This is a genomic window from Parvibaculum sp. (assembly GCF_030651915.1).
Taxonomy (GTDB): Bacteria; Pseudomonadota; Alphaproteobacteria; order Parvibaculales; family Parvibaculaceae; genus Parvibaculum.
Genome location: NZ_JAUSBV010000004.1, coordinates 1 through 56,086, shown reverse-complemented (window position 1 = coordinate 56,086; position 56,086 = coordinate 1). Strand labels below are relative to the sequence as shown.

The following is a 56,086-nucleotide window of genomic DNA, read 5'->3' as shown; positions in this document are numbered from 1 at the left end:
TTCAATGGGTGCGAGGCGAGGCCGGCATCGCCGATTACTGGCAGGAAAAGAACCGCGTCAGCATCGACGGGTTGCCGACGGGGGTGGAGTAGGGACCAGCGGGCGCATTTCCGAAGATAGTCCCTATATGGGGATCGAGCGCCGCGCTGACAATTGGGGATATCTTTTCGGACGCATTCCGCGGCTTTCCACCCACCCCCTGTGGGAGGGTCAAACCGCTGCAAGCGGTTTGGGGAGGGATTGCGGCCGAACAGCCATGTACATCCGATGGCGTGTTCGTTGCGTCGGAGGGGTCCGTCCCTCCCCGAAACCTGCGCTGCACATGTGCCGCAGATTTCGGCCCTTCCACAGGGGGAAGATTTCCTGCGTCGTCGTTGCTAGCCCACCACTTCCATCGCCGCCCGCATTTCGGCCATTTCCTCGGCGCCCGGCATCTCTTCCAGCGCGAGGTTCGAAATGAACTGACGCGCGCAGGCATCCCAGGAGAAGTTCATCGCATAGGCGCGCGCATCGTCGCGGTTGAGGCGCAGCGCCTTGATGCAGGCGGTTTTCAGGTCCTCGCCCAGCGCGCCGGCTTTCGCGCCGTCGGGCGTGAAAGCCAGTACATCGGCCGGGCCCTGCACCGGGTAGCCGGCAACCGGCGTTCCCGCCGCCATCGCCTCGATCAGCACCAGGCCGAATGTGTCGGTCTTGCTCGGAAAGACGAACACATCGGCCGCCGCATAGGCCGCCGCCAGTTCTTCGCCAAACAGCGGCCCGGTGAAATGCGCCTCCGGATAGCGCTTCTTCAGATGTTCGAGGCGCGGGCCTTCGCCGACGATCATTTTTGTGCCCGGCAGGTCGAGATCGAGAAAGGCCTCGATGTTTTTCTCGACCGCGATGCGGCCGACATTAAGCCAGACCGGCCGTGCAAGGCCCAGTGGATGCGCATCGCGCAGATTTGCCTGCGGTTTGTAGCGTTCGACATCGACGCCGCGCGACCAGATCACCGGTTCGCCGAAGCCGCGTTCTTTCAGTTCTGCCTGCAAGGACGGCGTCGCCACCATCAGGCTTGCCGATTTCGCGTGGAAGCGGCGCAGGAAGGCATAGCCCCAGGAGAGCGGAATGCCGGTGCGGGCGTTCAGATATTCGGCGAAGCGCGTATGGAACGAAGTCGAGAAGGGAATGTTCTTGCGCAGGCAGAAACGCCGCGCCGCAAGCCCGAGGGGCCCTTCCGTGGCGATATGGACGGCGTTGGGATTGGCATCGCGGATCAGGCGCGCGATCTTGCGCGTCGGGAAAAGCGCCAGCCGGATTTCCTTGTAGGTCGGCAGTGGAACCGTGCGGAAGAGATCGGGCGTGATGAAGGTCACTTCATGCCCCATGCCTTCGAGATGCTGCGTCAGCTGCTGCAGCGTGCGCACGACGCCGTTGACCTGCGGCGGTGCGGCGTCCGAGACGATGACGATGCGCAAGGGTTCCGAAAAGCGGCCGACATCGGTCGGCAGCGGTTTGCCGCGCAGCCGGCTCAAAAGCCTTGCGACGCGCCGCTTCTTTCTCGGCGCGAGCGGAGCGAGGGGCGCGAGCACTGTCCTGCGGGGCATCAGGCGGCGTTCAATGCCGGCATGGCGTCTTCGTCATGCGGTTCAGTTTCGAGATGGCCCAGACCGTTCTCCCAGGAAAATTTCTGCCAGGCGATCAACGACAGGGTGCCCGTCTCGTCTTCCGACAGTGCGGTGCAGCTTTCGACCCAGTCGCCGTCATTGCAGTAGAGCACGCCGTCCATGTCGCGCATTTCGGCATGGTGGATATGGCCGCAGACCACGCCGTCGACGCCACGTTCGCGCGCCTCGCGGGCGACGGCCTGTTCGTAGCTCGAGATATACTCGACCGCGTTCTTGACGCGGTTCTTCAGATAGGAGGAGAGCGACCAGTAGGGGAGGCCGAAGAAGCGGCGCACTTCGTGCAGCCAGTTGTTGAGTACCAGCGCCAGGCCATAGGCGCGGTCGCCGAGATGGGCGAGCCATTTGGCATATTTCACCACGCTGTCGAACTGGTCTCCATGCAGCACCAGCAGGCGCCTTCCGTCGGCCGTTTCGTGGATCGCTTCGCCGATCACGTCGATCCCGCCGAAATTGAGACCGGTATAGTCGCGCAGCGCCTCGTCGTGATTGCCGGGCACATAGATGATCGTCGCGCCCTTGCGCGCCTTGCGCAGGAATTCCTGTACCACCGCGTTATGCGCGGCGTTCCAGTACCAGGAGCGCTTGATGCGCCAGCCGTCGACGATGTCACCGACCAGGTAGTAGGTCTCGGCGTCGTTGTGGCGCAGAAAGTCGAGCAACAGTTCGGCCTTGCAGCCGGGTGTGCCCAGATGAATGTCGGAAAGAAAAAGCGTGCGGTGCTGTTTGCAGTGTTTGGGGCGGGGCCCAAGCAATCTCTCGTCGAGCCCGCCGCGTCGCGCCTTGGCGCGGGCCGCGTCCTTGCGGGATTTTTTTGCCGATTTCGGCGGCGGCGCGGTCGCCGCATCTTGAAGTCGTCTCGGCAGGCCCGTCTCGATCACTGTCATATTTGTGTCGATCGCCTTGTTGCACTCATCTTGCGTCGGTCGCTTCATCCTTCGACGGAGGGTTGGAACACCGATTCGTCCCGCTCCGATGCCGGGAATATGAGGGCTGCCCAACAAGGTTTTGTGACAGATTGATGACGTTTATGTGACAGTCTGCCGCCCCCGGCGCCCCGGGTCCGGCATGCTAGAGTGTTGCTGTTTGGCGCATTTCCGGGATTTTCATGCGGCTTCTCGTCATCGAGGACAATCGCCGTCTGGCGGCGCATATCGCCAAGGGCTGCCATAAGGCGGGCTTTGCCGTCGATGCCTGCCACGACCTCGAAAGCGCGCGGGCTGCCGTCGAAGCGGTCAATTATGACGCCGTCATTCTCGATCTGGCGCTGCCGGATGGCGACGGCCTCGATTTTCTGACGCATCTGCGCCGGTCGGGCAGCGATCTGCCTGTCCTCGTTCTGACCGCCCGCGACCGCATCGAGGACCGCGTGGCGGGCCTCGACAGGGGGGCGGATGATTACCTCCTCAAGCCTTTCGCGATGGAAGAACTGGTCGCGCGTCTCAGGGCGCTGATGCGCCGTCCGGGGCAGGCGCTGGGTCTGCGGCTGGCCGCCGGTAACATCGAATTCGACACCGTGGCGCGCGAGGTTTCGATCGCCGGCGCGCCGGTTGCCTTCACCCGGCGCGAAACCGACCTGCTCGAAATCCTGCTCCGCCGGCAGGGACGGGTCGTGCCGAAGGAATCGATCGAAGAAAAGCTCTACGCTTTCGGTGAGGAGGTTGCGTCCAATTCCGTCGAGGTCGCGGTGCATCGCCTGCGCAAACACCTTCTGGAAACAGGGGCTACCGTCGAGGTTCACACCTTGCGCGGGATCGGCTATCTGCTGAGCGAGACATGAGCATGTTCTCCAATTCTCTCGCCGCCCGCCTCATTCGCCGCATGCTGGCGATCGTCGCGCTGGGCTTCGTGCTGCTGCTGGTCATTCTCAGCGTTCAATATGCGATGGAGCGGGATTCGCTGCGTGACCGGACGCTCCTTGCACAGGCAGGCGATATCGCGGCGCATATTTCATTTGGAGAGGGCGGCATGCCCGTGTTGTCGCTGCCGAAGTCGCTTGAGGAGGCCTATGGCCGTCCCGACCGGCAATACATGTTCGCGCTGCTCGACGGCAGGGGACGGGTTCTCGATGCTTCGCACGGACTTGCATCGCCGCTTGCGCCGTTGCCGGGACCCGGTGACGACGCCTACTTCGCCTTTGCCGATCTGTCCGGCCGCGGCGACTATTACGGCGTCACCATGCAGGTGCCGAACACATCGCCGCCGCTCTATCTCCAGGTCGCCCAGGGCTCCGTCCATCCCGATGTTCTGGCGGATTCGCTGGTCTCGGAGTTTCTCGAACAGTCCTGGGTTTTTCTGCTGGTTCTTGCCGCGCTCATCGTCGCCGTCACCGTCTGGACCGTGCGTCAATCGCTGGCGCCGCTGACGCGGCTTTCGGCGCTTGCGCGCGGCATCGGCCCGGGTTCGCTCGACCGCCGGCTGCCCGAGAATGGATTGCCCGAGGAAGTGCGGCCGCTTGTCGGTGCGTTCAATGCGGCGCTCGACCGGATCGAGCGGGGATATGCGCGCGAACGCGAATTCACGGCCAATGCCGCGCATGAACTCCGGACACCGCTTGCCGTGCTCAAGGCGCATATCGAAACGCTTTCGGCGCTTGACGAGGTGCCGCAACTTGTCGAGGAACTGGACGGCATCGAGCGTCTCGTCGCGCAGCTTCTCTGGCTCGCCCAGGCCGATGCCCTCGAGTTGCGGCCGGACGAGTGGGCCGGTCTGCAGGATGTGGCGCTTGACGTTACGCGGCTGCTGGCCCCGGTGGCGGTCCGTGCGGGCAAGTCGCTTGAGCTCACCGGCGCCGATGACGGGCCTGTCCGCGTGCGCGGCAATGCCGGCTTTCTGGCTCTCGCGCTGCGCAATCTTGTCGAGAATGCTCTTGCCCACAGTCCGCCCGGCGGCACCGTCGAGGTGCGGCTCCGGCGTGCCGGTCGTATCGACGTCATCGACGAGGGCCCCGGTGTGGCACCCGGCGACGAGGCCCGCATCTTCGAACGTTTCGTCCGGCTGCAGCCGCATGCCTATGGCGGCGCCGGTCTCGGCCTTTCGATTGCCCGCCGCATCGCCGAGGTTCATGGCGGTCGCATCGAGGTTACGCGTGAACCCGGCCGGGGTGCGGCATTTTCACTGGTCCTGCCGTCCGGTTCCGGTTGAGGCCGCGCCGTAAGGCGCTTGTAAGCAAACTCGGATGAATTTCCTGAAACCGTGCTCGAAAAGCCACACCGGCCTGTGCCGGACGCGGTTGCACGCCGTCGGGGCTTCCGAATCAGATGGATTTATATCGTTCGTTTCGGCGTGTTGTTGCCGATGTTCCTCGCCTGCCGGCAATTCACCCGGTCTGGCTGGCGCTGCTGGTCTCGGCGGCTCTGGTCCTTTTCTATAACGGGCAGCTCTGGTCGATGGTTCTGGCTGTCTGGCCGGGCCGGTCGTTTCACGACATCGCCTTTATTGTCTCCATCGCCGTCCTGTTGACCGTCGCCTTCAATCTTGTCCTGCAGCCGGTGGCGATGCCGCGTGTACTGAAGCCGGTGCTTGCTCTTCTTCTCGTGACGGCGGCGGCGATCTCGTATTTCGCGTCGAGCTACGGCGCGATGGTCGACAAGACCATGATCGCCAATGTGATCGAGACCGACGCGCGCGAAGTCGGCGATCTGCTGTCCTTGCGTCTGGTCGCGCAGCTCGTTTTGTTCGGCATCGTTCCGGCGCTGCTGTTGTGGTTCGTGCCGCTCGCCCTTCGCCCCTGGCGGCAGGAGGTCCTGATCCGCGGCGGCGTCATTCTTGGCAGTTTTGTACTTGTTGCTCTCATCGCCGCGATGTTCTTTCAGGATTATGCGTCGTTTCTCCGCAACAATCGCGAAGTGCGCTTCATGATCAACCCGTCGGCGGCAATTTATGCCACGGTCCGTTACGCCACCGCGGTGCCATCGGCGATGGCTGCGACCTATACGCCGATCGCCGAGAGCGTCGCGCGGGGCCGCGCGCTGGATGCGCCGCACAGCAAGAAAACACTGGTCGTTTTCGTCGTCGGCGAGACCGCGCGGGCCGATCATTTCGCGCTTAACGGCTATGAACGGCAGACCAATCCCGAATTGTCGAAACTCGATATCGTCAATTTCGGCGAGGTGAGATCCTGCGGTACTTCGACTGCCGAGTCGGTTCCTTGCATGTTTTCCGATCTCGTCCGTGCCGACTATTCCGCGGCGAAGGCGCTGATGCGCGAAAATGTGCTCGATATTCTCGTCCGCGCCGACGTCGACGTGCTCTGGCTCGAAAACAATTCAAGCTGCAAGGGTGTTTGCGCGCGCGTGCCGAGCGAGACGACGTGGAGTCTCGGCGATACCGAGTTTTGCGAAGGTGGCGACTGCCGCGACGATCTTCTGGTCCGGCAGCTCAGTTCGGCTCTTGCTGCGGCCGACAATGACATGATTGTGGTGATGCACCAGATCGGCAGTCACGGGCCGTCCTACTTCAAGCGCTTCACCGAGGCCTTCCGCGTGTTCACGCCGACTTGCGATACCAACCAGCTTCAGTCTTGCAGTCAGGAAGAGATCGTCAACAGTTACGACAACGGCATTCTCTATACCGACAACATACTCGCCGAGACCATCGGTTTGCTTGAGGATGTGTCCGACCGCTTCGACACCGCGATGATCTATGTCTCCGACCATGGCGAGTCGCTCGGCGAGAACGGTATCTATCTTCATGGCATGCCCTACATGTTTGCGCCTGACGTGCAGAAGCATGTGCCGATGGTGGTTTGGGCGTCGGCGGGATACCGAAAGAAGATGGCGCTGGACATGGCCTGTCTGGCAGCGGAGAGCGGCGCGGCGTTCAGCCACGACAATCTCTTCCATTCGGTGCTTGGCATGTTCGGCGTGCGCAGCGATGTCTACTTGAAGGATCTCGATATTTTTGCGCCCTGTCGCCGGCCGGCGTCCGTGGCTCAACAGTCTGCGGGCAATACTGGTTTCGCGCTTCCATGAGTTACTTCACAGGGATCGCCGGCCGTCCGGCGCGGCCGCGCTTCGGCGTGGAAATCGGCATCGGCCTTGGCGCCATCGCGTTGCTGACGGTGTGGCCGTCGGTCCATGCAGTCGACATTGCGGTCCAGGCGCATTTTTTCGACACCGGCGCGGCGCATTGGCTGATCCCGCCGGATGATCGCGGATGGCAATTCCGGATTTTCTACAAGGGCCTGAAAATCGCCGTCGGCCTGGTGGGGGGTGGAGCGGTTCTCTGGCTGATTGCCCGGGCGACGATGCGGCGCTGGACCGCCTTCGATACGTGCCTTGTCGGCGCGCTATGCGTGCTCGGTCTGACGCCGCTGATCGTCGGTCTGCTGAAGAAGGTAACCGGCGTCTCCTGTCCGGCGCAGGAATTGTTCTTCGGCGGTCCTTATGCGCATGTCGCGATATGGGATCGTCTGCTCTCGCTCGTGCCCTACAATACGCATTTGCGATGCTGGCCGGCCGGCCATGCCTCGGCCGGATTCGGTCTGATGGGGGTGCGCGTGCTGGCGCCGCTGGGGGAGCGTCTGTTGCTGCGCTACTGGGCGCCAGGCCTTGTCGCCGGTTGGGGGCTGGGCCTTTATCAAATGGCGCGCGGTCAACACTACCTGTCCCACACCGTCGTCACCATGGCATTGGCGATCGTGCTGTCGAGTCTCGTCCTGATGATTCTCGATCGGGCGATGATGCAAGTTGACCGGGGATAAGTTTCTTCGGCTAATTCGCTCGTGCAAAAATTCGAGCCGTGCCTGTTCGCGGGGCGAGCCGACTTTGGGCTTTGTGACAGTTTCGTGACAGTTTTGTGACAGAGGGGGGGTAAGGGCCTGTTTTGCTGCTGCGCCGTTTGATCCACATCATCGTCAATCCGACGGCCGGGAACCGTAACAGGGCCTTGCTCGATCGCGTTGTCGCGCGGCTGCGCAGCGGTGGCGCCGAGGTGACAATCGAGGAAACGCGCGCTGCCGGACATGCGACCGAGCTTGCGCGCGCGGCCGCGCGACGCGGCGAGGCCGATGTGATCGTTGCGGCCGGCGGCGACGGCACCATCAACGAAGTGGCGCGCGGCCTTGTCGGTCAGGGTGTGCCGCTCGGTATTCTGCCGCTCGGCACGGCAAATGTGCTGGCCATCGAGATCGGTCTTCGTCCGCAGCCGGAGGAAATTGCATCGATGTTGCTGGGCGGTCCAGCGGAGTTGATCGGAACCGGGCTGATCGATGGCGAGATTTTCCTGCTGATGGTCGGTATCGGTTTCGACGGCATCGTGGTTCACGGCATCGACCCGCGCCTGAAACGCCTGTGGGGAAAGGGTGCGTTCGTCTGGTCGGGGCTGAAGGAATGGGCGCGCGGCCCGGGTCGCGACATCCGCCTTGTCGTTGATGGCCGGGAGAAGCGCGCCGCCTGGGCCATCGTCACCAATGCGCGCAACTATGCGGGTCCCTTCGTTCTCGCGCCGCAGTCCGACATCACATCACCCGGCCTGACACTGTTTCTTCTGCATGACGGAAGCCGCTTCGGCTTTGTCCGGTTTCTTGTCGCGCTGGCGCTTGGCTGCGCCGCGAAGTTGCGCAGCGTCGAGGCGCTGCCGGCGCGGCACATCGACGTGACGGGCCCAGCCGGTCTTGCCGTCGAAGTCGATGGCGATGCGCGCGGCCACCTGCCGCAAACGATCGAACAGGGCACGCAGTTTTTGCGGCTGGTGATTCCGGGTTAAGCGGCGTCGGCACCGAAGCGCGGGCGGCTGATGCCATTGCGCGAGGGGAGCGCGGCGGCGTCGGCCCAACGGCCATAATAGTCGGCCAGCGACACCGACACACCGTCCGGCCCCATGATGCGCGCATGCTCGCGATTCAGGCGGCGCGGTTCGGTAACACCGCAGGAATGGGCGATGACGCAAACTTCCTGCGTCACGCGCTCGGCATAGCGGCGCACGCGTTCGCCCTTGTCGGTCACATCGAGGCCGCGCTGCAGGCGCTTGTTGTGTGTGGTGATGCCGGTCGGGCAGGTGTTCTTGTTGCACTGAAGCGCCTGGATGCATCCAAGCGAAAACATGAAGCCGCGCGCCGAGCAGACGAAATCGGCGCCGACGCAGAGCGCCCAGGCGACTTCGGCGGGCGTGATTAGTTTACCGCTCGCCGTCACGCGGATGCGCGACTTGAGCTTGTGGCGTTCCAGTGTGTCGCAGAGCACGGGCAGGCTTTCCCAGATCGGCAGGCCGACATAGTCGATCAGCGGCATTGGTGCTGCACCCGTGCCGCCATCGGCACTGTCGAGCGAAATGAAGTCGGGCGCGTTCTGGATTCCGCGGCGGTTGATTTCGGCGCAAAGCTCGTCGAGCCAGTCATAGGCGCCGAGCACCAGCTTGAAGCCCGTCGGCTTGCCGGTGATCTCGCGCACATGGCTGACGAAGTCCAGCAACTCGCCGATGCTGTCGACTTCCGGGTGGCGGTTCGGACTGATCGAGTCGTGGCCGGCGGGAATGCCGCGAATGGCCGCGATTTCCGGCGTCACCTTCGAGCCCGGCAGAATGCCGCCCTTGCCAGGCTTGGCGCCCTGGCTCAGCTTGATCTCGAACATGCGGATTTGTTCGTGCGCGGCGAGCGCCGCGAGTTTTTCATCCGACAATGCGCCGTCTGCGTCGCGGCAGCCGTATTTTGCGGTACCGATCTGGAAGACGATGTCGGCGCCGCCTTCGAGATGGTATGGCGACAATCCACCTTCGCCGGTGTTGAGCCAGATGCCGGCCATGCGCGCGCCTTTTGAAAGCGCCAGCACGGCCGGTTTCGAGATCGCGCCATAGCTCATGCCGGAGATATTGTAGATCGATGCCGTGCGAAAGGGCTTGCGCGCATAGGGCCCGATTTCGATCAACGCCGTCTCTGCGGCGTTCCGGTCGAGTGTCGGAAAGGGGCAGTTGGCAAAAGTGACGGTACCGGCGGGGCGGAGGTCGCGTGTCGAACCGAAGGCCACTGTCGTGTCGACGCCTTTCGCCGCGCGGTAGACCCAGGCGCGCTGGGCGCGGTTGAAGGGCAGTTCTTCGCGGTCCATTGCAAAGAAGTACTGGCGGAAATACTCGCCGAGCGCTTCGAAGATGTAGCGGAAGCGACCGATGACGGGATAGTTGCGTCGTACCGCGTGTTTCGTCTGTGTGCTGTCGATAATGAAGAGCACAGCAATCGCAAGAACGCCGCAGCCGATGCCGACGATAAAGAGCGCCGACATGATGTCGACGATCTGCCAGATGACGGAATCGTTCAGTACGTCCGCCAGATTCTTCATCGCCCCACCAAACGTGCCCACGCCGTATTCCCCCGAATGTATGGTTTTCCGCGCCGGATCTAGATGCCGGGTATGTCCGCTTCGGCAATGCGTGTCGGCTGCGCCGGGTCAAGGACGCGCGGCGGCTGCTGAACGACCGTGTCGCCGGCGGCTCCGAAGTCGCCATCGGCGATCGACAGGCGCAAGCCGACGGTCGCGATCGCCGTTTCGCGGACCTTCTGGTCCGGCATCCGATCGAGCACCTTCGGCGCCGGGCGCACGATGCTCGCGGTCACGATTTCGCTACCTGAATGTTTCCCCGCAAGCCGCTCCGAAGCAGGCCCGATAGCTGGCTTCAGCTCGCCCGAAATGTCGATCCGCGGTTCACGATACGGCGCCGGAGCGACATAGGAAGCGTTGGCGATACGGGTGCGTTCGTTTTCCCAGATACGGATGACGCGGGCAAAATAAGGGCCGCCACGCGCGGTGGTCTGCGAATGATAGTGCGCGACTGCCTTCGGCCAGCTTCCCGTCTGCGCGCGAAGGCGCTTCAGAAAATCGGCGCTGTAGGCGACATTGATCATTGGATCGAAGCCGTCTTCGAGGCTTGCGAAGGCGTCGGGGTGATAGCGGAGATTGATCTGCATACAGCCGATGTCGATCGAACGCATGCCGCTGTCGAGCAGGCGCTGCGTTGCGCGCACGGCTTCTTCCTTGGTCTTGAAATAGTAGCCGCGGCCTTCGGCATTGATGGTCCATGGCCAGGCGCGCGACTGGCGGGTCCGGGCATCGAAGCGACCGGATTCTGCTAGCGAAACCGCGGTCAGCAGCGCACGGGGAAAGGCGCTTGCTGTTTCGTGGTGACGCGTGGCGCTCTCACAGAGCGAGGCCGGGTCGTGTGCGGCCTCGCCGTTGCTGGCCTGAACGATACCTGCCAACAGAAATGAAACCGCCAGCACCGTCGCCGTAGCGACACCGCGTGTCCCGAATTTGATAAGACGCGCCTTGGCGACCATCCGTCCCAGCCCTTTGCCTTGAGGTCACAAGGCCCGCAGGCATTGCGACAGTTCAGGCGGTCATCATGGGACATGGGCGTTAAGGAACGTTTGCAATGCAGCCCGCTGCGGGCCAAGGAGCGTTTGACGGCCCTTGGGCCGATATGTGGTGCACTGCACATGTGACATTGAGGGTCGAAAAAAGAGGCTTCTTGCCACAAAAAATGGCAGATTTGGGCGACTTATCCAGAAAATATTTTTCTCTTTGGTTCTTGATTTTTGTGCAGTGCAATGTCACCTTGTGCATTGCGGCATCGGTTGAGGTTTCTCCCGTTGCCGTAGCCCTTCCTGGGCGTTTCCTCCCTAAACTTGGGCCCTGGTTCGCCAGGGCCCCTTTTTTTGTCGAAATGACCGGCTATGGCGGGTGTCTGGCGGCGCGCTCAGAACGCCGCGCCGCGCGCGCCAAGTGCGAGGGCCGACCAATCCCAAGCTGACAGCTCATCGATGAAGGCGGTCATGTCCTTCCGCACCTCGACAAAGCCCGGCATCGGCTCGAGCCGCGCCTCATCCATGTAAAGGGCGCGGTTGATCTCGATCTGCAGGGCGTGAAGGCCGCTTCGCGGGCGGCCGTAATGTTCGGTGTTGAAGCCGCCGGCATAGGGATTGTTGCGGGCGACACTGTAGCCTTGGCGCCGCAGGATGCGCTCCGCCTCGGCCGTTATGGCGCCGGCGCAGGAGGTGCCATAGCGGTCGCCCAGCACAATGTCCGGACGGTCGGCGCCGCTGTCGTCGTCGGTCGGGCCGCCGACTGACGGCATTGAGTGGCAATCGATCAGAATGGCGCAGCCGAAGCTCTTCAGCGTGTCCTCCAACAGGTGTTTCAGCGTGTCATGAAAGGGCATGTAGAGGCGCCGGATACGTTCCTCGGCGACCGCATAGGACAAGGGCTCGCGATAGATTTCGGTCGTGTCCGAGACGACGCGCGCGATGGTGCCGAGGCCGCCGGCAACGCGGAGCGAACGCGTGTTGACATGTGGCGGCAGGGGCTCTGCGAACATCGAGGGGTCGAGCTCGTAGGGCTCGCGATTCGCATCGAGATAGGCGCGGGGAAAGCGGGCATGAAGCAGCGGTGCCCCAAGTTCGACCGCGCCGGCAAAGAGTTCGTCGACAAAGCTGTCTTCGCTCCGGCGCAGCGTCAGGGCGTCGAGGTTGGAGGCGTCGACAAACGATGCGGGGTAGCACCGTCCGCTATGGGGCGAAGTGAAAACAAAGGGAATCCGCTGACTGGCAGGTCTTTCGACAATGATCGGGCGCTCAAACAGCCCGGCTTCGGTCGCGTCCCGGCCTTCGGTGCCCGACGTTGCGCTTATTGTTTCTGGAGACAGGTCCATCTGGAGACGTACCGAAATGCCTGTTTTGCCGTTGCGGGTCGCGGGCACCCGAGCACCCGCAGCTAAGCGTAGCACGACTGTCTTGCCGAGCGCGAACCGCCGGACCAGGTACCGAAAATGGCGGACGAAAACGGATATGGCGTGCCCGGCTTCATATCCTGTTTACTATTGGAATCCTAAACTGGGCCTCATATGGGAAGAGGGGCCGGCCGTCAGGTTGCACACCCGCTTCCGCAATGGGGCATCAACGTACGGATCGGGCTGGACCTATGGCACGCATTCTGCTCGCGGAGGACGACGAATCCATGCGCCGCTTTCTGGCCAAGGCGCTGGAAAATGCCGGCCATGAAGTCGTTTCCTATGGCCAGGGCGACGAGGCCCATCGGCGCCTCAAGAACGATGTTTTCGATATTCTGCTGACCGACATCGTGATGCCGGAGATGGATGGCATCGAGCTGGCCCGGCTTGCCGCGGAACTCGATCCGACGCTCAAGATCATGTTTATCACCGGCTTTGCCGCCGTCGCGCTCAATCCCGAGGTGGCGACACCCAAGGATGCCAAGGTACTTTCCAAGCCCTTCCACCTGCGCGACCTCGTGGCCGAAGTCGAACGGCTGATGGTCGCCGCCTGAGCGACCCGGCGCCGGCCTCCGCGCTCGCGTTTCCGGCTTGTCTTTAAAGGGTATCCTCGTTATAGGAACGGCCTTCGGGGCTGGATCAGGCCCCCGCCGGCGCCCGCCGCCGGCGCTCGGGAATGGCAATGGGCGTGTAGCTCAGCGGGAGAGCACTTCGTTGACATCGAAGGGGTCACAGGTTCAATCCCTGTCACGCCCACCATTGCCCCCCGCAGACCGTTCATGGCGCCCGCATTGTGGGCAATGCTGGCAAATTGCCATTTTCCTGCCCGTGTAAATGACCTATTCCAGAATGCCCAAGCCGGCTCGCTGGGCGCGCCGACCGATTACTTTCATCTGTCGACATGGCTCGTTCCAATTCGAGGGGCGGCCCAACAAGCGATAATTCATGCCACCTCTGAAGCAGCTTTCCCTGAAACAGCTTTCGCCCCGCACGATCATCGTCGGGATTTTGGCTGTGCTTGCGGCCTTGCTCGTCATCCTCTTCCTCTACCGCCTCTATGACCGTTTTGCGGGACAGCAATGGGGCGGTTTTCCGCCACCGGTCGTCGAGGTCGTCGAAGCGCGCCTTGCGCCGATCGAGGTTCGCGTTTCCGCTCTTGGTACGCTGCAGGCCGATCAATCGATCGTGCTGACACCGGAAATCCAGGGCGTCGTTACCAGCATCGATTTTACCGACGGGCAGCGAATCGAAGCCGGCGAGGTCGTGCTCCGGCTCAATGATGACGACCTCAAGGCGCGGCTGGCGCAGGCCGAGGCGCGGTTGACGCTGACGCGCGCCAACTATCAGCGCGCGGAGCAACTTGTCCGGCAGGGTTCGGGAACGGCGCGGGCACGCGACGAAGCGCTCAATGACTTCAAGTCGGCGGAAGCCGAGCTTGCAACCGCGCAGACGGCGCTCGACAAGGCGACCATCAAGGCGCCTTTTTCAGGCATCGCCGGGCTGAGGCAGGTAAGCCTCGGGCAGTATCTCACCGCCGGAGAGCCCATCGCGACGCTTGCCGATATCGACAATCTGCGCATCGATTTTCGCGTGTCCGAAGTTTTCCTGACGCGGATTCGCAAGGGTCAGAAGGTCGGGATCATCTTCGATGCGCTTCCGGGCACAGCCTATGAAGGCGTGGTCAGCGCCGTCGATCCCGTCGTCAGCATCGACGGGCGCGCGGTCAGCGTTCGCGCCTTGCTTGCGAATGAAGGCGGCGAGTTGCGGCCCGGCCTTTTCGGACGCGTCGACATCGTCACCGAGACGCGGGAGTCGATCATGGTACCTGAATCCGCGATCGTGACCGACCAGACCGGCCGCAGGGCCGTTTTCGTCGTGGTTGACGGGCGTGCCAGTCTGCGTCCGGTTGAGACGGGCGAGCGGCGGCCGGGGCAGGTCGAGATCGCATCGGGGGTTGAGCCGGGCGAGACGGTGATTGTCGCCGGTCAACTCAAGGTGCAGGACGGCGAGCCGGTCGAACCGATCTCCGCGACCGATGAGCAACCTCGCCCCGACCCGGCCGGTTAGCGGGGACCCGGGGCATGCATATTTCCGAACTGTTCATTCGCCGCCCGGTTTTCGCCACTGTCGTCAGCCTCATCCTGATGTTGATCGGGGTCGTGTCCTATGACCGGCTGTCGGTGCGTGAATATCCCGAAATCGACGAGCCGGTGGTGACGGTGACGACCGTCTATCGCGGTGCCAGCGCCTCGGTCGTCGAGCGCGAGGTGACGCAGCCGCTCGAGGATTCGATGGCGGGTATCGAAGGTATCGAAGTGCTGTCGTCGGCCAGTCGGCCCGAGGAAAGCCAGGTCACCGCGCGCTTCACGCTGGCGACCGATCCGGATGTCGCAGCCAGCGATGTGCGCGATCGCGTCGGACGCGCGCGCGGGCTTCTCCCGACCGACGTCGACGAGCCGATTATCGCCAAGGTCGAGGCCGACGCACAGCCGATCATGTATATCGCCTTCAAAAGCGATCGCATGACGTCGCTGGAAATCACCGACTATCTGGACCGCATCGTTCGCGATCGACTGCAAAATCAGCCGGGCGTCGCGCAGGTCAGCATTTTCGGCGGTCGCGAATATTCGATGCGCATCTGGGTCGATCGTGCGCGTCTCGCAGCCTACAGCCTTACCGTACAGGATGTTGAAAACGCCATCCGGGCTCAGAACACGGAGATTCCATCCGGCCGCATTGAAAGCCTCGATCGGGAATTTACGGTGCTTGCCAAGACGGCACTGCAAACACCCGAAGAGTTCGAGAACATCGTCGTCAAGGAGAGCGACGGATTTCAGGTCCGGCTTTCGCAGGTGGCGCGGGTCGAGGTTGCGGCGGCGAATGTCCGGCGCTCCGCGACGTATAACGGGGAAACCTCGATCTCGCTCGGTGTGGTCAAACAGGCGACAGCCAATCCACTCGAGGTTGCTGCGGGCGTGCGCAGGACGCTGGACGATCTGGCACCGTCGCTGCCGGAGGGCATGGCGTCGTTCGTGGGCTACGATACGTCCGTGTTCATCGCCGAATCCATCCGTTCGGTTTACGAGACCATCATCGAGGCCATCGTTCTGGTCGTTCTGGTGATCTTTGTCTTCTTGCGGACGGTGCGGGCTTCCTTCATTCCGGTCGTTACCATTCCGATCGCGTTGATCACCAGTTTCGCGATCATGTTGATGTTCGGGTTCAGCATCAACACGCTGACGCTGCTTGCGATGGTTCTCGCAATCGGCCTCGTCGTCGACGATGCCATCGTCATGCTTGAAAATATCTACCGGCATATCGAAATGGGGAAGACGCCGTTCCAGGCCGCCATCGACGGTTCGCGCGAGATTACATTTGCCGTCATTGCGATGACGCTGACACTCGTCGCCGTTTATGCGCCGGTCAGCTTTGCCGAAGGGCGCACGGGCAAGCTCTTTCTCGAATTCGCGTTGACGCTGGCGGGTGCGGTGGTTGTGTCGGGATTTGTGGCGCTCACCCTCACGCCGATGCTCTGTTCGAAGCTGTTGCGTCATGAAGTGAGTCCGGGCCGTATCCAGCGCTGGCTCGGCGACAAGCTCGATGAACTCGATACGGGTTACAAGAAGCTCTTGCACCGCGCGCTCGAAAAGCAGCGTGTGGTGGTGGCCGTCGCGGTTATCGTCGGCGTCTCCTGTGCCGGCTTGATGATGTTGTTGCAGCGTGAACTGGCGCCGCTGGAGGACCGCGGTACATTGCTCGTCGTCGGGCAGGCGCCGCAAGGTGCAACGCTTGAATTTTCAGCCCGCTATGCGCGGCAGATCGAGCAGATATATACCGATATTCCCGAAGTTGCCGGCTATCTGGTCGTCTCCGGATTTCCGCAGATCACCGATCTCGTGTCCTTTTCGCGCCTCATTCACTGGAGCGAGCGCAGCCGCACGCAGCAGGAGATCGTCAATGAAATTCAGCCAAAGCTGGGCCGCATCCCCGGTATCCGCGCCTTTGCGATCAACCCGCCATCGCTGGGACAAAGCGGACGTTCGTTGCCGGTCGAATATGTGATCCAGGCATCCGGCACCTATGAGGAGCTGGACCAGTACGCGAACCTGATCATGCAGGAGGTCCGCCTCAATCCGGGCTTCGTCAATCCGGATACGAATCTCAAATTGCAGAAGCCGCAACTCGACATTGCGGTCAATCGCGACAAGGTCGTGGACGCGGGGATCGATGTGGCGACCGTCGGCCGGACGCTTGAAACCCTGCTCGGCGGACGCCGCGTGACGCGCTATGAGCAGGGCGGCAAGCAATATGATGTGATCGTGCAGGTTGCCGATGAGGAGCGCCAGACGCCGAACGACATCAGCAATATCTATGTCCGTGGCGGCGCCGGCGAAATGGTGCAGCTCTCCAATCTCATATCGGTGACGGAGACCGTCGCGCCCAACGCGCTCAACCGCTTCAATCAACTTCGTGCCGCAACGATTTCCGCCAATCTTGCGCCCGGCTATTCGATGGGCGAGGCGCAGGCATTTCTCGACGAGGCAGCACGAAGATTGTTGCCGGCGACCGCACAGACGGATGTCGACGGCCAGCTTCGCGAGTTCGTCAAATCGTCCAACACCATCGCCGTTACGTTCGTTCTGGCGCTGCTATTTATCTACCTGGTTCTTTCGGCGCAGTTCGAAAGTTTTCTCGATCCGCTGATCATTCTGGTCAGCGTGCCGTTGTCGATTGCGGGCGCGCTGCTGCTTCTGTTTCTGACGGGCACGACGCTCAACATCTACAGCCAGGTCGGATTGATTACGCTTGTCGGCCTGATCAGCAAGCACGGGATTCTGATTGTCGAATTCTCCAATCAGTTGCGCGAACGCGGCCATCCGGTTTACGAGGCGGTGGTGGAAGCGGCGGGCCTCAGACTGCGGCCGATCCTGATGACGACGGGTGCGATGGTGCTCGGTGCGATGCCGCTGGCGCTTGCCGGCGGCGCCGGCGCGGAAAGCCGGCGCTCCATCGGTCTCGTCATTGTGGGCGGGATCAGTTTCGGTACCGTGTTGACGCTGTTCGTCGTGCCGACGGTCTATCTGATCCTGGCCGGCTGGCGGGAGCGGCGGGTCGCGGCGAAGGCGGGACGCGAGGTCCACGCGCCGGCCGAATAGGCGGAAATATTTGCTCCGTGTACGGATTCGGACAGCAAAAAGGGGCTGAAACACCCCCCTCTGTCACAAAACTGTCATAAAACTGTCACAAAAGACTTTCGGGCCGACTTATCCCGCATCCGGCAGCGAATTTCGTGCTTTTTTTGGTGCTCTCCAAAGCACGCTCAAAGGGGCTCTGGATGGTGCACCGGCCTCTCCTTCGCAGATGCATGAGGGGATATATTGCGGCGCCGAGGCGAAAAAACTTATCCCCGCCCGCCGGCGGTGGCCGCAACGCTTTTCGAAGCGCTCAACCGTTGCGTGCGCAGACCGCGAATGAGCGGACCGAGTTTTTCTTCGTGGAAGCGGTCGCAGCCGATGCAGAGATTGGCGTAAGGGGCGCCTTGCGGCGTCGTCGTGTGCGAGGCCTCGACAAAATCATCGGCGCTCCATCCGAGGCTCTCGCCCATGTGCAGCGGATCGCCGGCGTTCAGGGCCTCGAAGACCGGATGGCCTTTCAGGCTGTCGAGAATGTCGACGAGGCGTTCCTCGGTCAGATTGCCGATCGGCAGTTTCGTTTTCAGGCAGCAGGGGAAGACGTCGCCATTGGGTTCGATGGCGACTTCCGATCCCGCCCAGCCGTGATTGAGAAAATTCTTCGCGCCTGACCAGCGGGCGCAGAAATTGGTTTCCATGGTTGCCTTCGACAGGCCGTTCTCCCAGGCGCGTCCGCGCGGCCAGAGCTCGGCGATCCACTGGCCGGGCTGCGCGCCGAAGAAAACATAAAAGGGACCGTCCTCAAGGAGATGGTCGCGGGTGCTTGCCGCGTCGGGCACGGGATTGAAGCCCGCGGCCTCGAACATCGATTTCAGCTTTTCCATGAAGGGCAGGCGCTTCTCGCCTTCCATGCCGACGTGATAGTCGTCCATGCTGGCAACCGCGATCATCCAGACGCCGCGGGCGCGCAATTCGTCGAGCATTTTCGGGGTCACGATGTCGCCGGTCGTCTGCATGCTGACGCGGGCGCCGCGGGCCCCATATTTCTCGCGGACGGCGTCGAGCGCCGGATAGAGCAGGGCTTCGCGTACCGGGTCGATCAGCAATTCGCCGCCGGCCATGATGATGCGGCCGATGCGCTCCGATGGCGTTCCATCGGCACCGGGCTTTCCGGGGTCGCGATAGACCATGCTGTCGGGCAGGTTGGCGATGATGCGGCGATAATTGTCGACGCCTTCGCCGACGACCGCCTTCAAGCCGTCGCGGACATAGGGGCGGAAGCGCGTGTCGTAACAATGACGGCACTTGCGGTGACAGGCATAGGTGAGGACGTAATAGACCGATTCCATGACGGGTTCGCGCGGCTCCTGTTCGACGCGGCCGAGCATAGCCCGGCCGGCCGATGACGGCGCATCACAAGCGCGCGAGGCCTGGAAAGGCTCTAGACCGGGCGGTCGCCGTCCACCGTCACGCGTTCCATGTGGCGGCGATAGCCGTGATAATCGTTGAGCGCGAAATGCTGGGCGGCGCGGTTGTCCCAGAAGGCGATGGCGTTTTTCGTCCAGCGGAAGCGGCAGGTGAAAGGCTCCTGCGTGCAATGCTCGAAGAGAAAGTTCAGCAAGGGCCGGCTTTCGCGGCGGGTCATGCCGACGAATTTTTCGGTGAAGGCCGGATTGACATAGAGCGCCTTGCGGCCGGTTTCGGGATGGGTGCGCACCACCGGATGCTCGTAGAAGGGCGTGTCGTCGCCGGCGGTGGCGACTTCCATGCCCTTGCGTTTCTGCGCCGAGTGGCCGCGCTCGCTGTATTCGCCTTTCGCCGTGTGGACGGCCTTCAGGCCTTCGAGCATTTTCTTCATGCCGTCCGACAGCGTTTCGTAAGCGAGATACTGGTTGGCCCAGAGCGTGTCGCCGCCATAAGGCGGGACTTCGCGCGCATAGAGGATCGAGCCCAGGGCCGGCTCTTCCAGAAACGACATGTCGGAATGCCAGCCACCGCCGAAATTGATGCGGTCTTCGGGTTCCTTGACGATCTGCATGATCTCGGGATGGCCGTCCATGCCCTTCACGTAAGGATGGATGTTCAGTGTGCCGAAGCGGCGGCCGAAGGCCTTGTGCTGGTCATGGCTGATGTGCTGGTCGCGGAAGAAGATCACTACATGATCGAGAAAGGCCTGGTGGATGGCGTCGAAGGTCTCGTTGGAGAGATCCTTCGACAGGTCCACGCCCTCGATCTCGGCGCCGAGGGCGCCGGAGATCGGTTTGACGTCGATAGCTTTGCTTGGCATCGCTTCTTCTCCCCGCGTTCAGGCGGTTGCTTTCTGGAAGCCCGGCCGCGACGACAGCCGCGCGAAATAGGCGACGGCATTCGGGTAATCGTCGGTCAGCAGGCCGAAGAGTTTGCACAGGTGCAGGCTGTAACCCATCATCGTGTCGGCGGCGGTGAAATCCTTGCCGCAGATAAAGTCCTTGCCGGCCAGTTCGCGGTCGACGATCGAGAGCATCTTCTTCGCCGCGACCTGGCTTTCGGCCGCCACCTGCGGAATGCGATCGGCTTCCGGACGGAGAAACGCATGCTGGGCAATATTGCCGAGCGGCACCATGAAGGTCGCTTCGGCGAAGTGCAGCCAGTGCAGGAAGTGCCCGTGCTCCGGCGTGCCCGGCTTCGGCTCAAGGCGGCCGCGCCCGTGTTTGGCGAGCAGATATTGCGTGATGGCGCCCGACTCGTTGAGGATCAGTCCGTCGTCGTCGACCGACGGCACCTTGCCGAGCGGATGCACCGCCAGATAGGCCTCGGACTGAAGGTCCGCCGGCGCAAAATTGAGCGTCTTCAGCTCATAGGGAATGCCCAGTTCCTCGCAGAGCCAGACGATACGAACCGAACGCGTGTTTTTGGCGTGGTAGATTTTCAGCATGACGTCTCCTGATGGGCGCCTTTTGCCGGCGCCGCTCGTTTTCCATTGGCCACAGTCTAGCGAAACGGGCGGCGGGCGCAAAATGCCCCTCTTCCCACCCTCCCCCTGTGGGAGGGTCAAACGGGCGCAGCCCGTTTGGGGAGGGGTGCTCCGTTTTCGGTATGCGCAGGCATTTCGATTATGCGCGGAGGTTCCTCGCTTACGTTCGGGGTTCAAAAAGGTCCACTGGACCTTTTTGTTCGCTTCGCGAAACGCCCCTCACCCCCAAAATTCGCGTTGCGAATTTTGACCCTCCCACAGGGGGAGGGTGGGAAGAGGGGCGAGTCCCGCAACGCCTCAGCGCGGGCGGCGGGCGCGGGGGAAGAGGCGTTCCAGCGTTGCGGCGAAGGCGGGGAGGAAGACGATGGCGGCGATCATGTTGGCGAGGAACATGAAAGACAAGAGGATGCCCATATCGGCCTGCAGCTTGAGACCCGAGAAACCCCAAGTGGAGACGCCGACCGAAAGCGTCAGGCCGGTGAAGATGACGGCAACGCCGATCTGTTTCAGCGCCAGCGGATAGGCCTCGCCGATCGGCATGCCCTCGTCGAGAAAGACCTGCAGGCGGCTGTAAATGTAGAAGGCATAGTCGACGCCAATGCCGGTCGCCAGCACCAGCACCGGCAGCGTCGAGACCTTCAGGCCGATGCCGAGCGCCGTCATCAGCCAGTAGCCGAGGAAGGTCGCCATCAAGAGCGGCATGCAGCAGCAGATGATGGCGCGCCAGTCGCGATAGGCGAAATAGACCAGCGCCACGATGACCGCATAGACCCAGGCCAGCATCGGCATTTCGTTGGCCTCGATCACATCATTGGTCGCGGCCATCACGCCGACCCCGCCCATGCCGAGGCGGAAATTGACGTCGGGCCGTGCCAGCGCGCCGGGATCGGTGGTGCGGAAATTTATCACCGCGGCGATCACGTCTTCGATGGTGGCGGCCTTGTGGTCGTCGAGATAGACGATCACCGGCAGGATGGTGCAGGCCTCGTTCAGAAGCCCGCTCGAGGGTTCGTAAAGCGATGTGGTGCGGATCAGGTCGGTTTCGGTGCGCGGCAGGGCGATCCATTTGAGATTGCCCTCGCGCCAGATCGCCGCCGTGTCGCGGGCCGAAAACGCCAGCGACTGCACCGAATTGACGCCCGGTACATTGCGCATCCGCCACGAGAAACGGTCGATCAACTGCATGGTCGGGTAGTGGATGCAAGCGTCGGGCGGCGTCTCGACGACGATGATCAGCGCGTCGGCGGAAATCGAGAAACGGTCGACGATTTCGGCAATGTCGCGATTGTAGCGCGATGACGGCCAGAGCTCGGAGAAGCCTTCGGTCAGATCGCCGATATGGCGGTGGCGGGTTTCGGTGACGGCGGCGGCAAGCAGCACGGCGAAGACGACCAGGGCAACGGCCGCCGGGCCCGGCCGGGCGATGCCGCCGATGATGCCCATCAGGCGCTCGCGCGAGCGGCGCAGGCGCGCATAGGTTTCGGCATAGCCGGGGCGCGCCGGCAGGTAGGAGGCCAGCAGCGGCAGCATGATCAGGTTGGTGACGATTTTCAGCGCCACGCCGAGCGCGGCCATCACGGCCAGATCCTGAATGACCTCGATCGGGATCAGATAGAGGGTGCCGAAACCGACGAGATCGGTGACCAGCGCCAGCGAGCCCGGCACCAGCAGACGGCGGAAGGTCGTGCGCGCCGCTTCGTCGGCCGTCCGGCCCTCGCTGAGTTCGGAGGCGATCAGATTGATCTGCTGGACGCCATGGCTGACGCCGATGGCGTAGACCAGGAACGGCACCAGCACGGCCAGCGGGTCGAGGCTTCGATCCATCATGTGCAGCAGGCCGAACTGCCAGACGACCGAGACCAGCGAACAGAAGACCGCGAGGAACGTCAGTTGCACCGAACGCGCATAGACAAAGACGGCGAGCGTGGTCAGCACGAAGGCCAGCGCGAAGAAGATGATGACGTCGCTGGCGCCATCGGCGATGTCGCCGACGAATTTGGCGAAGCCGACGATCTGTATTTCGACATCGGCATCTTCGTAGCGGGCGCGGACCTGCGTTTCGAGACGCTCGGCGAGATCGAGATAGTCGAGCTTTTCGCGCGTCAGCGGGTCGATTTCCTGCAACTCGGCGATGACCAGCGCGGCGCGGTGATCGTTCGAAATCAGGAAGCCCTTGTGCTTGCCGTTGAGGGCGCGGTCGCGGATCGTGTCGACATCGGCGTCTGAAATGTTGCCGGCGGTGACGCCGCCGGGGATCACCGGATAGGCATTGATGCCTTCCTCGGTGTTTTCGGTCACCCGCGTCGTTGTCGACCAGAGCGAGCGCACGGTGGAGCGGCGCACGCCGGGCAGGAAGGTCACTTCCTCGGCGACCTCGTGGAGCCGCTTCAGGAAGTCGGCATTCCAGATGGTGCCCTCGCGCGCCTTGACGGCGACCAGCACCAGATTGGCGCCGGGGACCTCGTTTTCATATTCGAGGAAGGTCTGGACGTATTCGTGCTCGGTCGGCACCTGTTTCAGGAAGCCGGCCTCCATGCGCAGCTGGACGGCATAAAAGCCGGTCAGCAGGGTAAATGCCGCCAGCAAGACAAGGATGACGGCCCTCGACTTGAAAACAATGAACTCAACAAATTTCACGCCAACTCCCCCCGAACCGCCTCCCCCAGAAAGACGCGGCTGTCTTCTTCCGTGAATTCTTGCCGGCGATCCTTTGCGATTCCGACCCAAAAAGGTGGCCATGACCGCTCAATTGGGCCAAGGTTAGTAAAATGACGTTATCAATGGGGAGGGTTTTCGATGCGTTTGTCAAAGTCTATCTGGGCAGCGGCCACGGCGTGCTTCGTGTTGGCCAGCCCGGCGGGTGCCGGCGTGCCGGGGGAACAGGCGGCGCGGCTCGCGCGCGACCTGACGCCGCTCGGTTCGGAAAGGGCCGGCAATGCCGATGGCTCGATCCCGGCCTGGGATGGCGGCCTGGCAATGGTGCCGGCCAATGTCTCCCATCAGGGCGGCCATTATGCCGACCCCTTTGCCGACGATCCCGTGTTGCTGACGATCGACAAGAGCAATCTGGGCGCGCATCAAGATGCCCTGACGGCCGGCCAGCGGGCGATGATCGAGACCTATCCCGGCTACAAGCTCAATATCTATCCATCGCGGCGGAGCTGCGCGCTGCCGGAAAGCATTTACGAGGCGACGCGGCAGAACGCCGTGTCGGGTGCGCTGGGCGGCGACGGCGACACGCTTTCGGATGTGCTGAAAGGCATTCCGTTTCCGATCCCTTCCAATGCCTATGAGATCGTCTGGAACCACAATCTGCGCTATCGCGGCTACAAGGTGCGCCGCACCTTCGTGTCGGCGGCGCCGACGCGCGAGGGGAGTTTCACGCCGGTCAAGGTGCGCGACGAGCTGATGTTCGACTATTCCTCGCCGCGTGTTTCGTCGTTCGCGCAGCTCAACAATACCTCGTTCCGCTATTTGCAGGAAACGCTGGCGCCGGCGCGGCGCGCCGGCCAGTTGCTGCTGGTGCATGAGGTTGTCGATCCGGCCAAGGGCGATCGCCGTTCCTGGCAATATACGGTCGGCCACAGCAATTCGACGCCGCGCGTGCAGCGCACCAGCGCCATTGCCTATGACACGCCGCAAATCTATTCCGACGCGATGTCGACGGCCGACAGTTTCGACGTCTTCAGCGGGCCGCTCGACCGCTTCAACTGGACGGTGCGCGGGCGGGAAGAGCGCTATATCGCCTATAATTCCTACAAGTTGAGTTCGCCGACGCTTCGATATGCCGAGATCATCGAGCCCGGCCATATCAATCAGGATCTCGTGCGCTATGAAAAGCACCGGGTCTGGGCCGTCGAGGCGGTGCTGAAGCCCAATCAGCGGCATATCTATCAGCGCCGGACCGCCTATTTCGACGAGGACGGCTACAACATGGTGGCGGGCGAACTGCATGATGCGCGTGGCGGCTTGTGGCGGGTGCAGGAAGCGCATCTGATGCAGTATTACGACGCGCCGACCTGCTTCAATGCGTCGGACGTCGTCTACGATCTGGTCGAAGGGCGCTATGTGATCCAGAACCTCAAGAACGAGGAAGACGGGATCGACTTCAACGCCAGTGACATCAACGACAATACGTTCCTGCCGGAAGAAATGCGCCGGCGCATCGTGCGGCGGTAAAGGCGGTAGCGGGAGTACATGGACCGCTGCGGTCAATGGTGAGGTGAAGAAGGGTTCACGCGGAGACGCGGAGCCGCGGAGAAGAGAAGGAAGATAAGGACTCACGCAGAGACGCAGAGAAGGGGTGGTGGCGCTTCGCGCCGGAAAACTTTTCAAAACCCAAAGCGTCGTCATTGCGAGCGAAGCGAAGCAATCCAGAAGCCGCGCGCTGAGTTTTCCGCGTCTGGATTGCTCGTGTAATGGGCTTGCCCTTCGCTTCGCTCCGGGCGTTCTGGGTTCGAAAAGGTCCACCGGACCTTTTCGCTCGCGTTCCGCAAACCGCCTCTCACCCCCCAAGGGGAGGGTGGGAAGATAGGAGCAGACCGCTCGCGAGGTCTGTGAATGCCGCAATCAGTCGAGCGCGCCGGTCAGAGAGGCGCGCACCTTTGAAATTATTCCAGCGCGCCGACAAGTGAGGCGCGCTGGGACATCTCGATCCAGTTGCCGTCGGGATCGCGCAGAAAGGAAATGCGCGCGACCTTGCCGAGCGTTTGCGGGGCGCGGCCTTCGGCGCCGCCGCGGGCGAGGATGGCGGCATGCTCGGCGTCGACATTGCGGATCTGGATGGTGATGTAGCGGAAGCCCTTGCCTTCGAGCGTGGTGCTTTCCGGCGTGCCGGGCGTTTCGTCGAAAAGGATCACGCTGTCGCCGCAGAGAAAGCTCAAGCCGCCGCGTTCGGGCACATCGGGCAGGCCGAGCGCCACCGCATAGAAGCGGCGATGGGCAGCGGCGTCGCGGACGGCGAGGCGGATGCCGATGCGCTCGATGCCGTCGCTGCCCGGCGGCACCAAAGTGACGCGGTTGCCGTCGGGATCGGTCAGACGCTTCGGCCCGAGAAGTCCCTCGCGGGCGATCAGGAGTTCGCGGTAGCCGGCGGGCGGCGAGGCCGGCAGCGGGTTTTTCGCGTGATTGATCTTCAGCACCGAGCCCAGAAGCTCGTGGCGGTGCTGCTGCAGGCCGCCGCCCAGCGGCAGGACGTGATCGAGCGCGAGCCCAATCTCGTTCTGCCAGAAATCGAGCATCGGTTCGAGATTGTCGGTGAAGAGGCCGATATCGATGCGCGGTTTCGCGAGTTCCATCTTCGTCTCCGTTGTCGCCACATTGCCGTCATTGCGAGGAGCGTCAGCGACGAAGCAATACAGAAGCGGCAGACTCGGTGCGCGTGGCTTCTGGATTGCTTCGCGTTCGGGGTTCGAAAAGGTCCACCGGACCTTTTCGTTTGCGTGCGCAAAACACCCCTCACCTCGCAATGACGAGATTGTCTTATGGCGCTTCGTTCGAAAAGACGATGGTGCCGGAGGCGGCGAACATGCCGCCGACGCCATGGGCGATCGAGATTTTTGCGTTCGGTACCTGGGCCGGCGCGATGCCCCGCATCTGGCGGATGCTTTCCTGCAGCGCATACATGCCGTACATGCCCGAATGCATGTAGGAGAGACCGCCGCCATTGGTGTTGAGCGGTAGCTTGCCGCCGGGCCGTGTGTTGCCTTCGCGGATGAAGGCGGCGCCTTCGCCCTTGTCGCAGAAGCCGAGATCTTCGAGGCCGTAGACCGGCAGATGGGCGAAGGCGTCGTAGATCATCAGATGGTCGACATCGCCGTGCTTGATGCCAGCCTCGTCGAAGGCCTTTTTGCCCGAGACGCGGAAGGCCTTCGAACTGGTGAAGTCTTCCATCTGGGAGAGCATCGGCGTCTCGCAGCTTTCGCCGGTGCCGAGGATATAGACCGGCTTTTGGGGGAAGTCCTTTGCGCGTTCGGCGCTGGTCAGGATCAGCGCGCCGCCGCCATCCGTCACCAGACAGCACATCAGCAGGCGGAAGGGCCAGGCGATCATCTTCGAGTTCAGCACGTCGTCGACGGTGATCGGATCGCGGAAGGTGGCGCGCGGATTTTGCGCGGCCCATTCGCGCTGGACGACGGCGACATGGGCAAGGTCTTCCTCGGTGACGCCATACTGCTTCATGTAGCGCAAAGCCGGAATGGTGAAGATGGTCGGCGGGCCGGAAATGCCGAAGGGGACTTCGAACTGGCCGGCCTGGCTTGCCGGATCGCGGGAGAAGCGGCGTGCGCCGACGCGGGAGCGGCCGGACTCGGCATGCGTAATCAGCACCGTGTTGCAGAGGCCTTCGTTGATGGCGGCCGCCGCGTGGCGGACATGCAGCATGAAGGAGCAGCCGCCGACGCTGGTGCCGTCGACCCAGGTGGGGGTGATGCCGAGATAATGCGCGACCTCGACCGGGCTGTCGCCGGCGGTGGCGATGCCGTCGATGTCCCTGGCGGTCAGGCCGGCGTCCTTCATCGCGTTCAAGGCCGCATCGGCATGCAGCATCAGTTGCGAGGTGTCGGGGATCTTGCCCAGTTCCGTCGTTTCGGCGGCGCCGACGACGGCGATCGATTTCCGTTTCATCGCTTTATCCTTTCGCCGGGCGGAATTTCGGCAGGCTGATGTCCTCGCTTGCCTTCTCGAAGGTGACTTCGAGGGGCATGTCGAGGATCAGCGCTTCCGGCGTTTGCGGGCAGTCGACAATGTTGGTCATCAGGCGCGGGCCTTCGGCCAGCGTGACGACGGCGATCGAATGCGGCTCGGTGCCGAAATCGGGGCGCGGGCGATGATTGATGATGTAGCTGTAGAGCGTCGCCTTGCCGCTGGCCTTGTAGACTTCCACCGCACGCGAACCGCAATTGGGGCAGAAGGGGCGGGGCGGGAAGTAGCTCTCCTTGCAGGCCGTGCAGCGCTGCAGCCGCAGCTCGCCGTTTTTCGTGCCGTCCCAGAAATGCCGCGTCTCGGGCGTCGGCAAGGGCAGCGGGCGATTGTAGTCCGCCATGAAACTCTCCCTCGTTTGCGTGAATTCAGTTTCGATGGCGGCGAGGATAGCGGCGCGCCGGGTTTTGGCAAAGCGGCGGGATTCTGCGGGTTTTCCTTGTTGATTCCGCAGCGTCAGGGTCTATATGTATCAGTATGAAACAGTTTTCGGGGCTCTTGTTTGTGCTTCTGACCGCGGGCCTTGCCGGGCCGGCGATGGCGGACGCGCGCGTGCAGTGGATCGATCCCTGGGCGGTAGGTGAGCTTGCCGGCGGCGAAGAGGCCGATGGGCGGATCGAGATTACCGGCCAGGTACAGAGCTTCGGTTTCACCGGCGGTGTCGAGCGGCGCTTCATCTTCATTCCGGCATCGGCCGGCTTTGCACCGGGCCATGCGCTGCCGGCCGGGCAGCGCGCCGTCAGCGGCGACAGCGTGCAGATGGTCCGGCCGCGGCCGCGTTTCTGATTTCAATCGAAGCCGTGAAAGCGTGCGAAGCTTGTCAGCGGTTCGCGCTCGGAGACCAGCGTGTTGACCGGTGCGGTTTCATCGGCATAGCCCAATGACATGCCGCAGATGATGTATTCGTCGTCGGGCACATTCAGCACACGCCGCGTGACGCTCCAGAAATTGTTCCAGGCGCCTTGCGAGCAGGTGTCGAGGCCGCGGGCTTTCGCCGCCAGCATGATCGTCTGCATGAAAATGCCGATATCGAGGAAGCTCATCGCATCGAGATCCTTGTCGATGGTGAAGATGAGACCCACCGGCGCGTCGAAGAACCGGTAATTGCGGCCCCATTGGCGCCAGTTGGCGGCCTGATCGCCCTTGGGGATGCCGATCAATCCGTACATTTCCTTGCCGAGGGTGCGCATGCGCGTCGTGTAGGGTTCCTTGCGCTTCGAGGTGCGCGGGAATTCGGCGCTCTTGTCGGCGGGGTCGGTTTCGCGATGGGCCAGCACTTCGGCCTCGAGACGGGCCCGCGTTTCGCCGGCGACCACGTGCAGCTTCCAGGGCTGGATGTTGGTACCCGACGGCGCGAAACGCGCCAGTTCGAGGATTTCGGTCAGCAGCGAAAGCGGCACGGGATCGGGCTTGAAGGCGCGCACGGATTTCCGCGCCTTGATCGCATCGTCGACTTGCATGAAGGTCGCTCCGGAGAAGATGATTTCGATGCGCGGAGTGTTAGCACAAGGGCTTGTCCGGCGCGATGGCGCCGGTATATTGACATATATAATGTCATAATAGAGTGGCGCGCGCGGTCGCGAGAGGGCGGAGCGGATGAAGCTATCTGAAATTGCGACACTGGCGGCGGTTGCGCTGTCGCTTGCCGTTGCCTCGCCCGCCCTGGCGCAGGAGGCGCGGCCCAATATCGTCATCATCCTTGCCGACGATGCCGGCTTCAGCGATTTCGGCGCCTATGGCAGCGAGATCGCGACGCCGAATATCGATGCGCTGGCGGCCAGGGGTACGCTTTTTTCCAATTTCCACGCCTCGCCGATCTGCGCGCCGTCGCGCGCCATGCTGATGACCGGCGTCGACAGCCATCTGGCGGGGATCGGCAATCTGCCGGAATCGGCGCCGCTCGAACATCGCGGCCGGCCCGGCTATCTCGGACGGCTTGCCGACGATGTGGTGACGGTTGCCAGCCGGCTCAGTGCCGCCGGCTACCGCACGACGATGACCGGCAAATGGCATCTGGGTCACGGCGAGGGGTCGCATCCGGCGGCGCGCGGCTTCGACCGCTCCTTCGCGCTTGAAGCCTCGGGCGCCGACAATTGGGAAAAGAAATCCTATCTGCCGATCTATGATGACGCGCCCTGGTATGAGGACGGCAAGCCCGCCGATCTGCCGGCGGATTTCTATTCGTCGGCTTTCATTGTCGACAAGACGATCGAATATCTGGAAGAGAGCCGGGACGAAGGGCGGCCGTTCTTTTCCTATCTGGCCTTTCAGGCGATCCATATTCCGCTGCAGGCGCCGCGCGCATTCGTCGAAAAATATGACGGCGTCTATGACGCGGGCTGGGATGCGCTGCGCGAGGCGCGTTTCCGCGCCGTCATCGAGCGCGGGCTCCTGCCGGCCGATATGGAACTCGGGCCGATGCCCGGCGGGCTTCGCGACTGGGCGGAACGCAGCGAAGACGAGAAGCGGATGCTGGCAAAAAGCATGGCCGTCAATGCGGCGATGCTGGAGGCGATGGATTTTCATGTCGGGCGGCTGATCGACCATCTGAAAGAGAGCGGGCAATACGACAACACCGTCTTCATCGTGCTGTCGGATAACGGGCCGGAGCCCGGCGATCCGCTGGCGACGCCGGGCTTCCGGCAATGGTTGTGGTGGAGCGGCTACAATCGCGACATCGAAACGCTGGGCGAGAAGGGCTCCTATGTTTTTATCGGGCCGGAATTTGCCAGCGCCGCGGCCTCGCCCGGGGCCTTCTTCAAGTTCCAGGCCGGCGAGGGCGGCTTGCGCGTGCCGCTGATCTTTGCCGGGCGCGGGGTCGCGCGCGCGGGCACCACGGATGCCTTCAGCTATATCACCGACATCGCGCCGACCATTCTCGAACTGGCGGGGGTCGCGGCGACACCGGAATTCGAAGGCACGGCGGTGCAGGCGATGACGGGCAGGTCGCTGGCGCCGCTCTTGCGCGGTGCGGCGACGCGCGTCTATGGCGAAACGGATGCGGTCGGCATCGAGGCGGCGGGCAATGCGGCGCTCTTCCGCGGCGATTACAAGCTGGTGCGCAATGCCAAGCCCTATGGCGACGGGCAGTGGTATCTCTACAATCTTGCGCGCGATCCCGGCGAGACGCAGGATCTTTCGCAGGCCGAGCCCGATCTCCTTGCCGTCATGATGGCGGAATATGATGCCTATGCGGCGCGCGTGGGCGCGCTCGATGTGCCGGCGGGCTACAACCAGATCGCGCAGCTGACGACCAACAGCGTTCACGATCAGGTGCGGGCCAACTGGCCGGGCCTGACGGTGCTGGCACTTCTGCTGTTGGGGGCGGCGTTCTGGGGTTGTCACCGCGCCAGCCCGCGCGCCTGGCGGGCCTTGCACGGATAGGCGTCAGACGATTTTCATCAGCTCGCGCAGCACATCGGTCTGCTTGCTCTTGCCGAGCTTGTCCTTGATGTGGGTGAAATGCGTGCGCACGGTGTTGATGCTGCAGCCGCGCGTTGCCGCAATTGCCGTCAGTTTGTGACCGGCGGCGAAGGCGGCGGCGATTTCGGCCTCGACGCGGGTCAGGCCGAACGCGAGTTCGAAATCCTCCGGTATCGGATCGCGGCCGACTTCGGGGATCGCCCATTCGAGGCGCGGATTGGCGTTCAGCAGGTCTTCGACGAAAGGCCGGTCGTTGCGCTCGCCCCATTTCCTGATCTCGGCGATGCGTTTGCGGATGGCGGCGCTGTCATGACCAAGCGTGCCGGCATAGAGATTGCGCCGTTCGTCCCTGTCAGACATGGAGGGTTTCCACCTGGCGTTTACCGGCGTCGGTGCGGTCGCCGTAGCGGCGGGCGATGAAGTCGCCGATCTCCTCGATGGCGCGGCGCGATTCCGGCAGCAGCGTGCCGAGGCGCTGCCAGCCATGCGGCATCGGCGGATAGAGGCTCAGTTCGCTGTCGATGCCGGCGCGGCGCAACGCCTCGTCGATGCGCGTGGCGTCGTCGAGCAGAATGTCGACAGTGCTGGCCTGGATCAGCGTCGGCGGCAGGCCTTCGAGATCGGCAAAGACCGGCGAGGCCAGCGGATCGCCCGGCGCATGGCCCTGCAAATAGAGTTCGCGGCAGACCATCATGATTTCGATGTTGTTGGCGAGCGTCGCCTTGCGCGCATTGGTGAGCACCGAGCGGCCCGACAGCGTCATGTCGGCCCAGGGCGCCAGCAGCACCAGGCCTGCCGGCATCGGTATGCCGCGGTCGCGCAGCATTAGCAGCGCGCCAAGCGCGATGCCGCCGCCGGCGCTGTCGCCGACGAACTGGATCCGCGCCGGATCGGTGCCTTCGGCCAGCAGCCATTCATAAGCGGCGGCGACATCGGCGATTGCCGCCGGAAAGGGATGTTCGGGCGCGAGGCCGTAGTCGACCGACAGCGCCGTTGCATGCGCCTGCTTGCAGATGCGCGCGGCCAGCGACTGATAGAGCCGCGACTGGCCGAAGATGAAGGAGCCGCTGTGAACGAAGACGAGAACCCTGTCGGCCTGCGATTCCGGCATGACGATCCAGTCGCATGCGACTGGTGCCCCCGATGCAGGCTCCACCTGCATGCCGGCCGGCGCCGAGGTCATCAGGTCTTCGGTGCGTTGCAGGCGCTGCCGCGCTGTTTCGAAATCGAATTCGGCAACGGCCGGCGGTTGCGACGGGACGAAGATGCGTCCGGCAAGGCCGAAGAGAAGATTGAAAATCCGCCCGCGCCAGCTCAGGCCCGGCACGATGCGCCGCAGCGCGCCCAATGAAGCGCTGGAATCGAGAACCCGTGTCGTCATTTGCGAACCCCTGACCTGTGGATCGTCAAACGCCTGTTCGGCGGCCTCATCCTCAATATGCCGGGAAAATGATCCCGGCATCACCAGTTTTGATGATTTTTGAAATCCGGCTTTCGCCAAACCTTGTTCAAACCATGCCCGGAGGGCCGGGTGCGAGGCGATGGAGGGGTGAAATGAACGGGACCGATTTGACGCATAACAGCCTGTTGCGGCTTTCTTTTCTGCCGATTCTGGCGGTCATGCTGCTGGCGTTGCCGGGTTGTTCGATCTTCGACGAAAACTACAGGAAGACAATCATTACGGGCGGTGAGATCTATGCCGGGACCTCGATCTCCGCGAACAACCAGCCTGCCCAGGAGGGCGGCGGCATGGCTTCGGTCAATGCGCCCAGCTTCGATGCCGAAGGCAATGTGGTCGAGGCTGCGCCGCGTGCGGACTATCCGGACAAGGCGACAAGCCGGCCCGGCGGATATGAGCCCGCTAACGACGCCAGCGTCCATGCCTATCTCGCCGCGGCGCAGGTTCGCCTGCCGACCTATAAATATCTCGGCACCGAGTTCGGCGGCACCATCAATCTCGACAATGGCTACCGCCTGCAGGACGACGAGCGCAGCCTCGGCGGCGGCATTGGCGGCAGCGTCGGTATCGGCACGTATGGCGGCCAGCGGCTGCGCTTCAACCTCAATATCGGGCGTACCGAAGTCGATGTCGCGGGGCCGCGCGGCGGCTTCGACCCGGGCCCGGGCACATTTCTGCTCATTCCGGGCACGGGCGACGGCCCCTTCGGCGCCGGCTTTGCGCTGGCGCCCGGTGCGCCCGGCGTCAATGCGGTAACGACATCCGACTACAGTCTCGACTACAAGCAGACATCGTTCACCGGCAAGTTCTCGACCGATTACTGGTGCGATGATGACGAGGACGAGGAGGGCTTTTTCACCGGTCTCGGCTTTACGCCCTATGTCGGCCTCACCTATGCGCGCTCACGTTTCGACCAGCGCTTCGGCGGTGCGATTCCGGGCTTCGGCGTCGACTTCCAGTACGACACCAGCGTCCGAAACAATTCCTGGGGCGTGATGTTCGGTGGGCAAGCGATGATGCCGATCCGGAATTCGCCGGTCATGCTGCGCGCCGGCGCGACCGGGCAGATCGACTTCAACCGCGCCAAGGGGACCGACAGTCTCGACTTTACGGGCTTCGGCAGCCAGACCATGGCAATCAGGAACAGCGACACGACGTTCAGCTATTCGGCCAATGCCGGCGTGACGGTCGGCGCGCAGGCGCCGATCCGTTTCGATGTCGACCTGTTCTATGGCGGGATCGGCAACACGCCGTCGATCTCGCGCGACGGTGTAGGGCCGTCGAGGCTCAAAATGGAGGATTCCGACTACTTTGGCGGCATGCTCAGAACGACATTTACGTTCTAGGCGTGGCGGTCAGAGTCCCAGCACGGCCTTGGCCATGATGTTGCGCTGGATCTCGTTGGTGCCGGCATAGATCGAACCGGCGCGGTCGTTGAGATATTTCGGCATAACGGGCCATGAATAATCGGGGCCGACGGGCTGCTCGTTGCCTGTCGGCTTCGGCACGCCGGGCACCGGGCCGCCCGGCCGCGTCGCATGCGGCTGGAAGGGCAGGGCGTAGTGGGCAATCGCCTCCAGCGCCAGTTCGGTCAGGTGCTGGCCGAGCTCCGTGCCGCGCGTTTTCAGCAGCGACGATTCAGCGCCTGGCGCTTGCCCGTGGCTCAGCGCCGACATGATGCGGTGCTCGGTGAATTCAAGGGCCGTGATTTCGACCGCGGCGGCGGCGAGCTTCGCGGCGAAATCCGTATTGTCGATCAATCGGGCGCCGTCTCCACCGCGCTCCTGTTCGGCGATGTGTCGGATGCGGCCGTGGCGTGTGTAGAGGATCGGCGCATAGGCATGGCCGCCGCGCTCGAACTGCATCAGATATTTCGCCACCGTCCAGCCATCGCCGACCTTGCCGACGACATTCCTTTTCGGCACGCGCACATCGGTGAAGAAAATCTGGTTCTGGATGTGCTCACCCGACAGCATCACCAGCGGCTCGACCTTGATGCCGGGCGTGTCCATGTCGATCAGGATGAAGGTGATGCCGCGCTGGGGGATGTCTTCCTTCGAGGTGCGCACCAGATTGAAAATGCGGTTGGCGTAATTGGCATGCGTCGTCCAGATTTTCTGGCCGTTGCAGATGAAGTCGTCGCCGTCCTCGACCGCGCTCATCTGCAGGCTGGCAAGGTCGGAACCCGAGCCCGGTTCCGAATAGCCCTGACACCAGAAATCGGCGCCGTTGAGGATGCGCGGCAGGTAATGCGCCTTCTGTTCGGGCGTGCCGTAGCCGATCAGCACCGGGCCGCACATGCCGAGACCCATCGGCGACAGCGACGGCGCGCCGGCGGCCGACAGTTCGCTCGAAAAAATATAATGCTGCGTCACCGACCAGTCGCAGCCGCCATATTCGCCCGGCCAGGCCGGCGCCACCCATCCCTTTTCGTAGAGCGCCTTGTGCCAGGTCATGGTGGTTTCGTAATCGGCGTAGACGCTGGTCATCAGCTTGCCGGTTTCGCGCAGTTCCGGCGTCAGCTTGTCGTCCAGAAAGTGCCTGACCTCGTCCCTGAAGGCCGTATCCTTCGCGCTCAGTCCCAGTTCCATTCCGTTTCTCCCCGCGTTCCTCAATGCCTGTTGCGCAAAGTAGGCGCCGGGCGGCGCAGGCCTGTCAAATTCTTCGGCCAAAATTTGGGGGCGGGCATTGGCGGCGGCGCGGGTTTGACGTAAAGGAAGGGCCGCGCGCCCGGCGCCCCGGTGGCGCGTGTTTCTCCGGAAGGCCCTCCCGATGTCCGATGACGGCATGCCGACCCCCGCCGACCGCAAGACGACGCCGAAAGAGCGCCAGCGCGCTTTCGCCATTCTCTTTGTCTGCCTGTTGTCGGTCGGCATGGGGCAGACGCTGGTGTTTGCGGTGTTGCCGCCGATCGCCGCCGATCTCGGCATGAGCGAGTTCGAGACGACGATGATCTTCTCGCTGTCGGCGTTCTTGTGGATCCTCACCAGCACCTTCTGGGGCAAGCGCAGCGATTTCATGGGCCGCAAGCCCGTCATCCTGATCGGTGTGTTCGGTTTCGCGATTTCGACGTCGCTTGTCGGCGTCGTGTTACTGGCCGGCTACTGGATGTGGATTTCGATGGCGCTGATGTTTCCGCTGGTCATGGGGGCGCGGGCGATTTTCGGTATTTTCGGCTCGGGCGCGATGCCGGCGTCGCAGGCTTATGTGGCCGACCGCACGACACGGGCCGAGCGCGCCGGCTCGATCGCCCAGATCGGCGCGGCCTTCGGTCTCGGCACGGTGGTCGGGCCGGGCGTCGCGGCGGCCTTTGCCGAAATCCACATTCTGGCGCCTTTCTTCGCCGTCGGGGCGCTTGCCTTCATCAGCGGCATCGCGATCTGGATCCTGCTGCCCGAGCGCACGGCGCCGAAAAAGATGCTGGGCGAGAAGCAGGAAAAGCGCGCCGAACTCAAATGGTCGGCGCCGAATGTCCGGCCCTGGCTGGTCACCGGCGTTGTGCTCAGCCTCATGCAGTCGATCATGATGCAGCTTTTCGCCTTCTACCTGATGGCCGAGCTCGACATGAAGGGATCGGCGGCGACGCAGCTCGTGTCAGTTGGCATGATGGCGATGGCCATGGCGACGCTGGTGGCGCAACTCGGCCTCATTCAGCGCTTCAACCTCTCGGTACCGTTCCTGCTGCGCTGGGGGGCGGTGACGATGATCCTCTCCTTCGGCATGCTGGTGTTCGGCGGTTCTTACGGCGTGCTGGTCTCGGCGCTGGCGCTGGCGGGGCTCGGTTTCGGCTTCCTGCGCGCCGGGCTTTCGGCTGGCGCCTCGCTTTCCGTTTCGCTGAAGGATCAGGGCGCGGTGGCCGGCCTTATCGGTTCAACGGCGGCGACCGGCCACATCCTCAATCCGGCCATCGGCATTCCGCTTTTCTATATGCTGCATTCGGCACCGTTCATGCTCGGCATGGCGCTTTCGGTGCTGGTGCTGCTGTTCGCGATCTTCCACCCGATCCTGAAAAGCTTGCGCGAAACCGATGACGGCTTCGATGAGGAAGACGAGGAAATCGGGCTGCACTAACGCTGACGAAAGCGGAAGCGGCCGAGCGTTTGCGGACCCCAAAGCCAGAGGATGGCGACGACAGCGATGCCGAGAATGACGAAGGTCGAGACGGGGTCGTAGTGCGATCCGTAGACCGGGTAGAGGAAGAAGGCGACGTTGCACATGGCGTGAAAAAGCGCGGCGATGAAAACGCTGCGGCCGCCATTGACATAGAGCCAGACCGTCACGATCCGCAGCAATATCGTGACGCCGCAATGCCAGACGACCCATTCGGTGCTGCGCCCGGTCTGGAAGAACGGAATGATGTGCCAGACCATCCAGACCGTGCCGATAACGAGCGCGACCTTGAGGGCGCTTCCCTTCATGCGGTCATAGGCATAACCCTGCCAGCCGATTTCCTCACCGAGTCCGGCGACGAAGAACATCGCGAAAAAAATCGGGATCACCAGAAGCTCGATGCGGGGCGCGGGAAGTTCGACGCCCATCGACGTCTGGACGGCATAGCCGATTGCGAGTGTCGCCGGCATGAAGAGGACCGCGGGCAGATACCAGACTTTGTTGGTGGTCCGGCGCCAGTCGAAAGAGCGGGCGAAGAGGCGCTTTGCCGCGCTCGCGCCGCCCTCGCGCCAGACGAATATCAAGGCCAGCGCCGCCGGCAGGAAGGCCATCAAGGCGCTGACGGGCAGGGCGATCGGCAGATGCGGCGCGGTGTCGATGAAGTGACCGGCGATCCAGAGCGGCACCGTCAGCAGGATCACGAGCGCGAAATAACGGTAAACCAATCGAGCACCTTTGCGTGTGCCGGCCGGTCCGCGGTCAGAAAGGCCGCCGCCCGCCGCCGGTTTCGGCCCCCATCAGCGTCAACAGATGCACAATCATCACGACAGCGACGAGCAGCGCGATGAAAATCAGCGGTGTGGTTGGAAACAGGCGCAGCCGGCCAGGTTCGACCGGTCTTTTCTCAAGCCAGACAAGCCCGCCCGCGCCGGCAAGACTCAATGCCAGCACGATCAGCGTCACGGTGAGCGAAAGTCCCTGTCCCATCGGCGTATCTTACGCGAATGCGCCCTCGGCGCGCCATTGGGCCATCAGTGCGGCCACAGCCGCGGCGAAGGCGTGCGGCTGGTCGAGCATGATGTGATGCTGGGCGCCGGGGATGGTGAAGACGGGCTTCTCCGGCGCAAGGCGGCGCAGGAAGTCGAGGCTTGCGGGCTCGTAGTCCTTGCTTTCGATGCCGAACATGGTGGCGCCGCGGCAGGCGAGGTTGGCATAGATGTCGGCGTGGTCGCTGCCCATGCGCAGACCATCGAAGATCGAATGGTCGAATTTCCAGGTCCAGCCCGTCTCCTCGAAGGTGCGCTTGCCGCGGGTTTCGCCTTCCGTCACTTCGCGCAGGCTCAATGCCCCGATGTAGTCGAGGATGAAGCCGTTGGCGCAGGGTTGCAGCGGGGCGAGGCGGAAGCGCGCCTTCGCGGTTTCGAGGTCGGGGTAGATGCGGGTCGGCTTGCGTTCGGGGCCGTCGAGGAACCATTCGCGGACTTCCTCGGGCGGCCGCACCGTGAAGTCGCAAAGGATCAACCCGCCGAGCCTGTCGCCATAGTGTTTGGCCGCGATCAGCGAAACGAAGCCGCCGAAGGAATGGCCGACAATGACGGGCTTGGGTCCGAGGCCGGCGGCGAGCGCCACCTCGCCGATCTCGCGGGCGAAGCTGTCGCGCGAATAGGCAAGGCGCCAGTCGCTGTCGCCCATGCCGCCGAGATCCATCGAGGCGACGTTGTAGTGCTCGGCGAGCAGCGGTGCGATGAAGGCAAACCAGTATGCGTGAGCGCCGTTGCCATGGACGAACAACAGGCCCGGCCGCGTCGGATCGTCATTTCCCCAGCGCAGATAATGGATGTCGGCGCCGTCCACCGTCAGGCGGCGGCTTTCGGGCGCATGGGCCAGCGCCGCGCGGAACCATTGCGGGCGGTGGCGGATCACGTCCTCGTCGGGGATCGTGCGCGCGGCCGGTTCCTTCAGATAGTCGGCTTTTTCCGCCGAATTTCCGCTTTGGGTGCCGCTTTGGGGCTTGTCATACGCCATGAAACTGTCCGTCAAACTCGGGATTCCGGGCCAAAAGTGACGCCAGCGCCATGTTTCGACCCGGGCATGGTCTAGCCCGATTTGGGCAAGGTGAAAAGGCGGCTGAAAAGAGAGCCGGAAAGGGGCGGTTTGGCGAGGTCTCGCCGGTTGACAGGCCGGGTTCCGCCGCTTAGGTTCCGCGCCAACTTAAGGGCATTTTCCGGCATCGGGCCGGAGGCGGGGCGGCGATCGTTGCCCGCCGCAGAGCCCGGTCCGAGGTAGAACCATGAAAGTCCGCAATTCCCTGAGGTCGCTCCGTGGCCGGCACCGCGACAATCGTCTGGTGCGCCGCAAGGGCCGCGTCTACATCATCAACAAGACCAACCGCCGCTTCAAGGCGCGCCAGGGCTGAGTTCGGCTCATGCGCTTCGGCGATGAAATCCAAAGGCCGCGCTTCATCAGCGCGGCCTTTTTCGTTGAGGCGCGCCGGTGATCCGGATCGACACCGTCGTATTCGATATCGGCAATGTGCTGATCCGCTGGGATCCCCGCCATCTCTACCGTTCGGTCTTCACCGACGAGGCGGAGATGGAGCATTTCCTGGCCCATGTCTGCACGATGGCGTGGCATGTCGAGCATGACCGGGGGGTGTCGTTTGCCGAGAACGCGGCGCGGCTGAAGGCGGTTCACCCCGATCAGGCGGCGCTGATCGATCTCTGGGGGGCGCGTTACCCCGAGATGACGCCGGCCCGCGTACCGGGCACGGAGACGCTGCTGCGCGGGCTGAAAGCGGCCGGCCACGCCGTTCACGGGCTCACCAACATGCCCTCGGACTTCTTGCCGGTGCTTGCGGGGGTTTACCCGGAGCTTGAATTGCTGGAGGAAATGGTCGTATCCGGCGACGAAGGCGTCATCAAACCCGACCCGCGGATCTACGAGATCCTGATCGCCCGCACCGGGCTCGATCCGGCGCGGACGCTCTTTATCGACGATTCACAGGCGAATGTGGCGACGGCGGCGGCGCTCGGCTTTGCCGTGCATCGCTTTGTGCATGCCGAGGGCCTGGGTGACGAATTGCGGCAGCTGGGCCTTCTTTCTCCGCCATGATCCCGTCTGCCGGGTTTCGGGACCGGGTGGCGCGCTATAGTGTAAGAGTGGACACGGCCAAGCGGAGGCAGGCGGCATGAGCGACCGGTTTATGATCTACGGCGCCACGGGCTATACGGGCAAGCTCGTCGCGCGGACGGCCAAGGCGCTGGGCATGAAGCCGCTGCTGGCGGGACGCAACGAAGCGCGCTTGAAATCGATCGCCGCGCAACACGGTTTCGAATACCAGGCCATCGCCCTCGACGATGAGGCGACGCTCGATGCGGGGCTGGCGCAGGTCGACGTGGTGCTCCACATTGCCGGACCCTTTTCGCAGACCTCGCGACCGATGGTCGATGCCTGCATGCGCACCGGCACGCATTATCTCGACATTACCGGCGAGATCGACGTCTTCGAGGCATGTGCCGCGCGCGATGCCGAAGCGAAAGACGCCAAAATCATGCTGATGCCGGGCGTCGGCTTCGATGTGGTGCCGAGCGACTGTCTGGCCGCCCACATGAAGCGGCGGATGCCTGATGCGACCGAACTCACGCTCGGCATTTCGGGACTCGGCCAGATGTCGCATGGCACGGCGAAAACCGGCGTCGAGAGCATCGGCAAGGGAACGCGCGTGCGACGCGAGAGCCACATCATCGCCTTGCGCAAACCGCCGCGCCGCGAAATCGATTTCGGCGGCGGCGCGAAGACCGCCGTTGCGATCGGCTGGGGCGACGTCGCCACGGCCTGGCATTCTACGCATATTCCCGACATCACCGTTTATTTCGAAAGCAACCCGCAACTCGAGCAGATGGCCAACATGGGCGGCCTCATGCGCTGGATCATGAGCCTCGGGCCGGCGCAGCGCGCCTTGAAAAAGCGCATCGAGAAAATGCCCGAAGGGCCGACCGACGCGCAGCGTCAGGAGGGCTGGTCGGTGCTCTATGGCGAAGCGATCAATGCGTCCGGCGAAAAGGCGGTGTCACGCCTGAGAACGCCGGAGGGCTACTCGCTGACCGCCATGACCGGCCTCGAAATCGTGCGCCGGGTGCTGGCGGGGGAGGCGATACCTGGCTACCAGACGCCGTCGTCGCTTTTCGGGGCTGACTTCATCACCGAGTTCGACGGCTGCGTCCGGACCGATATCAACAGTTGAGACCGGCGCCATGAGGCTTTGTCCGCTTGCCGCTCTGCTCGCCGCCGCGCTTCTCGCGGCAACCGGCGCGCGCGCCGAAACGGAGATGCGGAACTATGACCTTCCGGACGCCGATGGCGAAAGCGCCGACGCGCCGGACAGCCGCGAGGCAGCGCTCGATTTGCTCTTTGAGCGGCTGGCATCGGCGAAAAGCGAGGTTGAGAGCCGCGCCTTCGAGGAGGCGATCCGCGATATCTGGCTCGATTCTGGAAGTCCCGGCATCGATCTCCTGATGGCGCGCGGTTTCGATGCGCTGCGCGAAGAAGACTACGATCGTGCCTATTTCTATTTTGACGAGGTGGTGACCCTGGCGCCGGCTTTCGCCGAAGGCTGGGACAAGCGCGCGGCCGTGCACTACATCCGCGAGGATTATGCCGAGGCGTTGCGCGACATCGAGCAGGTGCTGCGCCTGGAGCCGCGCCACTACCAGGCGATGGCCGGTCTCGGCGTCATTCTGGAAGAACTCGGCGACAAGAAGGGCGCGCTTGAAGCCTTTCGCCGCGCCCTGGCGCTCAATCCATGGTTGACGAACATCACCGAGCGCATCGGCCCGCTCGAGATCGAGGTCGAAGGGCGCGGCATCTGACGATGGTTCTTTTTCTTCTTCTTGCGTCGTTTCTTGCCGGTCTCGCGCTCTGGTCGGCTGTCGCCGCTGCGCGTGCCGCGCGTGCCTTTCCGCCACTGGGGGATTTTGTCGAACTCGACGATGCCTTCGGGCCGGCGCGGCTTCACTATGTCGATCGGGGCACGGCGTGGACGGGCGTCGCGCCCGTCGTTCTCATTCACGGCGCCAGCGGCAATCTGCGCGACATGACCGCAAGCCTGATGCCGGCGCTCGAACGCCACACGCGCGTCATCGCCGTCGACAGGCCCGGACATGGCTGGAGCGCGCGCGGGTCGCATCCGGAGATGTCCGATCCCGTAACGCAGGCACATGCCATTCGTGCGGCCCTGCGTCGGCTCGGTGTCGAACGGCCGGTCGTGCTCGGCCACAGCTGGGGGGCGTCGGTTGCGGCGGCCTGGGCGCTCGAATTTCCGGATGAGATTTCAGGCCTCTTGCTGCTTTCGGGCGCGCTCTATCCCTGGCCCGGCGATATCGCCTGGTATCACCGCATCGTCGGCACGCCGCTTGCCGGGACTGTTTTCATCCGTACCATGACGGTTCCGGGCGGCGTGCTGCTGGGGCCGGCCGGCGTCAAGGGCAATTTTCATCCCGACCCGGCGCCGGAAAACTATGCCGAGACGATCGGCCTGCCGCTGCTGTTCCGGCCGTCGCATTTCCGCGCCAACAGCGCCGACACGTCGGGGCTGAAGGCGCGGCTGGCCGCCCAGAGCCGCCGCTACGGCGCGATTGCCGTTCCCGCCATCGTCGTCACCGGCAATGCCGACTACACGGTGTCGCCGAAAATCCATTCCTATGCGTTTCATGGCGCGGTCAAGGGCTCGGAGCTCATCAAGCTCAAGGGTACCGGCCACATGCCGCATCATGCGCGGCGCGAGATCGTGGTGGATGCGGTGCTGCGACTGGCGCGGGGCGAGGCGCCCTTCGACGGCATGGTGACGATTCACGATGATGGTCGCGTGGAGCGGGAAGCGCGCGTGAGCCTTCAATCGCCGCGCTGACGGCCGACATAGGAAACGCGCAGCATGTTGGTTGCCCCCGGCGTGCCGAGCGGCACGCCCGCGGTCACCACAATGCGCTGGCCCGGTTGCGCGAAGCCCTCGCTGAAGGCGATGCGGCCGGCGCGATCCGACAGATCTTCGAGGTCGCGCGCATCCTCGGTGACCACGCAATGCAGGCCCCAAACCAGCGCCAGCCGGCGCGCCGTCGCGGTGACCGGCGTCAGCACGATGATCGGCAGCAGCGGCCGTTCGCGCGCGGCGCGCAGGCCCGTCGAGCCCGAATTGGTCCAGCAGACGATGGCGGCGGCCTTCAGCGTGTCGGCAACCGAATGGGCGGCGGCACTGATTGCGTCGGCGCCGGTCGCTTCGGGCTCATTGCGCTGGGCATAGATGATGCCGGGATAGGTCGGGTCGGCCTCCACCGATTGCGCGACGCGGTTCATCATGCGCACCGACTCGACCGGATATTGGCCGGCCGCCGATTCCGCCGACAGCATGATCGCATCGGCGCCTTCGAAGACGGCGGTGGCGACGTCGGAAACCTCGGCGCGGGTCGGCACCGGTGCGGAAATCATCGATTCCAGCATCTGCGTTGCGACGACCACGGGCTTGCCGGCGCGGCGCGCGGCGCGGATCAGCCGCTTCTGCCAGCCCGGCACCTGTTCGAGCGGCAATTCGACGCCTAGATCGCCGCGCGCCACCATGATCGCATCGGCGATGTCGATGATCTCGTTCAGGTGCTCCAGCGCCTGCGGCTTTTCGATTTTCGCCAGCACGGCGGCGCGGCCACGCGCGATCTTGCGGGCCTCGGCCACGTCGTCGGCGCGCTGGACGAAGGAGAGCGCCACCCAGTCGACGCCGAGATCGAGCGCGGCGTCGAAATCGCGGCGGTCCTTTTCGGTCATCGCTTTCACCGGCAGCAGCGTGTCCGGCAGGCTGATGCCCTTGCGGCTGGTCAGCGTGCCGCCCACCAGAACCTCGGTGTCGGCGAAATCGTCGCCGCGGGCGACGACGCGCAGCCGGATGCGGCCGTCATCGAGCAGCAGCATCTGTCCTTCGGCAAGCGCCGCGAAAATTTCGGGATGCGGCAGCGGTGCGCGCGTCCGGGTGCCGGGTACGGTCTCCATGTCGAGACGGAAGCGGTCGCCCGGCTTCAGCACCGCGCCGCCGCCCGTCATTTCGGCGATTCTGAGCTTCGGTCCCTGCAGGTCAACCAGAATGCCGATCGGCCGGCCGATATCGGCCTCGACTTCGCGCACCGCCGCATGGACGCGGCGCAGGCCCGGATGGTCGAGATGGCTCATATTGAGGCGGAACACGTCGGCGCCCGCGTCGGAGAGCGCGCGGATCATTTCCGGCGTGTCGGAAGCCGGGCCGAGCGTGGCGATGATTTTGACGTTGCGGCGGCGAATCAAGACGGGCTTTCCTCTTCGGGCGGGGCATTGTCGACCAGTATGACCCGGAAGTCGTTGACATTCGTGTAACTCGGCCCGGTGACCAGCAGATCGCCAAGGGCGGCAAAGCAGGTGCCGCTGTCGTGCCGTTCCAGCGCGGTCAGCAGGTCGAGGCCGGCGGCTTCGGCGCGCCTGATCGCGTCGGGCAGGACGAAGGCGCCGGCCGGATCGTCGTCCGCGCCCGAGCCGCCGTCGATGCCGTCGGTATCGCCCGCCAGTGCGGCGACGCCCGGCGTGCCCTTCAGCGCCAGCATCAGCGCCAACGCATATTCCTGGTTCGGTCCGCCTTTTCCGCGCACCGCCCCCTCGCCGAAGGTGACGCCCGCCTCGCCGCCCGAAATGATGGCGAGGCGGCGGCCTTCGCCTTGCGCCATGCGGACGAGACCGGCGTGCTCGCGCGCGAGAAGGCGCGCCTCGCCTTCGATGTCGTCGCCGAGCACCAGCGTCTCGTAGCCTTCGCTGCGGGCGAGCTTTGCGGCGGCGATCAGCGATTCCGAACCGCTTGCCACCCGCTTGTAGGTTGCATGGAGGAAAAATTCGGCGCCCGGCTTCGGCGTTTCGGGTGCCGCTTCGATGGCGGCGCGGATATGCGGGTCAAGATCGGCGCCGAGCCCGTCGAGGATCGCCAGCGCGCGTTCCTTGCTTGTGGTGTCGGGCACGGTCGGACCGGAAGCAATGGTCGAGGGGTCGTCGCCGGCCACGTCCGAGATCGCCAGCGTCACCGAGCGGGCGGGGTGCATCGCCTCCGCGAGCCGGCCGCCCTTGATGCGCGAGATGTGCTTGCGCAGGCAATTTATGTCGGCGATCGGCAGCCCGGAGGCGAGCAGCGCGCGGGTGAGCTTTTTCTCGTCGGCGAGCTTGATGCCCGGAATCGGCAGCGCCGTCAGCGCCGAGCCGCCGCCCGACAGCAGCACCAGGGCCAGGTCGTGGGGCCCGAGCCACTCGGCCATGCGCATCAGGCGAATGCTGGCCGCGGCGCCTGCCACGTCGGGCACGGGGTGGGCCGCCTCCACCACCTCGACATGGCGAGTCGGCCGGGCATGACCGTAGCGCGTCAGCGCCATGCCCTCGATATGCGTGCCCGGCCAGTGGCGGTCGTAGTGATCTTCCGCTACGGCTGCCATGGCGGCGGCCGCCTTGCCGATGGCAAAGATGACGAGGCGGCCCTCGCCGGCTTCGGGCGGGTCCGGCAGGTGCGGCGGCAGGCAGTGGATCGGCAACGCGGCCGCAACGGCCGTGTCGTAGAAGCGGCGCAGCCGGGCTCGGGTTTCGTCATGGGCGCGCGTCATGGCCGGACCGTTCTCCCCTCTCCCCGCCTCCGGTATAGTGCGCCGATGGATGATTTTCCACCAGCCGCCCGGCCGGATGCCGCCGCGTTTTGTCCCTGTGAGCTTGTCGCGGCCGGGGGCGACCCTGCCTTTCTGGTGATCTGCGACCACGCGGCCAACGCGCTGCCGCCGGGTTATGGCACGCTCGGCCTGCCCGATACGGAATTCGCGCGTCACATTGCATACGACATCGGCGCGGCCGGTGTTGCCCGGGCGCTGGCGCGGGCGCTTGGCGCCCCGGCGGTGTTGGCGCGCTTTTCGCGGCTTCTCGTCGATCTCAATCGCGGGGAAGACGATCCGACCATCGTGATGAAACTGTCGGACGGCGCGGTCGTGCCGGCCAATCGCGATGTCGATGCGAGCCGTGGCGCCGAAGAATTCGGGCGTCGCATCGCGATGTTTCATGCGCCCTATCACGCGGCCGTCGCCGCGGCGCTCGACCGCGCGCTGGCGGCGGGCGTCGTGCCGGTCGTCATTTCGGTTCACAGTTTCACGCCCGCCTGGCGCGGCCGCGCGCGGCCCTGGCATAGCGGCATTCTCTGGGACCGCGACGATCGTCTCGCCGCACCGCTGATTGCGGGCTTGCGCGCCGAGCCCGGCCTCGTCGTCGGCGACAACGAACCCTACACAGGCCGCCTCAAGAACGACTGCCTCTACCGGCACGGCACGGCGCGCGGGCTTCCGCATGCGCTGATCGAAATCCGGCAGGACCTGATCGAAAGCGAAGCGGGCCAGATCGAATGGGCGGAACGCTATGCGCAACTGCTGCGCGCTATTGCAGCCGGGCCGGGCATTCGCGAAATCCGTCATTTCGGCTCGCATAGCGGCGCTGTCGCGCCTATATCGGTCGGATGACACCGGTGCGGGAGACCATCATGGACGAGGCGACCAGAACCGAACTCGAAGCCGCGGCCTTTCGCCGGCTGCGCGATCATCTGATGGCGCGCACGGATGTGCAGAATATCGACCTGATGATCCTTGCCGGCTTCTGCCGCAACTGTCTGGCCGACTGGTATCGCGAGGCGGCCGAGACCAAAGGCCAGTCATTGTCGAAGGACGCGGCGCGCGAAATCATCTATGGCGAGCCCTTCGCGCAATGGAAAGCCAGACATCAGCCCGAAGCGACGCCCGAACAGCTCGCCGCCTTCGAGGCCGCGCAGAAAAAATCGCATGGGTAGCGGCCGGTCGCGCCGACTATCCACAGCTTTCTTGGGCCGCGATATTGCCCACGGACGCGCGCGCAGATAGGGTCGCGGCCTTCAATTTATCGTTACCGAACGGAGCGGCGCATCATGGCGGACGGCAATACACCGGCGAGCAGCAACGGCATCGCGCGGGATCAGCTGCGCTCCATCGTCGAGCGCATCGAGCGCCTCGAAGAAGAAAAGGCCGCGCTCGCCAACGACATCAAGGAAGTCTATGCCGAGGCCAAGGGCAATGGTTTCGACACCAAGACGCTGCGCCAGGTCGTGCGCATCCGCAAGCAGGACAAGGCCGAGCGGCAGGAGCAGGAAGCCATCCTCGATCTTTATCTCAGCGCGCTGGGTATGGTCTGACGCCGCTGGCGGCCGGGCTTAAGGGCTTCGACTAGTTATCGATTCCGGTTCCCCCCCGGTCGACGAACCGGCCTAGACTGGCCGCTGCCGCAATCATGGTGCATTCGGCAGTCCGTCAGGGTGGCGTGTGGCTGAGTCCGGGTCGGGGATCGACAATCTTTCGCGCGACGGCAATCCGCTTCCGGCAACGGAAGACGGCGCCGCGCGTCCGGAAATTCGCCGTCCTGACCTCGCCCGTCCCGACCTCGCCATGGCGCTCGACGCCATCTATGCCTATGCGACCGATCCCGAAAACTGGGAAGAGATGACGAGCCTGCTCGCCCATCTCGATGCAGATGAGGAGGACGGCGCGCTCGGCATCGTCATCGAGGGCGTGCGGCAACATCTGGCGCGCGCCGAGATGCTGGCGCAACGTCTTCACGATACGCCGGCCGCCGGCGAACCGGCGCCGAGCTATTGCCATATGGTCGTCGGCCGCGATTTGCGCATCCTCGACATTTCGGATGCCGCGGCGGCGATTCTTGCGCCTTATTGCGGCAAGCTCGACGCGGGCGGCCGGCTTACCTTCACTGTTGCCGAAAACGCGGCGCGCTTCCGGGCGCTTGCCGCCGAGATCGGGAAAGCGGGCGCGCGCGAAGGACCGGCGCTGCTCCGGCTCGTTGCGGAAACGGGCGAGGAAGCGGTTTTCGGCTATGTCGTCGCCGAGACGCAGGTGCCCGACGCGCTGCGCCGCCGGCTTGGACTTGCCGCGCCGGCGCGCAAGGGCGCGCTGGTTTTCGTCGCGCCCGACCGCGAGGCGGCGGCGGACGAGGCGCGCATGTATCGCGAAACCTTCGGCCTCACGCCCGCCGAAGCGCGTCTGGCGGCGCGGCTGAAGGACGGCTTGTCGCTGAAGGAAGCGGCCGTCGAACTCAACATCGCGGTCAACACGGCGCGCAACCAGATCAAGGGCGTGTTCGAGAAGCTCGGCGTCAACCGCCAGAGCGATTTGATCCGCCATCTGACGGAATTGTCGCAGCTCGCGGCCTTCATCCAGGTCGACCAGCCGGGGCCGGCCCTGGAGGCCCTGCCGGCCGGGTCGGGGCTGGCCGCCGTGCCGCGGCGTTTCGTGACGCTCGGCGACGGGCGGCGCCTCTGCTACCGCGAATATGGCGATCCGGCGGGCCCCGCCATCCTGATGCTCCGAAGCGCGCTGGCAAGCTCGCTGGTCCGGCCGCAGGAAATGGAAGTCGCGGCGGCGCGCCGCGTCAGGCTGGTCGTCGTCGAGCGGCCGGGCTGCGGATTGTCGACGCCCGATCCGGCGCTCACCCATGAGAGTTTCGCGCGCGACATCGAGGCGTTCACCGCCGCCATCGGTATGGACAGCTTCGTCCTCACCGCCAATTCGTCTGGTGTGCCGCTGGCGCTTGCTGCCGCGGCGCGGCTCGGGCCCCGCGTTCGCCGCATCATGCTGACGACGGCGCGCTTCGAACCGCCGCTGCCGCGCAAGGGCCGGCCCGGCATGGTCAATTACTTCTTCAGCAATCTGCGCCGCCACCCCTGGCTGCTCGACTCGACGCTGTTCATCCTGCGCACCAAAATGTCGCGGCCGTTGATGCGCTCGCTAGTGTTTCATTTCTTCGAGAAGTCGCCGGTCGATTTCGTGCTGCTGGAACGCGATCCCGGCCTCGTCACATCGCTGATCGACCAGACGATGGAGTCGGTCGGCCAGACGGTCGCCGGTTTCCTTCACGAAGCGCAACTGATGCTGCGTGCGGCGCGGCCCGATTTTCCGGGCATCGCGGCGCCGGTTATTCTCTGGCACGGCGAGGCCGACGGCATCATTCCGCTGGAGGAGATGCAGGCGCAACTTGCCCGCATCGATCTCGTGCCGGCCGAAATCCGTACCTTCCCCGGTGTCGGCCATCTCTTCCTCGAGCATGTGCGCGAAGAATTCTACGACGCCCTGCTCAATTAACGCCGTCGCCCCCTTTCCGGGTCCATTTGCCTTTAGTCCATTTGCGCTATTCAGGCGGCCGCCGCCGCCCGCTAGGACTCCGCCCTGGGGCGATCCGGTCGGGACATGGGGTGCCGGGCCGACGCCCCTTCCGGAGGGAAATCCAATGAAATTCCCAACCGCGGGCGCCGTCGCGGCGACCCGGGCCGACGGGTACGGCCAGGTGCGGACCGGCATCGACCAGGGCAAGGGCTGCTGAATTTCATGGCAGCCCCAGGCGTCAACCCGGACGCACACCCCTGGGCGGCCATGAAGGCCGGGGGAACCCGCAAGGGTTCCCCCGCGCCGTGGCCCCGCGCTTTCCGGATAATTGCGGCCATCTAGACCATTCGCTATAGACTGTCGCGGAGGAAGCGGCAGCAGGACGAGGCGATGGGCGCGGCGGCACGGCACAGGGAAAAGCTGATCGGCAGCGCCATAACGCTGTTCCGGCAGAAGGGTTATGCGGCCACCGGCCTCAACGAGATCCTGGCCTTTAGCGGCGCTCCCAAGGGCTCGCTCTACCACTATTTCCCCAGGGGCAAGGAGGAGCTCGGCGCCGAGGCCGTCCGGCAGGCCGGCGCGGTTGTGAGTGCGACGCTTGCCCAGCTCCGCGACAGCACGACGAGCGCGCCGCAATTCATCGAGGCCTATTGCACGATGCTTGGCGGCTGGGTCGAGAAATCGGGCTATCGCGAGGGCTGCCCGATCGCCACCACGCTGCTCGAGACGGTACCGCAATCGGAACGGATCGGTGCGGCCGGCCGCGCCGCCTTTGCCGAATGGACCGCAATCATCGCCTCGGTGCATCAGCGCGACGGCATGGCGCCCGAAGCGGCACGGGCGCGGGCCGGGCTCGATCTCGCCGCCATCGAGGGCGCGCTGCTGCTGATGCGCGTGCAGCAATCGACGGCGCCGCTACAGAATGTCGCCCGCGCGCTTTCGGCGCTTTGAGCCTGCCGCTTTGTGCTAGCGTCGCCCCGCAAAAAAGGCGGAGGCGAAGATGACGGTCATGAATGCGGCGACGGTGACACTGGCGGAAGCCGAGCCCGCCGAGGAAGAGACGGCGGCGCGGCTGATCTACGACACCGGTTCCTACGTCTTCGACTGTCTTTACGATCGCGATTTCGACGCCTTCCTTCGCATCACCTCGGCGCTCTGGCTGCAGCAGGGCGGGGCCTTTTCGCATGTCCATGCCAGGGCGGCGCTGCATGACGGGCATCTCGCCGGCATCGCGCTCGGTTTCCCGCAGGCACTCTACGAACAGGAATTCGGCACCGGCATGATGGCGATGGCCGAAATGGGCTCGCCCGAACTGCTGGCGCATCTCCCTTCCGTCGCCGGCCACATCCCCTGGCTCTTTCCCGAAGTGCCGGACGATGCCTGGTATCTGCTGTTTCTTTCCGCCCACCCGGACGCGCGCGGCCGCGGCATCGGCGAATTGCTGCTCAACGATTGTTTCGAACGGGCGCGCCAGGCCGGCTGCGCCGCGCTGCATCTCGATGTCGCCAGCGTCAACCCGGCGGTGCGCTTCTACGAGCGCATGGGGCTTGAGCGGATTGCCGAAACCAGCGTCCCCAAAATTGCCGCCTCCCACGGTGTGCCGCCGCATATCCGCATGGTCAAGCATCTGGTGTGAACCCCATGACGACGATCGAACCCGAAGCGGCGACCTTCCGCGCCCGCGTCGCGGCGCTAACCGAGCGCCCGCTCTTCCAGCATTTCGTCACCGCCGTCATCCTCGTCAATGCGGTGACGCTCGGCCTTGAAACCTCGGCGAGTGCGATGGCGGCGGCCGGGCCCGTCCTGATCGCGCTCGACCGCATCGCGCTTTCGATCTTCGTCGTCGAGCTGGCGCTGAAGCTCTTTGCCAGCCGCGCGCGCTTCTTCCGCGACGGCTGGAACATTTTCGACTTCATCATTGTCGGCATCGCGCTGGTGCCGGCGGCCGGCCCGTTCTCGGTCTTGCGGGCGCTGCGCATCCTGCGCGTCTTGCGCCTGCTGTCGGTGGTGCCGTCGCTCCGCAAGGTTATCGCCTCGCTGATCGGGGCGCTGCCCGGCATGGGCTCGATCATCGCGGTGCTGTTCCTGGTCTTCTATGTCGGCGCCGTGCTGGCGACCAAGCTTTTCGGCCAGAGCTTCCCCGACTGGTTCGGCACCATCGGCGGCTCGATGTATTCGCTGTTCCAGATCATGACGCTCGAAAGCTGGTCGATGGGCATCGTCCGCCCGGTGATGGAAATCTATCCTTACGCCTGGATCTTCTTCGTCCCCTTCATCGTGATGACCAGCTTCATGGTGCTCAACCTCTTCATCGCCATCATCGTCAATTCGATGCAGGCGCTGCACGAGGAGGAACACACCCGCGCCCAGGACGAACGCGACCGCCTCGCCCGCGCCGAACGCGCCGCGATCGAAAAGCGCGCCCATGCCGAGCGCGAGGCGACGCTTGAGGGCGTGCACGCCCTGCGCCGGGAACTGGCCGAACTGCGCGCGCATCTCGAAACGCGGCCGCGCTGAGAGGGCCCCTTGCCGCCCGCCGGGCCCGGCCCTATATAACGGTAATTCTGGTTATTTCGTCAGAAGGCGCGCCCCCATGACCCAACCTGGCATGACCCGACCTGCGGATTTCCCGCTCGCCAGCCTCAACGAGAGCTGTTTCTGCCTGCCGCTGGCGCGCCCGGCGCTGGAGGCCGCTGCCGCTGCGCGTCTGGGGCCGGCGGCGGCCGAAGCTGCCGGCGCCGCGCTTGAGGATCTGTCGGCCGGCCAGCCGCTCTTCCTGCCGGCCGCGCTGAGGCGCGATCTCTTTGCGCGGGCAGGCGCGGTAGGCGCGGCGCTGCTGGCGCTGGCGCGGGCACGCGCCGCTTCCGATCGCCATCCTTTCGACGGCGCGGCGCTGCTGGCCGCCGGCACCTTCAACAGTTTCGATTTTCATCTGGCCGAAGACGGGCCGAAGCTGATCGAGGTCAACACCAATGCCGGCGGCGCCTTTCTGCAGCCGCTCTTTCTCGAGGCGCTCGCCTTGCCCGGCCTCGCGCCGCCCGGCCCGCCCGCTTTCGCGCCCGAGCAACTGCTGATCGACGCCTTTGCCCAGCTGGCGCCCGGCCGCGCGCTTCGCCGCCTCGCCATTGTCGATATCGCGCCCGCGGCGCAACCGCTCCATCTCGACATGCGCCTTGCCGCCGCCGCGCTCGCGGCGCGCGGCATCGCCGTCGACATTCTCGATCTCGGCGCGCTCCGCCGCGACGCCGGCCGGCTGACAGGTCCCAACGGCCCGATCGACATGGTCTATAACCGGCTGGTCGATTTCGATCTCGCGGCGCCCGAAAGCCGCGTGTTGCGCGACGCCTGGACGGCGGGCGCGGCCGTGGTCGCGCCCAACCCTGATGTCTATCGCGCCTTTGCCGACAAGCATCTGCTGGTGGCGCTGAGCGACCCGGCAACCGTCGCGGCGCTGGCCGCCGAAGCGGGCGTCGATCCGGCCCTCATTCTCGCCACCGTTCCGCATACGGAGCGTATCGGCCCCGCCAATGCCGAACGCCTGTGGGCGGCGCGCGCGCTTTATGTCTTCAAGCCGGCGACCGGCTATGGCTCGCGCGGCGTCTATCGCGGCGACAAGATCAGCCGCCGGAAGTGGGACGAAATTCAGGGCGAGGCCTATCTGGCGCAGCGTTTCGCCGCGCCCTCGCAGCGCATGCTGAAGCTTGCCGCCGGCCCCGCCGCGCACAAGGCCGATATCCGCGTCTGGACGCATGGGGTGACGCCGGTCTTCGCCGCGGCGCGGCTTTATGGCGGCCAGGTCACCGGCTTTCGCGGGGAAGGTGCGGGCTTTGCGCCGATCCTCTGGCTCGAAAGCGCCTCGGCCGAAACCGGCTGCGCCGAAGCCGGCTGCGGGGTCGCGCCATGAGCCCGCGCCTGGCCGCAAAACCCGCCACCGAAGCGGCGCTGGCGCAGACCGCGCGCCGCCTCGAGGCGCTGGGCCAGCCGGTCCGGCTCGGCGTCTATCGCGCGCTGGTGCGCGCCGGGCCGCAAGGCCGCTCGGTCGGCGCGCTGCAGGAGATGCTGGCCATTCCGCGCTCGACGCTCTCCTTCCATCTCCGGCGCCTGATCGAGACCGGCCTCGTCATCCAGGAACGCCGCGGCACCACGCTGATCTGCCGCGCCGATTGCGCCACCATGGACGCCACGCTCGGCTTCCTCGCGCGCGAATGTTGCGCCGACGCCTGATCCCCCGCGGCGGCGAATTTCTGTATCATGCAGGCCGGACGGAACCGCGCGCGTTCCGGCGGACCCTGGAGGAATAATGTCGGCAGGTGAGAAGGAGCGGGCGGCGCCCGGCACAAGGCTGAGCTTGCGCCGGCCCGACGACTGGCATGTGCATCTGCGCGACGGCGCCATGCTGCAGGCGGTCGCCGGCCACACCGCCCGGCAATTCGCCCGGGCGATCGTGATGCCCAATCTCGCCCCGCCGGTCGTCAGCGTCGCCGCGGCGCGCGACTATCGCACCCGCATCGTCGCGGCGGCCGGGCCCGGCTTCACGCCGCTGATGACGGCCTATCTGACCGACGACACGGCGCCTTCCGAAATCGAACGCGGCCACGCCGAGGGCGTCTTCACCGCCGCCAAGCTCTATCCGGCCCATGCCACCACCAATGCCGCCCATGGCGTGCGCGACGTGGCGGGCCTTGCGCCGGTCTTCGAGGCGATGCAGCGCATCGGCATGCCGCTCTTGATCCATGGCGAGGTGACCGACCATGATGTCGACATTTTCGACCGCGAAGCCGTCTTCATCGAGCGCGTGCTGACGAAGATCGTCGCGCAATTCCCCGGCCTCAAGATCGTCTTCGAGCACATCACCACCGAAGAGGCGGTGGCTTTCGTCGCGGCGGCCGGCCCCGGCCTGGCGGCGACGATCACGCCGCATCACCTGATGATCAACCGCAATGCGATGTTCGAAGGCGGCATCCGGCCGCATCTTTATTGCCTGCCGGTCGCCAAGCGCGAGCGCCACCGGCTGGCGCTGCGCCGCGCCGCCGTGTCCGGCAGTCCGAAATTCTTCCTCGGCACCGACTCGGCGCCGCACGCCATCGGCGACAAGGAATCGGCCTGCGGCTGCGCCGGCATCTTCAACGCGCCGGTGGCGCTCGAAGCCTATGCGACCGTGTTCGAGGAAGAAGCCGCGCTCGACCGGCTCGAAGCTTTCGCCAGCGAACACGGCCCGGCTTTTTACGGCCTGCCGCTCAACAGCGGAAGCGTCCTGCTCGAACGCGCCGGCCTCGACGTGCCGGCCGAAATCGCCGCCGGCGACGCGCGGATCAAACCCTTCCTCGCCGGCCAGACCTTGCGCTGGCGCTATCTCGGCGCCGCCGACGACGCCTGAGGCGCGCCCGCGATTTCCGGCCGGCGCATCGCCCGGACGGCCCCCTCACCCTTCCCAACACAGCGTTGCTGTGTCGGCGGGCGTTCGAGGACGAAAAGGTCCACTGGACCTTTTCTTGTGTCCTCTCACCCCTCTCCCCGTCGGGGAGAGGGATTGAAGTGGCGACTTTTCTTTCCCTCTCCCCAGCGGGGAGAGGGAGGGAGCGGGCGTCAGCCCGCGGAAGGGTGAGGGGCCCGTCCAGGCGATGCGCGGCGCCGCACCCGCCTCAACCCGTCCGCGCCCGGCGGTCGAGCGCGACGGCGGCGGCAAACAGCGCCATCGCCATGAGCGGAATGACGACGCCGAAGGGCAGGCCGGCCAGCGCCAGCTCGGTGCCGCCCTCATAGGTCACGGCGCCGTCATAGACCGGCCCCAGCCCATGCGCGAGGACGACGCTCGCCATCACCCAGCCGCCGATGATGGCCGCGAGGCCGATCTGCCCGCGCGCCCACACCAGCCAGAGGCAGAGCAGGGCAAGCCCCGTATTGGTCAGCAATTGCCAGACATTGTGGAAACGCGCGTGTTGCGGCCAGTCCGGGTTGAAGACATGCGTGGGGTTGACCTCGAGCAGCGGGATCAGCAGGCCGAAGACCATCAGGCCGATCGTGGTGAGTATTCGGGCGGTCATGCGGGGCGTCCCTTCCCTCGTTGGCGAATGGCCGTATATTGACGGCGTCAATTTAGGGGCAATATGGACAGTGTCAACATGAAAAAGCCGAAACCGGCCCCCGCCTATCATCACGGCAATCTGCGCGCCGGGCTCATCGAGGCGGCGCTGGCGCTGCTCGACGAGGCCGGCGTCGAGGCCGTCACCATCCGCGCCGTGGCGCGCCGCGCCGGCGTCACCCATGCCGCGCCCGCCAATCATTTCCGCGACCGCAAGGCGCTGTTGACGGCGCTGGCCACCGGCATTTTCGCAAAGCTTGCCGGCCGCATCGCGGCGAAGCTTGCCGCGGCCCGGGGCGGCCGCGCGGCGCGCCTCCAGGTCTTTGCCGATGCGGTGACGGGCTTTGCGCTCGCCCATCCGCATCGCTACCGCCTGCTCTGGCGGCGCGACAGCCTCGACGACGGCGACGCCGGGCTGCAACAGGCGATGGACGCGATCTATGACCGCCTGGTCGCCGAATTGTCCGAGGACGGAGCGTCCAGCGTCTCGGCCGACAGCCGCGCCGTCGCGCTCTGGTCGATGGTGCATGGCTATGTCGCGTTGCGCCTCGACGGCAATTTCGTCGCCCTGCGCGACGCCCGCACCCGCGCGCCCCGCCAGGCGGCCATCGTCACGGCGCTGATCGAGGGCATCGGCGGGGAGGCGAAGGCGAAGCGCAAACGCTAGAGGGGGCGGCTCTTCTTCCCTCTCCCCATCGGGGAGAGGGAAGGGGCCCAACACAGCAACGCTGTGTTGGGAAGGGTGAGGGGGCCGTCCGGGCGATGCATCGCGCCGCGCTTTGCCACCCGCCAACCCACATCCGTCATGGCCCGATTTATTCGGGCCATCCACGCCTTCCTTCTTTCCACCCGCCCCTGGGGGCGGGTCGAAATTCGCATGGCGAATTTCGGGGCGGGGGTCTTTCTTCCTTCTTTCCCGTCAATCCCGCCCCCGGCGTTGCACCCGCGCTGATATTGGGCAAACTGCGGTCAGGGCAGGGAGCGGGCAGGCGCGTCGGAACGGCGCAAACGCGCCCGTTTCGACCGGAAGATAACGAGGCGAGGCTGAATGGCGAAAACACCGAAAAAGCAGGCAAAGCCGCCCCGCGCCAAGGGCAATGGCGGCGATCTCGGCTTCGAGGCGGAGCTCTTCAAGGCCGCCGACAAGCTGCGCGGCAACATGGAGCCGTCGGACTACAAGCATGTCGCGCTGGGCCTGATCTTCCTGAAGCACATCTCCGACAGTTTCGAGGCGAAGCGCGCCGAACTGCTGGCGGACTATCCGGAAGGCGCCGAAGACCCCGACGAATACGCCGCCGACAACATCTTCTGGGTGCCGAAGGAGGCGCGCTGGTCGCATCTGCAGGCAAGCGCGAAACAGCCCGGCATCGGCAAGCTGATCGACGAGGCGATGATCGCCATCGAAAAGCGCAATGAAAGCCTGAAGGGCGTGCTGCCGAAGGAATATGCGCGCCCCGCGCTCAACGCCGTCATGCTGGGCGAACTGATTGATCTCATTTCCGGTATTACGCTGGGTCAGGAAAAGGGCCAGTCGCGCGACGTGCTCGGCCGCGTCTATGAATATTTCCTCGGCCAGTTCGCGGGCTCGGAAGGCAAGCGCGGCGGCGAGTTCTACACGCCGCGCTCCGTC

At 64.4% G+C, this 56,086-nt stretch carries 52 protein-coding genes and 1 tRNA gene; 31 read left to right on the top strand and 22 right to left on the bottom strand.

Annotated features, from left to right (window positions below; genetic code table 11):
• Window positions 1-377 precede the first annotated feature (377 nt).
• Both Q7V31_RS04080 and Q7V31_RS04075 read right to left on the bottom strand, forming a co-directional pair.
• Entirely contained in the window at window positions 378-1,583 is a 1,206-nt protein-coding gene (locus Q7V31_RS04080) for a glycosyltransferase family 1 protein (protein WP_304732563.1), read from the bottom strand.
• Window positions 1,583-2,548 (bottom strand): UDP-2,3-diacylglucosamine diphosphatase, encoded by a 966-nt coding sequence (locus Q7V31_RS04075; RefSeq protein WP_304732562.1) that lies wholly within the window; start codon window positions 2,546-2,548, stop codon window positions 1,583-1,585. Before Q7V31_RS04075 ends, Q7V31_RS04080 begins: the two co-directional genes overlap by 1 nt.
• Window positions 2,549-2,769: 221 nt before the next feature.
• Between Q7V31_RS04075 and Q7V31_RS04070 the strand changes: the two genes are divergently transcribed.
• The 5 genes from Q7V31_RS04070 to Q7V31_RS04050 all read left to right on the top strand — a co-directional run bounded on the left by Q7V31_RS04070 (window position 2,770) and on the right by Q7V31_RS04050 (window position 8,369).
• On the top strand, window positions 2,770-3,441 hold the full coding sequence (locus Q7V31_RS04070; RefSeq protein WP_304732561.1) for a response regulator transcription factor: 672 nt from the start codon (window positions 2,770-2,772) through the stop codon (window positions 3,439-3,441).
• Window positions 3,438-4,805, top strand: coding sequence for an ATP-binding protein (locus Q7V31_RS04065; protein ID WP_304732560.1), 1,368 nt, complete (start codon window positions 3,438-3,440; stop codon window positions 4,803-4,805). The genes Q7V31_RS04070 and Q7V31_RS04065 overlap by 4 nt, the downstream gene beginning before the upstream one ends.
• Before the next feature lie 116 nt (window positions 4,806-4,921).
• Entirely contained in the window at window positions 4,922-6,634 is a 1,713-nt protein-coding gene (locus Q7V31_RS04060) for a phosphoethanolamine transferase (protein WP_304732559.1), read from the top strand.
• On the top strand, window positions 6,631-7,365 hold the full coding sequence (locus tag Q7V31_RS04055; protein WP_304732558.1) for a phosphatase PAP2 family protein: 735 nt from the start codon (window positions 6,631-6,633) through the stop codon (window positions 7,363-7,365). Before Q7V31_RS04060 ends, Q7V31_RS04055 begins: the two co-directional genes overlap by 4 nt.
• 122 nt (window positions 7,366-7,487) lie before the next feature.
• The gene (locus Q7V31_RS04050; protein ID WP_304732557.1) at window positions 7,488-8,369 is read left to right on the top strand and encodes a diacylglycerol kinase family protein; all 882 of its coding nucleotides are present in this window, start codon (window positions 7,488-7,490) and stop codon (window positions 8,367-8,369) included.
• Here Q7V31_RS04050 and Q7V31_RS04045 read toward each other — a convergent pair.
• From Q7V31_RS04045 to Q7V31_RS04035, 3 genes are all read right to left on the bottom strand, one after another.
• Window positions 8,366-9,955, bottom strand: a complete 1,590-nt coding sequence (locus tag Q7V31_RS04045; RefSeq protein ID WP_304732556.1) for an FMN-binding glutamate synthase family protein — start codon at window positions 9,953-9,955, stop codon at window positions 8,366-8,368. The genes Q7V31_RS04050 and Q7V31_RS04045 overlap by 4 nt on opposite strands.
• 38 nt (window positions 9,956-9,993) lie before the next feature.
• A complete protein-coding gene (locus tag Q7V31_RS04040; RefSeq protein WP_304732555.1) occupies window positions 9,994-10,929 on the bottom strand; it encodes a hypothetical protein in 936 nt (311 codons plus the stop codon).
• 419 nt (window positions 10,930-11,348) lie between these two features.
• Window positions 11,349-12,299 (bottom strand): N-formylglutamate amidohydrolase, encoded by a 951-nt coding sequence (locus Q7V31_RS04035; RefSeq protein WP_304732554.1) that lies wholly within the window; start codon window positions 12,297-12,299, stop codon window positions 11,349-11,351.
• A 269-nt stretch (window positions 12,300-12,568) separates the two neighbouring features.
• On the opposite strand from Q7V31_RS04035, the gene cpdR reads away from it, so the two are divergent.
• From cpdR to Q7V31_RS04015, 4 genes are all read left to right on the top strand, one after another.
• Entirely contained in the window at window positions 12,569-12,931 is a 363-nt protein-coding gene (cpdR, locus tag Q7V31_RS04030; RefSeq protein WP_304732553.1) for a cell cycle two-component system response regulator CpdR, read from the top strand.
• Window positions 12,932-13,061: 130 nt separating this feature from the next.
• A tRNA-Val gene (locus Q7V31_RS04025) sits at window positions 13,062-13,136 on the top strand.
• A 186-nt stretch (window positions 13,137-13,322) separates the two neighbouring features.
• The gene (locus tag Q7V31_RS04020; RefSeq protein WP_304732552.1) at window positions 13,323-14,444 is read left to right on the top strand and encodes an efflux RND transporter periplasmic adaptor subunit; all 1,122 of its coding nucleotides are present in this window, start codon (window positions 13,323-13,325) and stop codon (window positions 14,442-14,444) included.
• 14 nt (window positions 14,445-14,458) lie between these two features.
• Entirely contained in the window at window positions 14,459-17,533 is a 3,075-nt protein-coding gene (locus tag Q7V31_RS04015) for an efflux RND transporter permease subunit (protein ID WP_304732551.1), read from the top strand.
• 245 nt (window positions 17,534-17,778) lie between these two features.
• Here the strand turns inward: Q7V31_RS04015 and Q7V31_RS04010 are convergent, their stop codons facing one another.
• The 4 genes from Q7V31_RS04010 to Q7V31_RS03995 form a co-directional block, all read right to left on the bottom strand.
• Window positions 17,779-18,897, bottom strand: a complete 1,119-nt coding sequence (locus Q7V31_RS04010; RefSeq protein WP_304732550.1) for a radical SAM/SPASM domain-containing protein — start codon at window positions 18,895-18,897, stop codon at window positions 17,779-17,781.
• Window positions 18,898-18,950: 53 nt separating this feature from the next.
• Complete coding sequence (locus Q7V31_RS04005; RefSeq protein ID WP_304732549.1) at window positions 18,951-19,796, bottom strand: TauD/TfdA family dioxygenase; 846 nt, start codon at window positions 19,794-19,796, stop codon at window positions 18,951-18,953.
• Window positions 19,797-19,814: 18 nt separating this feature from the next.
• Window positions 19,815-20,423: a glutathione S-transferase family protein gene (locus Q7V31_RS04000; RefSeq protein WP_304732548.1), complete on the bottom strand. Its 609-nt coding sequence runs from the start codon at window positions 20,421-20,423 to the stop codon at window positions 19,815-19,817.
• 336 nt (window positions 20,424-20,759) lie between these two features.
• Window positions 20,760-23,099 (bottom strand): RND family transporter, encoded by a 2,340-nt coding sequence (locus Q7V31_RS03995; RefSeq protein ID WP_304732547.1) that lies wholly within the window; start codon window positions 23,097-23,099, stop codon window positions 20,760-20,762.
• 159 nt (window positions 23,100-23,258) lie between these two features.
• Between Q7V31_RS03995 and Q7V31_RS03990 the strand changes: the two genes are divergently transcribed.
• Window positions 23,259-24,641 carry a DUF1329 domain-containing protein gene (locus tag Q7V31_RS03990; protein WP_304732546.1) on the top strand — a complete coding sequence of 461 codons (1,383 nt, stop codon included), beginning with the start codon at window positions 23,259-23,261 and terminating at the stop codon, window positions 24,639-24,641.
• A gap of 431 nt (window positions 24,642-25,072) precedes the next feature.
• Here Q7V31_RS03990 and Q7V31_RS03985 read toward each other — a convergent pair whose 3' ends face one another.
• From Q7V31_RS03985 to Q7V31_RS03975, 3 genes are all read right to left on the bottom strand, one after another.
• Window positions 25,073-25,759 carry a VOC family protein gene (locus Q7V31_RS03985; RefSeq protein ID WP_304732545.1) on the bottom strand — a complete coding sequence of 229 codons (687 nt, stop codon included), beginning with the start codon at window positions 25,757-25,759 and terminating at the stop codon, window positions 25,073-25,075.
• 184 nt (window positions 25,760-25,943) lie between these two features.
• Entirely contained in the window at window positions 25,944-27,086 is a 1,143-nt protein-coding gene (locus Q7V31_RS03980; RefSeq protein ID WP_304732544.1) for a thiolase, read from the bottom strand.
• Window positions 27,087-27,090: 4 nt separating this feature from the next.
• Complete coding sequence (locus tag Q7V31_RS03975) at window positions 27,091-27,504, bottom strand: Zn-ribbon domain-containing OB-fold protein (protein WP_304732543.1); 414 nt, start codon at window positions 27,502-27,504, stop codon at window positions 27,091-27,093.
• 134 nt (window positions 27,505-27,638) lie between these two features.
• Here Q7V31_RS03975 and Q7V31_RS03970 point away from each other — a divergent pair, with 134 nt between their 5' ends.
• A complete protein-coding gene (locus tag Q7V31_RS03970) occupies window positions 27,639-27,947 on the top strand; it encodes a hypothetical protein (protein ID WP_304732542.1) in 309 nt (102 codons plus the stop codon).
• A 2-nt stretch (window positions 27,948-27,949) separates the two neighbouring features.
• Here Q7V31_RS03970 and Q7V31_RS03965 read toward each other — a convergent pair whose 3' ends face one another.
• Window positions 27,950-28,621, bottom strand: a complete 672-nt coding sequence (locus tag Q7V31_RS03965; protein WP_304732541.1) for a nitroreductase — start codon at window positions 28,619-28,621, stop codon at window positions 27,950-27,952.
• Between the two features lie 136 nt (window positions 28,622-28,757).
• Between Q7V31_RS03965 and Q7V31_RS03960 the strand changes: the two genes are divergently transcribed.
• Entirely contained in the window at window positions 28,758-30,545 is a 1,788-nt protein-coding gene (locus tag Q7V31_RS03960; RefSeq protein WP_304732540.1) for an arylsulfatase, read from the top strand.
• A 3-nt stretch (window positions 30,546-30,548) separates the two neighbouring features.
• On the opposite strand, the gene Q7V31_RS03955 is transcribed toward Q7V31_RS03960, so the two are convergent.
• Both Q7V31_RS03955 and Q7V31_RS03950 read right to left on the bottom strand, forming a co-directional pair.
• Complete coding sequence (locus Q7V31_RS03955) at window positions 30,549-30,944, bottom strand: LuxR C-terminal-related transcriptional regulator (protein WP_304732539.1); 396 nt, start codon at window positions 30,942-30,944, stop codon at window positions 30,549-30,551.
• The gene (locus Q7V31_RS03950; protein ID WP_304732538.1) at window positions 30,937-31,965 is read right to left on the bottom strand and encodes an alpha/beta hydrolase; all 1,029 of its coding nucleotides are present in this window, start codon (window positions 31,963-31,965) and stop codon (window positions 30,937-30,939) included. Before Q7V31_RS03950 ends, Q7V31_RS03955 begins: the two co-directional genes overlap by 8 nt.
• A 173-nt stretch (window positions 31,966-32,138) precedes the next feature.
• Here Q7V31_RS03950 and Q7V31_RS03945 point away from each other — a divergent pair, with 173 nt between their 5' ends.
• A complete protein-coding gene (locus Q7V31_RS03945; protein WP_304732537.1) occupies window positions 32,139-33,389 on the top strand; it encodes a hypothetical protein in 1,251 nt (416 codons plus the stop codon).
• A 9-nt stretch (window positions 33,390-33,398) separates the two neighbouring features.
• On the opposite strand, the gene Q7V31_RS03940 is transcribed toward Q7V31_RS03945, so the two are convergent.
• On the bottom strand, window positions 33,399-34,634 hold the full coding sequence (locus tag Q7V31_RS03940; RefSeq protein ID WP_304732536.1) for an acyl-CoA dehydrogenase family protein: 1,236 nt from the start codon (window positions 34,632-34,634) through the stop codon (window positions 33,399-33,401).
• 181 nt (window positions 34,635-34,815) lie between these two features.
• Between Q7V31_RS03940 and Q7V31_RS03935 the strand changes: the two genes are divergently transcribed.
• Entirely contained in the window at window positions 34,816-36,114 is a 1,299-nt protein-coding gene (locus tag Q7V31_RS03935) for an MFS transporter (protein ID WP_304732535.1), read from the top strand.
• On the opposite strand, the gene Q7V31_RS03930 is transcribed toward Q7V31_RS03935, so the two are convergent.
• From Q7V31_RS03930 to Q7V31_RS03920, 3 genes are read right to left on the bottom strand one after another with little or no spacing between them, the layout of a single operon-like run.
• Window positions 36,111-36,878, bottom strand: a complete 768-nt coding sequence (locus Q7V31_RS03930; protein WP_304732534.1) for a type II CAAX prenyl endopeptidase Rce1 family protein — start codon at window positions 36,876-36,878, stop codon at window positions 36,111-36,113. The genes Q7V31_RS03935 and Q7V31_RS03930 overlap by 4 nt on opposite strands.
• Window positions 36,879-36,912: 34 nt before the next feature.
• Window positions 36,913-37,140: a hypothetical protein gene (locus tag Q7V31_RS03925; RefSeq protein WP_304732533.1), complete on the bottom strand. Its 228-nt coding sequence runs from the start codon at window positions 37,138-37,140 to the stop codon at window positions 36,913-36,915.
• Between the two features lie 9 nt (window positions 37,141-37,149).
• Window positions 37,150-38,178, bottom strand: a complete 1,029-nt coding sequence (locus tag Q7V31_RS03920) for an alpha/beta fold hydrolase (protein WP_304732532.1) — start codon at window positions 38,176-38,178, stop codon at window positions 37,150-37,152.
• A 265-nt stretch (window positions 38,179-38,443) separates the two neighbouring features.
• Here Q7V31_RS03920 and ykgO point away from each other — a divergent pair, with 265 nt between their 5' ends.
• The 5 genes from ykgO to Q7V31_RS03895 all read left to right on the top strand — a co-directional run bounded on the left by ykgO (window position 38,444) and on the right by Q7V31_RS03895 (window position 42,058).
• The gene (gene ykgO / locus Q7V31_RS03915) at window positions 38,444-38,569 is read left to right on the top strand and encodes a type B 50S ribosomal protein L36 (RefSeq protein WP_293507940.1); all 126 of its coding nucleotides are present in this window, start codon (window positions 38,444-38,446) and stop codon (window positions 38,567-38,569) included.
• Between the two features lie 77 nt (window positions 38,570-38,646).
• A complete protein-coding gene (locus tag Q7V31_RS03910; protein WP_304732531.1) occupies window positions 38,647-39,264 on the top strand; it encodes an HAD family phosphatase in 618 nt (205 codons plus the stop codon).
• Between the two features lie 76 nt (window positions 39,265-39,340).
• Window positions 39,341-40,396, top strand: coding sequence for a trans-acting enoyl reductase family protein (locus tag Q7V31_RS03905; RefSeq protein ID WP_304732530.1), 1,056 nt, complete (start codon window positions 39,341-39,343; stop codon window positions 40,394-40,396).
• Window positions 40,397-40,406: 10 nt separating this feature from the next.
• Window positions 40,407-41,021 (top strand): tetratricopeptide repeat protein, encoded by a 615-nt coding sequence (locus Q7V31_RS03900; protein WP_304732529.1) that lies wholly within the window; start codon window positions 40,407-40,409, stop codon window positions 41,019-41,021.
• A 2-nt stretch (window positions 41,022-41,023) separates the two neighbouring features.
• Window positions 41,024-42,058: an alpha/beta fold hydrolase gene (locus Q7V31_RS03895; RefSeq protein WP_304732528.1), complete on the top strand. Its 1,035-nt coding sequence runs from the start codon at window positions 41,024-41,026 to the stop codon at window positions 42,056-42,058.
• Here the strand turns inward: Q7V31_RS03895 and pyk are convergent.
• Both pyk and Q7V31_RS03885 read right to left on the bottom strand, forming a co-directional pair.
• On the bottom strand, window positions 42,043-43,473 hold the full coding sequence (gene pyk, locus Q7V31_RS03890) for a pyruvate kinase (RefSeq protein WP_304732527.1): 1,431 nt from the start codon (window positions 43,471-43,473) through the stop codon (window positions 42,043-42,045). The genes Q7V31_RS03895 and pyk overlap by 16 nt on opposite strands.
• The gene (locus Q7V31_RS03885; RefSeq protein ID WP_304732526.1) at window positions 43,470-44,801 is read right to left on the bottom strand and encodes a glycerate kinase; all 1,332 of its coding nucleotides are present in this window, start codon (window positions 44,799-44,801) and stop codon (window positions 43,470-43,472) included. The genes pyk and Q7V31_RS03885 overlap by 4 nt, the downstream gene beginning before the upstream one ends.
• 45 nt (window positions 44,802-44,846) lie before the next feature.
• On the opposite strand from Q7V31_RS03885, the gene Q7V31_RS03880 reads away from it, so the two are divergent.
• The 10 genes from Q7V31_RS03880 to pyrC all read left to right on the top strand — a co-directional run bounded on the left by Q7V31_RS03880 (window position 44,847) and on the right by pyrC (window position 53,751).
• Window positions 44,847-45,695 (top strand): N-formylglutamate amidohydrolase, encoded by an 849-nt coding sequence (locus Q7V31_RS03880; RefSeq protein ID WP_304732525.1) that lies wholly within the window; start codon window positions 44,847-44,849, stop codon window positions 45,693-45,695.
• Between the two features lie 20 nt (window positions 45,696-45,715).
• Complete coding sequence (locus Q7V31_RS03875) at window positions 45,716-46,018, top strand: DUF1244 domain-containing protein (RefSeq protein WP_304732524.1); 303 nt, start codon at window positions 45,716-45,718, stop codon at window positions 46,016-46,018.
• A gap of 114 nt (window positions 46,019-46,132) precedes the next feature.
• Entirely contained in the window at window positions 46,133-46,396 is a 264-nt protein-coding gene (locus Q7V31_RS03870) for a DUF2312 domain-containing protein (protein WP_304732523.1), read from the top strand.
• 127 nt (window positions 46,397-46,523) lie between these two features.
• On the top strand, window positions 46,524-48,353 hold the full coding sequence (locus tag Q7V31_RS03865; protein WP_304732522.1) for an alpha/beta fold hydrolase: 1,830 nt from the start codon (window positions 46,524-46,526) through the stop codon (window positions 48,351-48,353).
• Between the two features lie 411 nt (window positions 48,354-48,764).
• Window positions 48,765-49,325, top strand: a complete 561-nt coding sequence (locus tag Q7V31_RS03860; protein ID WP_304732521.1) for a TetR/AcrR family transcriptional regulator — start codon at window positions 48,765-48,767, stop codon at window positions 49,323-49,325.
• A gap of 49 nt (window positions 49,326-49,374) precedes the next feature.
• Entirely contained in the window at window positions 49,375-50,010 is a 636-nt protein-coding gene (locus Q7V31_RS03855; protein WP_304732520.1) for an N-acetyltransferase, read from the top strand.
• Between the two features lie 5 nt (window positions 50,011-50,015).
• Window positions 50,016-50,891, top strand: a complete 876-nt coding sequence (locus Q7V31_RS03850) for an ion transporter (protein ID WP_304732519.1) — start codon at window positions 50,016-50,018, stop codon at window positions 50,889-50,891.
• A 76-nt stretch (window positions 50,892-50,967) separates the two neighbouring features.
• On the top strand, window positions 50,968-52,278 hold the full coding sequence (locus tag Q7V31_RS03845) for a hypothetical protein (protein ID WP_304732518.1): 1,311 nt from the start codon (window positions 50,968-50,970) through the stop codon (window positions 52,276-52,278).
• Window positions 52,275-52,598 carry a helix-turn-helix transcriptional regulator gene (locus tag Q7V31_RS03840; protein ID WP_304732517.1) on the top strand — a complete coding sequence of 108 codons (324 nt, stop codon included), beginning with the start codon at window positions 52,275-52,277 and terminating at the stop codon, window positions 52,596-52,598. The genes Q7V31_RS03845 and Q7V31_RS03840 overlap by 4 nt, the downstream gene beginning before the upstream one ends.
• 76 nt (window positions 52,599-52,674) lie before the next feature.
• Window positions 52,675-53,751: a dihydroorotase gene (gene pyrC / locus Q7V31_RS03835; protein ID WP_304732516.1), complete on the top strand. Its 1,077-nt coding sequence runs from the start codon at window positions 52,675-52,677 to the stop codon at window positions 53,749-53,751.
• Between the two features lie 265 nt (window positions 53,752-54,016).
• On the opposite strand, the gene Q7V31_RS03830 is transcribed toward pyrC, so the two are convergent.
• Window positions 54,017-54,418 carry a hypothetical protein gene (locus tag Q7V31_RS03830; protein WP_304732515.1) on the bottom strand — a complete coding sequence of 134 codons (402 nt, stop codon included), beginning with the start codon at window positions 54,416-54,418 and terminating at the stop codon, window positions 54,017-54,019.
• A gap of 78 nt (window positions 54,419-54,496) precedes the next feature.
• On the opposite strand from Q7V31_RS03830, the gene Q7V31_RS03825 reads away from it, so the two are divergent.
• Window positions 54,497-55,123 (top strand): TetR/AcrR family transcriptional regulator, encoded by a 627-nt coding sequence (locus Q7V31_RS03825; RefSeq protein ID WP_304732514.1) that lies wholly within the window; start codon window positions 54,497-54,499, stop codon window positions 55,121-55,123.
• A gap of 381 nt (window positions 55,124-55,504) precedes the next feature.
• A partial coding sequence (locus Q7V31_RS03820) for a class I SAM-dependent DNA methyltransferase (protein WP_304732513.1) occupies window positions 55,505-56,086 on the top strand: 582 nt, incomplete at its 3' end.

What these genes read in the sequence shown, in the direction of transcription:
- Q7V31_RS04080 (WP_304732563.1), bottom strand. Translation starts at nt 1,583, where the DNA reads ATGCCCCGCAGGACAGTGCTCGCGCCCCTCGCTCCGCTCGCGCCGAGA.
- Q7V31_RS04075 (WP_304732562.1), bottom strand. Translation starts at nt 2,548, where the DNA reads ATGACAGTGATCGAGACGGGCCTGCCGAGACGACTTCAAGATGCGGCG.
- Q7V31_RS04070 (WP_304732561.1), top strand. Translation starts at nt 2,770, where the DNA reads ATGCGGCTTCTCGTCATCGAGGACAATCGCCGTCTGGCGGCGCATATC.
- Q7V31_RS04065 (WP_304732560.1), top strand. Translation starts at nt 3,438, where the DNA reads ATGAGCATGTTCTCCAATTCTCTCGCCGCCCGCCTCATTCGCCGCATG.
- Q7V31_RS04060 (WP_304732559.1), top strand. Translation starts at nt 4,922, where the DNA reads ATGGATTTATATCGTTCGTTTCGGCGTGTTGTTGCCGATGTTCCTCGC.
- Q7V31_RS04055 (WP_304732558.1), top strand. Translation starts at nt 6,631, where the DNA reads ATGAGTTACTTCACAGGGATCGCCGGCCGTCCGGCGCGGCCGCGCTTC.
- Q7V31_RS04040 (WP_304732555.1), bottom strand. Translation starts at nt 10,929, where the DNA reads ATGGTCGCCAAGGCGCGTCTTATCAAATTCGGGACACGCGGTGTCGCT.
- Q7V31_RS04035 (WP_304732554.1), bottom strand. Translation starts at nt 12,299, where the DNA reads ATGGACCTGTCTCCAGAAACAATAAGCGCAACGTCGGGCACCGAAGGC.
- cpdR (WP_304732553.1), top strand. Translation starts at nt 12,569, where the DNA reads ATGGCACGCATTCTGCTCGCGGAGGACGACGAATCCATGCGCCGCTTT.
- Q7V31_RS04020 (WP_304732552.1), top strand. Translation starts at nt 13,323, where the DNA reads ATGCCACCTCTGAAGCAGCTTTCCCTGAAACAGCTTTCGCCCCGCACG.
- Q7V31_RS04015 (WP_304732551.1), top strand. Translation starts at nt 14,459, where the DNA reads ATGCATATTTCCGAACTGTTCATTCGCCGCCCGGTTTTCGCCACTGTC.
- Q7V31_RS04010 (WP_304732550.1), bottom strand. Translation starts at nt 18,897, where the DNA reads ATGCTCGGCCGCGTCGAACAGGAGCCGCGCGAACCCGTCATGGAATCG.
- Q7V31_RS04005 (WP_304732549.1), bottom strand. Translation starts at nt 19,796, where the DNA reads ATGCCAAGCAAAGCTATCGACGTCAAACCGATCTCCGGCGCCCTCGGC.
- Q7V31_RS04000 (WP_304732548.1), bottom strand. Translation starts at nt 20,423, where the DNA reads ATGCTGAAAATCTACCACGCCAAAAACACGCGTTCGGTTCGTATCGTC.
- Q7V31_RS03990 (WP_304732546.1), top strand. Translation starts at nt 23,259, where the DNA reads ATGCGTTTGTCAAAGTCTATCTGGGCAGCGGCCACGGCGTGCTTCGTG.
- Q7V31_RS03985 (WP_304732545.1), bottom strand. Translation starts at nt 25,759, where the DNA reads ATGGAACTCGCGAAACCGCGCATCGATATCGGCCTCTTCACCGACAAT.
- Q7V31_RS03980 (WP_304732544.1), bottom strand. Translation starts at nt 27,086, where the DNA reads ATGAAACGGAAATCGATCGCCGTCGTCGGCGCCGCCGAAACGACGGAA.
- Q7V31_RS03975 (WP_304732543.1), bottom strand. Translation starts at nt 27,504, where the DNA reads ATGGCGGACTACAATCGCCCGCTGCCCTTGCCGACGCCCGAGACGCGG.
- Q7V31_RS03970 (WP_304732542.1), top strand. Translation starts at nt 27,639, where the DNA reads ATGAAACAGTTTTCGGGGCTCTTGTTTGTGCTTCTGACCGCGGGCCTT.
- Q7V31_RS03965 (WP_304732541.1), bottom strand. Translation starts at nt 28,621, where the DNA reads ATGCAAGTCGACGATGCGATCAAGGCGCGGAAATCCGTGCGCGCCTTC.
- Q7V31_RS03960 (WP_304732540.1), top strand. Translation starts at nt 28,758, where the DNA reads ATGAAGCTATCTGAAATTGCGACACTGGCGGCGGTTGCGCTGTCGCTT.
- Q7V31_RS03955 (WP_304732539.1), bottom strand. Translation starts at nt 30,944, where the DNA reads ATGTCTGACAGGGACGAACGGCGCAATCTCTATGCCGGCACGCTTGGT.
- Q7V31_RS03950 (WP_304732538.1), bottom strand. Translation starts at nt 31,965, where the DNA reads ATGACGACACGGGTTCTCGATTCCAGCGCTTCATTGGGCGCGCTGCGG.
- Q7V31_RS03945 (WP_304732537.1), top strand. Translation starts at nt 32,139, where the DNA reads ATGAACGGGACCGATTTGACGCATAACAGCCTGTTGCGGCTTTCTTTT.
- Q7V31_RS03940 (WP_304732536.1), bottom strand. Translation starts at nt 34,634, where the DNA reads ATGGAACTGGGACTGAGCGCGAAGGATACGGCCTTCAGGGACGAGGTC.
- Q7V31_RS03935 (WP_304732535.1), top strand. Translation starts at nt 34,816, where the DNA reads ATGTCCGATGACGGCATGCCGACCCCCGCCGACCGCAAGACGACGCCG.
- Q7V31_RS03925 (WP_304732533.1), bottom strand. Translation starts at nt 37,140, where the DNA reads ATGGGACAGGGACTTTCGCTCACCGTGACGCTGATCGTGCTGGCATTG.
- Q7V31_RS03920 (WP_304732532.1), bottom strand. Translation starts at nt 38,178, where the DNA reads ATGGCGTATGACAAGCCCCAAAGCGGCACCCAAAGCGGAAATTCGGCG.
- ykgO (WP_293507940.1), top strand. Translation starts at nt 38,444, where the DNA reads ATGAAAGTCCGCAATTCCCTGAGGTCGCTCCGTGGCCGGCACCGCGAC.
- Q7V31_RS03905 (WP_304732530.1), top strand. Translation starts at nt 39,341, where the DNA reads ATGAGCGACCGGTTTATGATCTACGGCGCCACGGGCTATACGGGCAAG.
- Q7V31_RS03900 (WP_304732529.1), top strand. Translation starts at nt 40,407, where the DNA reads ATGAGGCTTTGTCCGCTTGCCGCTCTGCTCGCCGCCGCGCTTCTCGCG.
- Q7V31_RS03895 (WP_304732528.1), top strand. Translation starts at nt 41,024, where the DNA reads ATGGTTCTTTTTCTTCTTCTTGCGTCGTTTCTTGCCGGTCTCGCGCTC.
- Q7V31_RS03885 (WP_304732526.1), bottom strand. Translation starts at nt 44,801, where the DNA reads ATGACGCGCGCCCATGACGAAACCCGAGCCCGGCTGCGCCGCTTCTAC.
- Q7V31_RS03880 (WP_304732525.1), top strand. Translation starts at nt 44,847, where the DNA reads ATGGATGATTTTCCACCAGCCGCCCGGCCGGATGCCGCCGCGTTTTGT.
- Q7V31_RS03875 (WP_304732524.1), top strand. Translation starts at nt 45,716, where the DNA reads ATGGACGAGGCGACCAGAACCGAACTCGAAGCCGCGGCCTTTCGCCGG.
- Q7V31_RS03870 (WP_304732523.1), top strand. Translation starts at nt 46,133, where the DNA reads ATGGCGGACGGCAATACACCGGCGAGCAGCAACGGCATCGCGCGGGAT.
- Q7V31_RS03860 (WP_304732521.1), top strand. Translation starts at nt 48,765, where the DNA reads ATGGGCGCGGCGGCACGGCACAGGGAAAAGCTGATCGGCAGCGCCATA.
- Q7V31_RS03855 (WP_304732520.1), top strand. Translation starts at nt 49,375, where the DNA reads ATGACGGTCATGAATGCGGCGACGGTGACACTGGCGGAAGCCGAGCCC.
- Q7V31_RS03850 (WP_304732519.1), top strand. Translation starts at nt 50,016, where the DNA reads ATGACGACGATCGAACCCGAAGCGGCGACCTTCCGCGCCCGCGTCGCG.
- Q7V31_RS03845 (WP_304732518.1), top strand. Translation starts at nt 50,968, where the DNA reads ATGACCCAACCTGGCATGACCCGACCTGCGGATTTCCCGCTCGCCAGC.
- Q7V31_RS03840 (WP_304732517.1), top strand. Translation starts at nt 52,275, where the DNA reads ATGAGCCCGCGCCTGGCCGCAAAACCCGCCACCGAAGCGGCGCTGGCG.
- pyrC (WP_304732516.1), top strand. Translation starts at nt 52,675, where the DNA reads ATGTCGGCAGGTGAGAAGGAGCGGGCGGCGCCCGGCACAAGGCTGAGC.
- Q7V31_RS03830 (WP_304732515.1), bottom strand. Translation starts at nt 54,418, where the DNA reads ATGACCGCCCGAATACTCACCACGATCGGCCTGATGGTCTTCGGCCTG.
- Q7V31_RS03825 (WP_304732514.1), top strand. Translation starts at nt 54,497, where the DNA reads ATGAAAAAGCCGAAACCGGCCCCCGCCTATCATCACGGCAATCTGCGC.